Here is a 56,575-nt window from a genome sequence, read left to right on the forward strand (position 1 = left end):
CGTTATTCAAATCAAACCGGTTGACGGCATTGGCCGGCATCCCGTTCCCCTCCCATCTCTCCGACGTTTCGGCGTGCGGAGCCAACGTCGTGCCTAAAAGGGGACAGGTACAATTAACGCATGCCGTTAATTGTACCTGTCCCCGATCTGCCAAAGCGGTGGGTTACGCGCCCTTCGGCGCCGGGGTCTTGTCCTTGAACTGGCAGATATCCTCGACCGGGCAGCGCCAGCATTCCGGCTTGCGGGCCTTGCACAGATAGCGGCCATGCAGGATCAGCCAGTGATGCGCGCCCTGGCGGAACTCGTCCGGCATGATCTTCTCCAGCCGCAGCTCGACCGCCAGCGGGTCCTTGCCCGGCGCCAGTTTCGTGCGATTGGAGACGCGGAAGATATGGGTGTCCACAGCGATGGTCGGCACGCCAAAGGCCTCGTTCATGACCACATTGGCGGTCTTGCGACCGACGCCCGGCAGGGCTTCCAGAGCCGCCTGGTCAGCAGGCACTTCGCCGCCATGTTTCTCGATCAGCTGGTGTGACAGGGCGATGACATTCCGGGCCTTGTTGCGAAACAGGCCGATCGTCTTGATCCGGTCGCGCACATGATCCTCGCCCAGCGCGACCATCCCTTCCGGCGTATCGGCCTCCTGGAACAACAGCTTCGTCGCCTTGTTGACGCCGACATCGGTGGCCTGGGCCGACAGGGCAACGGCGACCAGAAGCGTGTAGGCATTGGTGTAGTCGAGCTCGGTTTTCGGATCGGGCCGATCCTGGGCCAGCCGCGCCATCAGGTCGTGGGCCTGTTCGCGAGTGAGTCCGCGCGGGCCGCGTTTGGCGGGCTTCTTCGGCTTGGCAGGGCCGGCTGGCATGGGTGTTCTCCCGTCGTATCAGGCTGGGGCGCTGTCAAGGAACAGCCAAATCGCGATCATCGCCAGCATGACCGCCAGCGCGCGGCGAAACCAGAGGGTTCGGGCCGGGTCCTGCAGCCAGCTTGCTGCCCGGGCGGCCAGCAGGACGATGCCGACATGGATCGTGGTGGCAACGGCTACGGAGACGGCCGTCAGTCCGACCGCTTGCGGCAGGGCCGGCAGACCGGCCCGGATATAATCGGGCAGGACGACGAGATAGAACAGGCCGGCCTTGGGATTGAGCAGGTTGATTACCAGCCCGTCGCGGAAATGGCGGCGCAAACTGCCATCGAGCCGGGCCGGCGAGTTTTCGCCGGCACCGCGCCAACCCTGGAAGGCCAGCCAGAGCAGGTAGAGTGAGCCGCCATAGCGCATGATCTCGAACATCCAGGGTGTACGGGCGATCATCGCCGACAAGCCCAAGGCAGCCAGAAGGCCGATGATGGCGAGGCCGCTTGCCACGCCGAGCACGGCGGCAAAGCCGGCCCGCCGACCGCGATCGGCACTCAACACCGCCAGCCAGGCCATATTGGGGCCGGGCGTCAGCTCGATCACCAGAACGGTCAGGGCAAATGCCAGAAAGGGGGTCAGGGCGGCGCTCATCCGTTCGGCTTAGGCAGAAATCCCGCCGACGTCACCAGACAAACAGCATCCGGCAAATCGTCACGTGGCAATCGCCGGAGGCTGTCCTATCTTGTCGGTCATGAAGACGATCCTTGAAACTTGGCCAGCCGAGGCTTCTGCGCCCGAACGTCATGACGGGCCGGTCTTCATGCAGGCCGAGCTGGCGCCCAACCGTTCGCTGGCCAATCCGGCCTTTATCGCGCTGATGATCGCGATCGGCACGATCTCCTTCACGGCTGGCATTTTCTATCTGGCCATCGGGGCCTGGCCGGTCCTGCCCTTTTTCGGGCTCGACGTGTTCCTGGTCTGGCTGGCTTTCAGGATTTCCTATCGCGACGGTCGGGCCCGGGAATTCGTCCGGGTCGATGGCCGCGATATCGAAGTGGTGCGTCAGCATCCGACCGGGCATCGCCGCCGTTATCGCCTGCCCACCGCCTGGGTGAGGCTCCGCCTGGTCGATCCCCAGGCGCATCATGCGCAGGTCGCGCTGGTGGCGCACGGCAAGGCGCTGGTGCTCGGCCAGTTCCTCAGCCCGCCGGAACGCGGGGAATTCGCGACGGCGCTGGGGGCGGCGATTGAGCGTGCCCGACAATCCTGGAGCGGGCCGCAAGAACCGGGTGGAGCCGATCCGGCGAGCGCGTAAACTCAGTCTCATGACAGCCGATCTCTACACCCTCGACGCGTCGTCACGCGATTATGACCGGATCGCCGGGGCGCTTGCCTTTCTCGGCGACAATTGGCGCGACCACCCGGATCTCGACCGTGCTGCCCGGGCGGCCGGTCTTTCCCCGCACCATTTCCAGCGTGTCTTCACGCGCTGGGTGGGTGTCTCACCGAAGAAATTCGTCGGAGCGCTTGCCCATGATGCTGCTCGCGAAGCGCTGGAGGGCGGGGCCTGCGTGCTCGACGCCGCCTTTGAGGCCGGGCTGTCCGGACCCGGACGCCTGCACGACCTCTTCATCGCCCACGAGGCGGTGACCCCCGGCGATGCCCGCCGACGCGGGGCGGGGCTGGCGTTTCAATGGGGCGTGGCGCCCTCGCCCTTCGGGGACGCCGTGCTCCTGATTGCACCGCGCGGGCTATCGGCGATGGCCTTTGCCGACCCTGATGTCGAAAGCGGGTTTGCCGATCTCGAGGCGCGCTATCCGGCTGCGAGCTACCAGCGCGACGACACGCTGGCGCGCCGCTGGGCGGAGCGGATCTTCACGCCGACCGGGCCGGAAAAACTGCCGCTCGCGCTTTATGGCACGCCCTGGCAGCGCCAGGTCTGGCGCGCCCTTCTGACGATCCCGCCCGGCGCGGTGACGAGTTACAAGTCGATCGCCGAGCAGGTCGGCACGCCGAAGGCCTCACGGGCTGTCGGCGCCGCTGTGGGGGCCAATCCGGTCTCCTGGCTTATTCCTTGCCACCGTGTGCTCGCTGCCAATGGCAAACTCACGGGATATCACTGGGGTGTGGAACGCAAGCGCGCCATGCTCGCCTATGAGGCCGCAAGGGGGTAAATTGACGGGATGAGCAATCCCTTTGTCTATGCGGCTGCGGCCGCGCTTCTTGCTGCCGCTGCGTTTTTTCTGAGCTGGCTCGCCGCCCGGCGATCGCTGATGGACGATGCCCGCCTTGAATACGCCGAGCGCCGGCAAACCAAGGCCGGGACCATCAAGGGCGTCGATGCGGAAACCTTTGAGCGCATCTATGTCTCCTCGCACGAGCCGCGCGGCGCGCTTTACATCGCAGCCGCCCTGCTGCTCGCAATCGCCGTAACCCCGCCCGCCGCGATCGGGCTGATCGCGCTGTGGCCCTATATCGTCATGACGCTGGATGGCGGGCCCTGGTATGATATCGGTTATTATCCCTGGATGTTCTACATGTTCTTCGGACTGTGCGGCTGCTGGGCCCTGGCTGGCGCTGTCGTCGCCCGAATCCACCACGCCCGCACACCGGAAAACTTCTATCCGGCGCTGGCCCGAGCCCGCGGCGAACCGCTCGATGACATTGTCATTCCGCGCAAACGCCCCAAATGGGCGGTGAAGGCCCTGTCTGGTGGCAATGCCGATACGGCCGGTTCGACGGACAACTGAAATTCAGGGGATTTTCATGCGCTATCTTCACACCATGGTCCGGGTCACGGATCTCGATGCCAGCCTCCGCTTTTATTGCGAAGGTCTCGGCCTGATCGAGATCAGCCGCTATGACAGTGAAAAGGGCCGTTTCACCCTGGTTTTCCTGGCCACGCCGGAAGATGTCGCAGCGGCCGGCTATACCGGCGGCAAGATCCCCGAGGGCCTGCCCTGCGTCGAGCTGACCCATAACTGGGATCCGGAAGACTATCAGGGCGGCCGCAATTTCGGCCATCTCGCCTATCGCATGGACAATGTCTATGACACCTGCCAGCGCCTGATGGACATGGGCGTCACGATCAACCGCCCGCCGCGCGACGGCCACATGGCCTTTGTGCGCTCACCAGACGGTATCTCCATCGAACTCCTCCAGCGCGGCGACAACCTGCCGCCGCAAGAGCCGTGGGCCTCGATGGAGAATAGCGGGAGCTGGTAGGGCAGGTTCGGTCTGGCTCAAGCCGCCCGCCGCATGTCCTCATAGCGTTTGCCGGGCTCGTCCTCGAAACTCTCTGCCAGCACGGTCAGGCGTTCGACGCGGTCGGTGCGGAAATGGCGGAAATCATTGCGTAGCTCGCACCAGGCCGAGAGCAACCAGACGCGGCCGAAACAGGTCAGGGCCAGCGGCCGGATGACGCGTTCGGTCGTGTCGTCGGCGAGCGACTGGTAGCGCACCCGCAGCTTGCGCTTGTTGGCAATGGCATTGCGGACCGGGCCGAAGGCTTCCGGGCGTACGGTCTCGTCCAGGAAGGCGGCGAACAGTGGCACATTGCGCAGGCGCTGGCGATGCGTGTCCGGCAGGGCATGTTCGATCTTGGCCAAGGCCTCATTGGCGGCCGAGGCCAGGTCCTTGTCGCCGGTTGCCTTCACGAGGCGGGCGCCCAGGGCCAGTGCGTCGAGTTGTTCGAAAGAGAAGGTCAGCGGCGGAAGGTCGAAACCGGGCCGCAGGACATAACCGACACCGGCCTCGCCATCGATCGGCGCGCCCGATCCGATCAGATGCGCGATGTCGCGATAGATGGTGCGTTCTGAGACTTCAAAACGCGAGCCCATCTCATGGGCGGTGACGGCACCCGGCGCGGCTTCGCGCAGGGCCTGGACAATGCGGATAAGACGCTCGGCGCGGCGCACTGACACCTCCTGCAATTTTATGCTGGCGGGATGATGTCAGGATTTGCCTATTGCGGCAATACAGCCTGTTTCACGTGCAACATGCGGGAGATGTCAGGGGTTTGGCGAGAGGAACGGGACCGGAAAAGGGCCGGGATCAGCCGGCAATGACATCCTGCATGGTGTATCGGCCGGCGGGTCGATCCTTGCCACCATTGGTCATCCAGCGCACGGCCTCCAGTGCGCCGCGGGCGAAAATGGAGCGGTCGAGGGCGCGATGGGAGATCGTGATCTCCTCCAGGTCCGCGAGAAAGCGAACCGAATGCTCACCCACCACCGATCCGCCGCGCGACACCGCAAAGCCGATCGTGCCCGGTCTGCGCGGTCCGGTCGTGCCTTCGCGGCTCCAGGTGGCGATGTCTTCGAGTGTTTCGCCGCGTGCCTCGGCCGCGGTGCGCGCCAGCATGAGCGCCGTGCCGGATGGCGCGTCGGCCTTGCGCTTGTGGTGCGTCTCATGGACCTCGATGTCCCAGGTCTCGGCCGGCAATCGCGCCGCTTCGCGCACCAGCGCCTCGGTCACGGCAACGCCCAGCGAGAAATTGCCGGCCATCAGGATGGCGAGCCGGTCGGTGCATGTCTCGAGGCGCTTCATCTGGCCCGCGTTGAAACCGGTGACGCCGGTGATCAGGGCCGGACCTCCGAGGCCGGCCAGGCGTTCCGCGGCCGCGACGGTCATGCCCGGCAGACTGGCATCGATGACGATATCGGCATCGTGGACAGCGTGTTCGAGCGCCGTCTCCGCGCGGCAGCCGACGGCCTCGCCGCCCAGCCAGGCGCCAATGTCTTCGCCCGCAGCCGAGGATTCGGCGCGCACGACCGCGCCGGCGAGCGCAAAGTCGGGATTGTCCAGCAAGGCGCGGCAAATGGCGCTGCCCAGGCGCCCTGTCGGGCCCAGCACAGCTACACGAATGGGTGAGGTCAAACCACGCCTCCAGTCACGAATTGGTCTGCCAGCTTCTCGAACAGGTAAGAGCCGACAATCGGCAGGATGGGTAAAAGGATATAGAGCGAGAAGCGTGTCGTCACGCCACCCGATACAGGCCATTCCGGGCGGGCGTCGACCCAGACCTCATAGTCGGTCAAACCGGCCAGGGCGGATGCGGCCTCGGCATCGCCGGCCAGCGCGGCGACCCGCTGGCGCGCCATCTCGGTATGGATGCGATTGAGCTCGGCCGCCTTGGCGGCACAGATCTTCTTGTGCACCGGATGGATGGAGCTGGTCAGCAGGAAGAGGCCACCCAGAACCGAGATCGATACGATCGGAACGGTTACCCAGAGCTGGCGAGCATCGACAATCTGTTCCGGATTGTTCGGATTGACGAGGAAGAGCAGCAGGATGGCCGCCATGATCATCCACGACCGCGCGGCGCGAAGCCCGATCCGCCCGAAGACGGCCAGGCGGTCGAGATGGAAGAGGTCGATCTCGATATGGTCTCGGATCAATTGTTTGATGGCGCCGCTTTCCCGCGCCACGTCGACACACGCGCGAAACCCGATCCCGTAGAGCAGGGGCGAGGTGACCAGAAACCAGAAACCGACGGAGTTGATATAGGCCCAGACGCCGAAACCGCCTGAAAACATCATGAAGACATTGAAGCCGAGACCGCCGAGCGCGCCCATGATGAACATGCTGAGATAACGCGGTCGCCAGCTGTGCTGAATGCCGGAGTCCAGCCCGTGCACCGAGGCCTCACCATCTGCATGGACGGCAGCGAGCAGGGCATCCCGTTCGCGAGCCCACATCTGGCGACCGGACTCGGTGAAGGCGACGCCGGCGGTGAAAATCAGCGACAGCACAAAACCGATCCAGGCGACCTGCGTCAGGACAAGCTGGCCCTGGTCATCGGTCTCAAACACGGGTGGGCGCTGGGTGAAGGTGGCAACGAGCAGGTAGAAGCCGTACACGAGGGCGAAAATCAGCGCGGTGGTGGCTGCAAAGCCCATCGGCGAGGCCGCATAGAGTCGGACTTCGGCCGGCTGGAAATAGGCCGGTTGCTCAGGCTTGCCTGCGGATGCGTCGGTCGGAGAGTTGTTTCGTGGCGCCATGCCCCGATTGGTAAGCTGTTCCGGTCGCGATTGTCATCCTGTCAGGCAAAAATCAGGATGAGTCCGACCGCTTTCAGCCGGCATTTGGCCGGCCGTCATCGGTGGTGACGTCGTCCCAGAACTGTCTGACCTTGTTGAAGAAGCCGGCGCTGTCTGGATTGCAGCCCTCGCCGGACAGGTCGCAGAACTCCTTGAGGAGCTCCTTCTGGCGGTCAGACAGATTGCGCGGGGTCTCGACGAAGAGCTCGACAATCATGTCACCGCGCGGCCCGCCACGCAGGCGTGGCATGCCCTTGCCGCGCATGCGCATGCGCTTGCCGGTCTGAGCGCCTTCAGCAATTTTCATCTCTGCCTTGCCGCCCTCGATGGTCGGCACCTGGATGGAGCAGCCGAGCGCCGCCTGAACCATCGAAGCGGGTGTCCGGCAATAGAGATTGGGCCCGTCCCGCTCGAACAGATCGTGGGCGCGCACCGAGATGAATATGTAGAGATCGCCGCGCGGCCCGCCACGGGCCCCGGCTTCGCCCTCGCCAGCGAGGCGAATGCGCGTGCCATCCTCGACGCCTGCGGGCACGGTGACATTGAGCGTGCGGGTCTTGCGGACCCGGCCAACGCCATCACAGTCCTGGCAGGGTGTTTTCACATACTGCCCACGACCGCCGCATTGCGGGCAGGTCTGTTCCATTGTGAAGAAACCCTGCGAGCGACGGATACGTCCGGCACCCTGACAGGTGCCACAACTTTCCAGCTCCGTGCCGGGTTCATTGCCCTGGCCATCGCAACGCTCACAATGCATGGCGGTGGGGACCTTGATGGTCTCGTCCTTGCCGTGGAATGCGTCTTCCAGGCTGATTTCCAGGTCGAAGCGAAGATCGGCGCCGCGCGCCGGGCCGGAATGACCGCGTCCGCCACGCCGGCCACCCATGCCGCCGCCCATATTGAAGGCATCGCCGAAGACCTGTTCGAAAATATCCGCGAAATCGGCCGCTCCGCCACCGCCGCCGAACGGACCCTGACCATTGCCCATGCCACCCTGCTCGAAGGCGGCATGCCCCATGCGGTCATAAGCGGCACGCTTGTCAGGATCGGAAAGGACGGAATAAGCCTCGCCGACTTCCTTGAACTGGGCCTCGGCGGCCGCGTCGCCGGGATTGCGATCCGGGTGGAATTTCATCGCCTGTTTGCGATAGGCGCTCTTCAGCGTCTTTTCGTCGGCGGTCTTCTCGACACCCAGGATTTCGTAGAAATCACGCTTGCTCATGACAGGTCACCTGTAGGCAGAACCAGTACTGCGTTCTGCCGCATTTGCTGGGCTACCGTGTAGCCGTGTTCAAGACAGAGACCGGCGGCGCCATCGGTAATGGCAGCCTCATGCCGGGTCTCCAGAAGGATCATGGTCGGCCAGAGACTGCGCGGTGATTCCGCGAAGAAGCCGTTAAGGACAGGCTCCTCGAAGCCCTCGATATCCATTTTCATCACGTCAACGCGGTCAGTGCCGGCTTCGGTCAGGGCCGCGCCCAGCGGGCGCAGGCGGATCGCGTCGCCGGTCTCGCCGCCACTGGCCACATGGACCTCGCCGCGATTGGTGGCCGACTGGACCATCGCGCCCTCGCCCTCTTCAGCGCCGAGCGCGTAGGGCAGAACGGTCACAGCTGACGCCTTGGACACAGCCAGATTGAACTCCAGCCGACGCCGGTTCTCGATGTCCGGCTCGATCGCGATTGCTCGGACGGGACGCGACTGGACAGCCGCATCGGCCAGAACGGACAGCGTGTAGAGACCGGCATTGGCGCCGGCATCGACGAAGACGAAGGTTTCACCGGCCGGTTTGGCGACCATCGCCTCGCGAATGGCGCGACGCTCGGCGCTGTCCCAGCTTTTCGAGCCGGCAAAGACGCGTTTCTCGCACCGATTATCGCGAAGGTGGACGCGAGCAAACTGGCCGGGGAAGACCTCGATATCCGCAATGTCACGGCCGCCTGACATCAGCGCCCGTCGCACGACGGATTCGGCGCTGCGCCGCAGCGCATCACTCGGCATCGCCATAGGCAGACGTCGGAACCGCTCGGCCAGGGGCGAGAGGGCGAAGGCTCCGAACGGAGCAGTCAGGGGATCGGGACGGGTCATGGCCGGGCCTTGCAGGGCTTGGACCGGGAGGGGACGGAACCCTCCCGGTCAAAACCGGACCTTACGCGTCTTTCTTCTTGTCGTCGTCGACTTCGGAGAACTCCGCATCGACGACGTCATCATCGCCTTCGGCGTCAGACTTGGCATCGGATTCAGCCGCTTCGGTCTGCTGGGCCGCATACATGGCCTCGCCGAGCTTCATGGCTGCCTGGACCAGGGCCTGGGTCTTCTGCTGGATGGCTTCAAGATCTTCGCCATCCTTGACTTCTTTCAGCTCGTTCAAAGCCGCCTCGATGGCGCCCTTGTCTTCACCGGGCACCTTGTCGCCGAACTCCTCGAGCTGTTTTTCGGTCTGATGGACCATCGCCTCGGCACCATTGCGGGCCTCGACGAGTTCCTTCTTCTTCTTGTCCGCCTCGGCATTGGCCTCGGCATCCTTGACCATCTGCTCGATATCATCGTCCGACAGGCCGCCGGAAGCCTGGATCCGGATGACCTGCTCCTTGCCGGTCGCCTTGTCCTTGGCAGACACGTTGACAATGCCGTTGGCGTCGATGTCGAAAGTGACCTCGATCTGGGGCAGGCCGCGCGGTGCCGGCGGGATGCCAACCAGGTCGAACTGACCCAGGAGCTTGTTGTCGGCCGCCATTTCGCGCTCGCCCTGCGACACGCGGATGGTCACCGCAGTCTGGTTGTCATCGGCGGTCGAGAAGGTCTGCGACTTCTTGGTCGGGATCGTTGTATTGCGCTCGATCAGGCGGGTGAAGACACCACCCAGCGTTTCGATACCCAGCGACAGCGGGGTCACGTCGAGCAGGAGTACGTCTTTCACATCGCCCTGGAGGACGCCGGCCTGGATGGCGGCACCCATGGCAACGACTTCATCCGGGTTCACACCCTTGTGCGGGTCCTTGCCGAAGAAGCCCTTCACGGCCTCCTGCACCTTGGGCATGCGGGTCATGCCGCCGACCAGAACGATGTCGTCAATGTCGGACGGGCTCAGGCCGGCATCCTTGAGCGCCTTCTTGCAGGGCTCCAGCGTGCGCTTGACCAGATCCTCGACCAGGGCTTCCAGCTTGGCGCGGGAGAGCTTGATATTGAGGTGTTTCGGCCCCGAGGCATCGGCCGTGATGAAGGGCAGGTTCACTTCATACGAGGTGGCCGAAGAGAGTTCCTTCTTGGCCTTCTCGGCTTCTTCCTTCAGGCGCTGGAGAGCCAGCTTGTCGGCCTTCAGGTCGATGCCGCTTTCCTTTTTGAACTCGTCCGCGAGGTACTGGACGATGCGCATGTCGAAGTCTTCACCGCCCAGGAAGGTGTCACCATTGGTGGCCTTCACTTCGAACACGCCGTCACCGATCTCCAGGACCGAGACGTCAAATGTGCCGCCGCCGAGATCGAAGACGGCAATCGTCTTGTTCTCGCCCTTGTCGAGGCCATAGGCCAGGGCCGCCGCGGTCGGCTCATTGATGATGCGCAGGACTTCAAGGCCGGCAATCTTGCCCGCGTCCTTGGTGGCCTGGCGTTGGGCATCGTCGAAATAGGCCGGAACCGTGATCACGGCCTTCTCGACCTTTTCGCCGAGATAGCTTTCCGCGGTCTCCTTCATCTTCTGCAGAGTGAAGGCAGAGATTTCCGACGGGGAATATTTCTTGTCGCGACCCTGGACCCAGGCATCATTGCTGTCCGACGGGACAATCTTGTAGGGCACCATGTCGATGTCCTTTTTGACCGTCGGGTCGTCCATCATGCGGCCGATCAGGCGCTTGATGGCAAAGAAGGTGTAGTCGGGATTGGTGACGGCCTGGCGTTTCGCCGGCTGGCCGATAAGGCGCTGGCCATCCTCCGTGAAGGCCACGACGGACGGGGTGGTCCGGACGCCTTCTGAATTCTCGATGACCTTCGCCTGGCCGCTTTCCATAACAGCCACACAGGAATTGGTCGTACCCAGGTCGATGCCGATAACCTTGCTCATTGATCGCTTCTCCGTTTTTTCCAAGCGGGACCCGTCCGGCGAATGCGCGGCCTTCAAATGAAGCACCCCACATCCCGCTGACTGTCCCCTTCGGGATCGTCATTGATGATACCGGTGTGCCGACACCGGTCTGGTTCAAATGTTCGCGGGAATAACCCCGCGCTCAGTGGGCGATTTAGGGAGGCGGGAGATACAGTGCAAGGGCTGCGTCAGCTGCATCGCATATGAGCCATACGCATTTGATATGACTCAAGGACCGTCCTGCAGGTTCGCGGCGCTTGCGGGTTCCGGCTGAGTTGCCTCAGGGAGCGGGTGGTCAGAGGCCCTGATGCACCCCATCTTGGGTGGATGAGCGCAGCATTTTCCATGCCATCCGGCTTTCGCCTTCTGCCTGGCCGACTGTCCCGACAGCAACAGGCGGTACTGATCGACGCAGTCATCGCTGCGCAAGACACGGCGCCTTTCTGGCGGCCGTCCATGCCGAGAACCGGGCAGCCGCTGTCCGTCACGATGACGAATTTCGGCTCGTTGGGCTGGGTGACCGACAAGCGGGATGGTTACCGCTATGAGCCCACCCATCCTGAAACGGGATCGCCCTGGCCGGAAATGCCCGCCCTGCTGACCGAACTCTGGCAGGAAGTGGCGGATTATCCCGCCCTGCCTGAAGCCTGTCTGGTCAACTGGTACGCGCCGGACAGTCGTATGGGGATGCATGTCGACTGGGACGAGGAAGCGACAGACGCTGCCGTTGTCTCCATTTCGCTCGGCGACAAGGCGCGCTTCCGGCTCGGTGGCCAAAGGCGCGGGGGCAAGACAGGCTCCATGGTCCTGTCATCGGGCGATGTCGTGGTTCTCGGCGACGAAGCACGGTCTTGCTATCACGGCGTTGACCGGATTTATCCGGGCACGTCGACCTTGCTGCCTCCAGAGGCCTTCCCTGGTGGCGGCCGCATCAATCTGACAATGCGACGGGTGAAACGGGCATAGGTCGCAAATGTCAGGCCTGGCCCGGCACCTCCCGGTTCGGCGCCTCGTCATCGGGCAGATAGCTCAGCGCGGTCATCGGCAGGGAGCGGCCATTGGCCTGCACGATCCGGACATGTTTGCGACCGAGCCGGCGGGGCTCTGGCACGCCGCAGGAATGGGCGATGATCTCGACATGTTTGCGCACCGTGTTGGCGTATTCAGCGACCCGCTCCGCCTTGTCCTTGACGACCAGACCGCGTTGCAGGCGCTTGTCGTGGGTCGTCACGCCCGTCGGGCAGGTATTCTTGTGACATTTCAGCGCCTGGATGCAGCCGAGCGAGAACATGAAGCCGCGGCCGCACTGGATGAAATCGGCTCCAGCCGCGAGGGCCCAGGCAACAGATCCCGGCGTCAACAGCTTGCCGGATGCGATCACGCGGATGCGCTCCTTCAGGCCGTAGCGCTCGAGCAGGGAAACGGCGATCGGCAGGCTCTCGCGAATGGTCAGGCCGACATTGTCCATCAGCGCCATCGGGGCCGCGCCGGTACCGCCATCACCGCTGTCGATGGTGAAGAAATCCGGGGCGCTGTCAGGTCCACGCTTGGTGATCTCGACACACATCTCCTCGATCCAGCCATAGGCGCCGATCACCGCCTTGAATCCGACGGGCTTGCCGGTCACCTCACGGATATGACCGATCATGTCGAGCAAGCCGCCGATATCGTCGAACTCGGGATGCCGGTTGGGTGAGATCGAGGCCTGTCCGACAGGGATGCCGCGAATCCTGGCAATGTCGCGGGTCACCTTTTCTGCCGGCAGGATGCCACCCTTGCCCGGCTTGGCGCCCTGCGACAGCTTGAGCTCGAACATCCGGACCTGTTCGTGACCGGCAACCCGGCGCAGGTTCTCGTCTGAGAGGCCGCCCTGATCATCACGCACGCCGTATTTCGCCGTGCCGATCTGGAAGACGATGTCGCAGCCACCCTCCAGATGCATCGGCGACAGCCCTCCCTCGCCGGTATTCATCCAGATCCCGGCCTTCGCCGCCCCGCGTGACAGCGCCCGCACGGCCGGTTTCGACAGAGCGCCATAACTCATCCCGGAGATGTTGAAGAAGGAGGGGGCGTCATAGGGCGTGCGGGCCTGGGGTCCGACGCGCAGTGGCTGGGCTTCTGCGGCATGGTCGTCGAGCAGGGGAAAGGGGCAATTGACGAAAATCGCCGTGCCCGGCTTGTCCATTGGCTTGGTCGATCCGAAAGGGATGGTGCCGCCCTTGCCTTGCGATGACCGGTAGACCCAATCACGCTCGGCCCGGTTGAAGGGCAGTTCCTCGCGGTCCATCGCGAAGAAATATTGCCGGAAGAACTCGCCCAGGGTTGTAAAAAGCGACCGGAAACGTCCGACGACCGGGTAGTTGCGCCGGATCGCATCGCGCGTTTGCAGACGGTCGACGACATACATGCCGAATGCCACGAGCACGGCCAGGCCTATGGCCAGAATGAAAACCTGGGTCAGGATGTTCATCGCATCCATTGCCCAGCCAGGCAGCATCGTCATGGAACTCTCCCGCTTGTGCGCAACGCATCATGACCCGACATCGATCGTGATGCGAGAGGTAGCGGCGCGCATGACGCGGGTGTGATGCCTCGTGTGCGCTCAGGCCTTCATGTCGACATTGCCGCCTGAACCACCCGACGCGTCACCATTGCCGGCCGCCGGGCCGGAGGAGACGGCGACCATGGCGGCGCGCAAGGTGCGGTCCGCAATCACAAAACCGGTCTGCATGACGGCGGCGATCGTGCCTGCCCCGTGGTCGGACGGGATCTGGGCAACGGCTTGGTGTTTGTGTGGATCGAAAGCGTCACCGGGTTGCGGATCGACCTTCTTGACGCCGTGGCGCTCCAGCTTGGTCGCCATGGCCTTCTCGGTCATCGCGACGCCCTCGACCAGGTTCTTCACGGCGTCCGGCGCATCGGCAAGGGCGGCCTCATCGACGGCGCTCACGGCGCGGGTCAGATTGTCGGAAATGTCGAGCATGTCCTTGGCAAAGCTGGAGACAGCATAGCTGCGCGCGTCGGCGACATCGCGATCCGCCCGCTTGCGGGCATTCTCGGCCTCGGCCAGGGCGCGCAGCAGCTTGTCGCGCATGGAATCGAGCTCGGCGGTCAGCTTGGGGATTGGATCATCCGCGACCGGCGCGTCTGCTTGAGCCGAATTGGCATTGGCCGCGGCCTCCGCTTTTGCGGTGTCGTCCTGAGGGGTTTCGGTGTCGTTTTGCGGCTTGTTCTCTGTGTCGCTCATCTTGTCTTCACTCTCGCGATCGCGCGCCATCCAGTATCTGTCCGACCACACGGGCGGTGTAGTCGACGAGGGGGATAACACGGGCATAGTTCAAACGTGTGGGGCCAATTACACCCAGCGCCCCGATGATTTCCTGTTCGGCATTCATATAGGGAGCCACGATCACACTGGAACCCGACAGACTGAAAAGCGGGTTTTCGGCGCCGATGAAGAGGCGCACACCCTGGGCGTCCCGCGCCTTGTCCAGCAGGGTGATCAGCTCTTCCTTGCGCTCGATGTCCTCGAACAGCAGGCGGATGCGCTCGAGGTCGCCGGCGGCATCAAGGCTTTCCAGCAGGCGGGCCTGGCCCCGCACGATCAGCGAGCGCTCCCGGCTCTGGCCGCCGCTCCAGTCGGCCAGACCCCGTTTGACCAGGCTTTCAGCCGCCCCGTCCAGTGCTGAGCGCCGCTCGGCGATCTCCAGCTCGATGACCTTGCGGGCATCGCTGAGGGTTCGGCCTTTCAGGCGCGTCGAAAGATAGTTTCCGGCCTCGATCAGCGCCGCTGGCGGAATCCCGTCGGGCGAGCGCATGAGCCGGTTTTCGACACTGCCGTCCTCGAACACCAGGACGGCCAGCATCTCGACCGAGGAGAGCGGCACGAATTCAACATGGCGCAGCGGCGCTTCGCGTTTGGAGGTGATGACCAGACCGGCACCGCCCGCCAGGCCGCCGAGCAGCGAAGTCGCCTCGCCCAGCAGGTCCTGGGTCGAGCGGCCGGACACCGAGACGCGGCCCTCGATCGCCTGGCGCTCGTCGGCTGACAGCTCGCCGATCTGCAACAGCCCGTCGACGAAGAGCCGGAGCCCGGCATGGGTCGGCATGCGGCCGGCGCTGGAGTGCGGCGCACTCAGAAGGCCGAGATCGGCCAGGTCCGCCATGGTGTTGCGGATCGAGGCCGGGGACAGGGATAAATTGCCGCTTTGCGACAGGGTGCGGGAGCCGACCGGGTCGCCGGAGCGCAGATAGGCCTCGACGATCTCGCGAAAGATCGTGCGCATGCGATCATCCAGCGCGGCCAGGGCCGATTGCGGAACAGTCTGGGACATCCCTTCTCAATTAGTCGTGCCCGCGCCCGGGTTCAATCCGCTTTGCGCGCGCTTGCCGCTTGAAGCCCGTCGCCATCGCCGCTAGGAGCGGGGCCAGGACAGCACCGACACCGGAGACGAGCATGAGACCCAATGGACGCGCCCGCGACGCCATGCGTGACATCAGCCTGGAGGCTGGCGCCTCGCTTTACGCCGAAGGGTCCTGTCTCGCCCGTTTCGGCGGCACGCATGTCTTGTGCACGGCCTCGGTGGAAGACAATATCCCGCCGTGGCTGCGAGGTGGCGGCAAGGGCTGGGTAACAGCGGAATACGGCATGTTGCCGCGCGCCACGCATTCGCGCTCGCGCCGCGAGGCGAGCGCCGGCAAGCAATCCGGCCGGACCCAGGAAATCCAGCGCCTGATCGGCCGCTCGCTGCGGGCGGTTGTTGATCTGAAGGCGCTCGGTGAACGCCAGATCACGATCGATTGCGACGTCCTGCAAGCCGATGGCGGCACACGCACGGCGGCCATCACCGGCGCCTGGGTCGCGCTCAAGCAGGCGACCGCCTATCTGATCGAGGAAGGTGTGCTGGCCGAGGACCCTGTGCACGGCCAGCTCGCCGCCATCTCCTGCGGTGTCATCGACGGTGAAGCCCGGCTCGACCTTGAATATGAGGAAGATCGCCGCGCCGAGGCTGATGCCAATTTCGTGCTGACTGACCGGGGCGGGATTGTCGAGATCCAGGCCACGGCGGAAGACAGGCCGATCCCGGAATCCGATTTCGACCTCCTCTTCGCCCTCGCCAAGGCCGGCGTGACCGATCTGTGCGCGGCGCAACTGGCGGCACTGAAGGGATAGTGCTTGCACTGGTGGCGGAAGCCGGGTGAATTAAAGAACAGACGGCGGGGGCGCGCTGGGGGGCTGGAAACGGCCCGCACGGCCTCTTTGGGAAGGGGCTACCGTGCAGGCCCACCCCCGCCGTCTGTCCCGTCGACCCGAGGGCCGGCGGTTCGTGAGTGACGCGCGCGCCTATTCGGCCGCGTCGGCGTCATCATCCTCATCATCGAAGCTCAACAGGTCGCCGGGCTGGCAACCCAGTTCGCGGCAAAGCGCTTCCAGGGTCGAGAAGCGGACAGCCTTGGCCTTGCCTGTCTTGAGGATCGACAGGTTGGCCATGGTGATACCGACACGGTCGCAGAGTTCGGTCAGCGACATGCGGCGCTCGAGGAGCATGCGATCAAGAGTGACGCGAATGGGCATGGTGTGCGTCTCCCTAAATCGTCAGTTTTTGTTCTTGGCGCATCCGCGCGCCTTCGCGGAAAACTTCCGCCAGGACCAGCAGTGCCACTACGGCAAACCAGGCCCCGAGATCGATTCCGCCGACACCGGCCAGCTCGAGCCCGCCAACCACCGGATTGTCCATATCCAGCAGTGTCAGGATCATGGCGACAGCGCCCTGGGTGACATGGCGCAGAATCTGGTAGGCGGCGATGGCAATCGCGATGACGCGCAAATGCCCGGCATTCTCCGGCACGAAGGGATCGCCGGCGATCAGGGTCGAGAAAATGCGGCGCAGCCGGTCGATCACGACCAGAAAAGCGACGATCTCGGCGACGAAGATCGGGTAGACCCATCCATGATTCCGGACGGCATCGAAAAACTGGGTGACGAAGCTGGGCGAATAGCCGAGCCAGTCCATCAGCAGGGTAGCCGCTGTCGCGACCAGGACGAGGGCTGAAAAACCCAGAAGGCCCCAGGCCAGATACCAGACAACGTCCAGTACTACCTTCAAAACGGATGCCAGTGATCCGCTTCCCAGTGCCTTCATAGCCGCCCCTTCCCTTTTAGGCGTCGCACGTGAGGTCCGTTGACCCTATTCCGGGACCCCGGACCTCACGCGACTTTTTTCATCATGCCGCGACCGGGGCAATGGCGTAGAACGCGCCGGCGCCGACTGCGACGAGAAGCATCAGATTGATCGCGATAGAGCCGATCATGTGAATGCCTGAATTGTTGGACCTGACCATTTCACTGTTTCCTTTGTCTTGTATCTGACCAATTACCGTTGTCATTCATGTTGTTCGGACGACGTCTCCCGCCCTTGTTGTTTATCGATAAACAGAAAGTTTGCGGGGCGCAAGCGAAAAATATCGTTTTTCGATATGAATTTTTCGAAAGGCGATAAATTGGATCGATCTGGAGGGCAGAAATGGGCCAGGAAACCTGGGTATTGGCGAGCCATAATGCCGGTAAAATCAAGGAGATGGAGCGTATCCTCGCGCCGTTCGGCGTAACCCTGAAGAGCGCCCATGACCTTGCGCTTCCCGAACCGGAAGAAACCGAGACGACATTTCGCGGCAACGCGGCGCTGAAGGCCCGCGCCGCCTGCGAGGCAACAGGGCTGCCCTGCCTGGCTGACGATTCCGGTCTGGCGGTTGATGCACTGGGGGGTGATCCGGGCATCCATTCCGCCCGCTGGGCGGGTGAGCCGCGGGACTTCATGCGTGCCATGCAGCGGGTCGAAGATGCGCTTGCCGCGTCGGGCAGTGGTAACCGGACTGCCCGGTTTGTCTGTACGATAGCGCTCGCGAGGCCCGGCGAGGACATCGTCTTTTTCGAAGGCGAAGTTGAAGGCGAGATCGTCTGGCCGCCTCGCGGGCCGGATGGGTTTGGTTATGACCCGGTCTTCCAGCCGGTTGGCCATAACCGCACCTTTGGTGAAATGAGCGCCGACGAGAAACGCCAGCTCAGCCATCGCGCCCGCGCACTCGATGCGATGATCGCAGCGGGTGTCCAGCGATGACCAATCCCGCGCCGACCGATCTTGGCCGGGCACTGGGCCTTTACCTGCACTGGCCCTTTTGTGCGCGAATTTGCCCCTATTGCGATTTCAACGTCTATCGCCCCAAGGGGGATGATGAGGCGTTGCTCGCCGCGATACTGGCGGACATGGCGAGCTGGCGGGACCACAGCGGACCGAGATCGCTCGCAAGCCTGCATTTCGGCGGCGGTACACCTTCGCTCATGAAACCCGCCTGGATCGCCGCGGTGATCGAGACGGCGGACCGGCTCTGGGGATTGGAGGCGGGCGCCGAAATTGGCCTTGAGGCCAATCCGAACGATCAGGCTCGCTTTGACGGCATTGCCGCGGCCGGCGTCCGGCGCTTGTCGCTGGGGGTTCAGAGTTTCGACGATCCGGTCCTTGCAGCCCTCGGTCGTGACCATGATGGCGCCGGGGCACGTCAGGCGATCAACCGGGCCCTGGCAGCGTTCGACCGGGTCTCGGTCGACATGATCTATGCCCACGCAGGGCAGACCCTGCCCGAATGGCGTGCCGAGCTGGGCGAGGCGCTGGCCAGCGGTGCAGGTCATGTCTCGGCCTATCAGCTGACCATCGAGCCGGGCACGGCCTTCGGCAAGCGAACCGAGCGGGGCGAGACCCTCGCCGTGGACGGAGACGGCGCTGCCGATCTCTACGAGCTGACGGGCGAGATGTGTGAAGCCGCCGGCTTTCCTGCCTACGAAGTCTCCAATCATGCCCGCAGCGCTGCCGACCGCTCGATCCACAACCGGATCTACTGGGAAGGCGGTGAGTGGATCGGTGTCGGACCCGGCGCGCACGGCCGGCTCGGGCGCAGCACGCAGGATGGGCGGATCGCGACCACAGCCAGCCGAAGGCCCGCCGACTATATCAATCGTGTGGCGCGTACCGGGTCGGGCCTGGCAGCGGACGGGCGCGAAATGCTCGCGCCGCTGGACGACATGATCGAGCGGGCCTTTCTCGGGCTTCGTGTCACCGAAGGCCTGGATCTCGATCATCTTGCCGTGACCACAGGATGCCAGCCGGACGCGGCGGGAATCGACCGGATGGTCGAAGGCGGCTTTCTGGTCCGGGACGGGACGCGCATCCGCCTTACGACTGCTGGCCGACTTCTGGCGGACCGGGTTACGCGTGAGATATTGCCGTGAGCAGCTAGAAAGCCTCGACGGGTTCGAAGGTCAGCGGTGCCGGTTCGATCTCGCGCAGGCCGCGCGACCGGACTTCATAGATCGCCAGACCCCGCTCGATCAGACCGGTTCCCACGAAGCGGAACAGGCCGTCGGCGCCAAGAAAGCCCTGCTCTTCCTCGATCGCGGCACGGCTGAAGCCAAGTTCGCCACCATCGAGATGCGCCGCCAGGCTCATCGCGTCATAGGCCAGGCTGGCAATGCGCGACGGTTCGTTGCCGAAGGCGGCTTCATAGGCGGTTTCAAACGAGGTGCGGGCATCCAGGTCCGGGCCGGCAAACCAGCCACCATGCAAGGCCGGCTCGCGCAGCAGGTCCGGATCATTCCACAGGCCGGTGCCGAGGAAGCGGACGACCAGCGGATCGACAGCCTGAGAGATAAGAAGCGGCCCCAGCGCGCGTAGCCGTGTACCGCCTTCGGGAAGGATCACGGCCTGGAAGGGCGCCTCCGGGTCCGGGACCCAGGCCTCGCCCCGCAATTCATCGGCTTCTTCCGGTGTCAGCGGTTCGAACACGCCTTGTGCCAGTCGCGCCGAGGCTCGTGACATGGCCTCGACATCGCCGGTGTAAAAGCTTTCCGCCGCAATATGGCCGCCGGTCAGGGCGGCATTTTCCTGCAGGGACGCGTAAACGGCCATGCCATAGCGGCTCTGTGGGCCAAGATAGGCGAAGCGTTCAACGCCTTGACGGGTGGCGTATTCCACAATGCGGGCCACTTCGATCTCGGGCGGGAAACTCATCAGGTAGACGCCATCGCCGGCCACGGTCGTGTCGGTGGTGAAGGCGATAACCGGGATGTCGGCCTGCCGCGCCACCAGTGCGGCGGAAGCCACAGCGGGGCCGAACAGCGGTCCGATGATGATGTCAGCCCCGTCCTCAACGGCCGCCAGCGCAGCCGATCGCGCGCCCTGCGGTGTGCCCTGCGTGTCCTTGGGGATCAGCAAGAGATTGCCGCTGCCGCGTTCGAACAGGGCCAGCTCGGCCGCATTGAGCAGGCGAAGCGCTTCCGATCGTGCCCCGGAATTGTCGGCCGAAAAGGGCAGGAGGAGGGCGACGCGGGCGATGTCCCGCTCCGCCATGTGCGGCGGGATGAGGCCTGTGGCGACCGGTTCATCGACCGGTTCGGGCTCAATATCGACAGGCTCGTCTATCACCGGCTCCGGCGGAATATAGACTGGCGGTGGCGGAGTGGTCTGGGTCGTCCCGCAGGCGGCGAGCGCTCCAAGCATGGCAATGACAGCGAGGCAGCGCAGGCCCCGGCTTTGTGCCAATGTGTCCATCGACAGGGCGATACGCGAATTGAAGACTGAAAGCATGACCGAAACATCCCGGGAAATTCTTGGCGAAGCTATCCGCCGCAGCGGCAAGGGGCAAGCGCTCGGGCCGGGGCTCTACCTCGTTTCAACGCCGATCGGCAATCTGCGCGACATCACGCTTCGCGCGCTTGATGTCCTTGGACAGGCAGATCGCGTGCTCGCCGAGGACACCCGCGTGACCAGGCGATTGCTCGACGCTTATGGCCTGCGCGTCGAACTCACGGCCTATCACGATCATAATGGCGAGCGGGTCCGGCCCAGAATTCTTGCTGATCTGGCGGCCGGCAAGCGGGTTGCCCTTGTGTCGGATGCTGGCACGCCGCTCGTTTCCGACCCCGGCTACAAGCTGGCCCGGGATGCCATCGCCGCAGATATTCCGGTGATCGCCATTCCCGGCGCCTCCGCCGTCCTCGCGGCGCTCGCGATTGCCGGCCTGCCGACAGACTGCTTCACCTTCGCGGGCTTCCCGCCGCAAAGGACCGGTCCGCGCGAGGCCTGGCTGGATGCTTTCCGTCATGTGCCCGGAAGCCTGGTCTTCTACGAAGGCGTGTCGCGCCTGCCTGCGATGGTAGCCAGCCTGGCCAAGGTGCTGGGTGACCGGCCGGCGGCGGTCTGTCGCGAGCTGACGAAACTGCATGAGGAAGCGCGACGTGGTTCCCTGACCGAGCTCGCGGCGCATTATGCCGAGGCGGGCCCGCCGCGCGGCGAAGTGGTCATTGTCGTCGGACCGCCCGCCGCCGATGACTGGGATGCCGGCCGGATTGATGTCGCGCTGCGCGCGGCCCTGGAGGACATGCGGGTGAAGGAAGCGGCCAGTCATGTCGCCGAAGCGTCCGGCTGGCCCCGCCGCGATGTCTATGCCCGGGCGCTCGCGCTCAAGGACCGGGATCAGGAGCGGTGAGCCGGGCGCGGCGGCAGGCGGAAGCCCGCGGCCGCTGGGCGGAGCGGCTGGCCATGGCCTGGCTGGTCGCCAAGGGTTATCGCCTGCTTGATCACCGTGCCCGCACTGCGGCGGGCGAGATCGACCTGGTAGCTCGACACGGCGACTACCTCGTTTTTGTCGAGGTCAAGGCTCGACCGAGCATCGAACAGGCACTCGACTCTGTCGGGCCGCGCCAGCGCGCTCGCATCACCCGGGCGGCGTCAATCTGGCGCGCCTCGCGGCCCGCCCTGAAAGCGCTTCATTTGCGCTATGACCTTTTCCTCGTTGCGCCCGGGCGCTGGCCACAACACCGGCGCGCAGCCTGGATACCCGGAGATGGAGCGCGTGATCTGCTGTGAGTACCGCTTGCGCGATGGCGCTTGGCCTGCGCGCCGCGACTTGTCATGGTAGCGCGTCTGCAAATGACTAAGCTGGGGCGCGGGCGATTCGACAGGAGTTTCGTGCATGGCCGACCGTCTTTCTTTGATCACCACCCTCTGTCTCGCCGGTCTTGTCGGGCTGGCCCCCGCGGCTTGCAGTTCTGTGGGGTCTGTTGGCCAGGAGCGGTCGATCGGGCGCCAGCTGGACGACACCAATGCCTCAGTCTCGATCAAGTCCGCCATGCTGCGATCTGAAGGCTTTGCGCTGGACGGGGTGGATGTGGAGGTGACCGAAGGAATAGCGCTTCTGACCGGGCGTGTGCCGCGCGAGGATGATCGCTTGATGGCCGAATGCCTCGCCTGGACCTCGGTGGCCGTGCGCAATGTCGCCAATGAGATCGAAATCGGCAGCGGTCAGGGTTTTCGCGACCGGACCCGTGATGCGGAGATCACGGCACGGGTGAACGGGCGGCTGATTTCCGACCGTGCCGTGCGTTCCATCAATTTCAATGTCGAGACCCGGGCCGGTCGCGTCTATCTGCTCGGTGTTGCGCGCAATCGCGGTGAACTCGAGCGCGCCAGTGCTCATGCCTCGCTGGTGGAAGGCGTTCAGGAAGTGGTGTCCTACGTCCGGATTGCCGGTGTGCCGACCAATCTGCCTGCCCGCGGCGAGCGGCGCGCCGAAGCGTGTGCCGGTGAAGCCAATCCCGGGGTTGAATCCGGCGGCAGCCCCCCTAACTCCGGACCACAATTGCTGGGTGGACCGGAGACGAGATGATGGCATGGCGTGTTGCGGTCCAGATGGACCCGATCGAGACGGTCAATGTGGACGCCGACACCACGTTCGCCCTGATGGAAGAGGCCCAGGCCCGGGGCGCTGAACTCTACGTCTATCATCCCGACCAGCTCGCCTGGCGGGAAGGCCGGATCCTGGCGCGGGCGCGACCGGTTCGCGTGAAACATGTCCAGGGCGACCATGCCGAACTCGGCGAACCGTGCGTACTGGACCTGGCAAGCGATGTTGATGTGGTCCTCATGCGCCAGGATCCGCCCTTTGACATGGCCTATCAGACGGCGGCCCATCTCCTGGAAATGCTCAAGGGTGAAACCCTGGTGCTCAATGATCCGTTCTGGGTCCGGTCGAGCCCGGAAAAGATCCTGCCGCTACTCTTTCCCGACATCATTCCGCCGACCCTGATCACCCGCGACCTCACTGCCCTCGCCGGCTTTCGGGACCAACATCAGGACATCATCATCAAGCCGCTTTACGGCAATGGCGGCGCAGGGGTCTTTCGCCTCAAGCCGGGTGACGGCAATTTTTCCGCCCTGCTCGAGACCTTCTTCGCCATGTCGCGCGAACCCGTGATCGCCCAGGCTTTCCTGCCGGCGGTCTCGGCTGGTGACAAGCGCATCCTGATCATCGACGGAGAGCCTGTCGGTGCCATCAACCGGGTACCGCAAACCGGTGAAACACGATCGAACATGCATGTCGGCGGGGTCGCCGAGGCGTCCGGGCTGACCGCCAGCGACATGCGGATCTGCGAGGCAATCGGGCCGACTCTCAAGCAGCGTGACCTCGTGCTGGTCGGGATCGATGTCATTGGTGACCGCCTGACCGAAATCAACGTCACCTCGCCGACGGGCGTCCAGGAGCTTCGCCGCTTCTCGGGGGTCAATGCCTGTGCGGCCTTCTGGGATGCGGTCGACCGACGTATCGGCTAGATCAAGCTGCACGCTTGACGTGTGCATCTTCATCGTACATGATTTGTTCCTGTTTTGATCCAGTTGCGCGCGAGCCTGTGGAAAACCCAATGATGCCGGATGCTTACTGGCGCGGGTTGTCTCCGGCAATCGTTGTGCCGCATCTGGTGGCGGGGCGCGACACAGGCCGCTGTCTGTGATTCAAATCCCCGGTATGCCGGGAGATTCGACATGGCGGCTCGCACAGCATCTGTGGCCTTTCACGGCGCCGAGGCCCGACTTGTGGATGTGCAGGTTCAGGTTGCAGGCGGGTCTCAGCCGATTTTTTCCATTGTCGGCCTCGCCGACAAGGCGGTGGCGGAGAGCCGGGAACGGGTTCGGGCCGCCTTTTCCGCCCTCGGCCTGTCGCTGCCGTCCAAACGGTTGATCGTCAATCTCGCGCCGGCGGACCAGCCCAAGGAGGGTGCACATTTCGATCTGCCCATTGCAATTGGTGTACTGGCGGAACTGGATGTTCTGCCCAAGGATGTCGCTGAGGACTATCTGGCATTCGGCGAGCTTGGCGCTGACGCGCGCATCCGGCCTGCACCCGGAGCCCTGCCTGCGGCAGTCGCCGCCCACGCCTCTGGGCGTTCGCTGATCTGTCCGGAGGCTTGCGGTCCGGAAGCGGCCTGGGCTGGCGGAGACCTGGCCATTCTCGCGCCGACGACGCTGATCCAGCTGATCAACCACTTCAAGGGAAGCCAGGTGATCGATCGCCCGGCTCCGGGCGAGTTGATCGAGGCCGGCCCCGATGTCGACCTCCGGCAGGTCAAGGGCCAGGAAGGCGCCAAGCGCGCTCTCGAGATCGCTGCTGCCGGCAATCACAATCTTCTGATGGTCGGCCCGCCAGGTTCCGGAAAATCCATGTTGGCAGAGCGTCTGCCCGGTCTTCTGCCACCGCTCACCGCGCCGGAACTGCTGGACGTGTCGATGATCCATTCGGTCGCCGGCCTGCTGGAACGCGGCCGGCTGACCCGGATGCGCCCCTTTCGCGCGCCGCATCATTCCGCCTCGATGGCGGCAATGGTGGGGGGCGGCAGCCGGGCGCGGCCCGGTGAAGCCTCGCTGGCCCATCGAGGCGTTCTTTTTCTCGACGAGCTCCCTGAATTCCACCCGCAAGTGCTCGACAGCCTGCGCCAGCCGCTGGAAACCGGCTCGATCACCGTGGCCCGAGCCAATGCGCATATTGCCTATCCTGCCCGCTTCCAGCTGGTCGCGGCGATGAATCCCTGTCGCTGCGGTGGAGGCGGCGTGGATGGCGCCAGCTGTCGCCGCGGGGCTCGCTGCGCGATTGATTATCAGGCCCGCATTTCCGGTCCGATGATTGACCGTATTGACCTGCAAATACAGGTTCCGCCGGTTACGCCGGCCGATCTCGCCCTGCCGCCACCGGCCGAGGGTACGGCCGAGGCTGCGGCGCGGGTTTCTGCAGCCCGGGAGGCGCAGTCAGCGCGCGGGCATCTCAACGCCCAATTGCCGACGGACTTGCTCGATCATGCCGCCGCACCGGACCGGGCGGGTGAGGCCCTGATCAACGAGGCGGCGATCCAGCACGCCCTGACCGCGCGCTCCTATCATCGCGTTCTGCGGGTTGCCCGGACCATCGCCGATCTCGACGGGCAGGAAGCCGTCCGGCGTATCCATATCGCTGAAGCCCTGTCCTGCCGCCGCGGCCTTCAACGCTCGGGCCCGGTGCCGGGCAGCCCGGCCCGGGCCTGAAGGCGGCCGGTTCTGCAGCCAGACACCGCCAGCGCTGCTCCCCCCCTGCGCGGCTGCGATAAACCTGCGGACAGGTCACGCACACCGCTGCTTGGTCAGCCACGCTTCAACGAGGCTTCAACGACGCTTCATTAACCCAAATCGACTATCCATCAGGCGGATCGATCCGAGGACAGCCGAATGACCGACAAGCCGGGAGATCGCCGGACAGCCGGTTCATCGCCGTCAGACGCGGCGGGGAATGACAGGGACGTGCCCGGTACGGACCGGTCAGACCTGTCGTCTGCTGCCGAACCGGCGAATCCTTTCGCGTCAATATCCGAACCTGTCGACAGCCTGCTTCTGTCGGCGCTTGACGTTGCTGGCGAGCTCATCCTCGTACGCGGCTATTCCGGTCGGGTCATGTATGTGAACGCCGCCTTCCTGACCGCCTTTGGCGGTGAACGGCAAGATTGGGTCGGGCGCTGGTTCTCGGTGGCACCGCCGGTTTCGGCCCGGGACTCGCGGCGCTATGAAATGCTGATGCGGACCCGCAAGGGCGCCATCTGGATCGAATGGGATGAACGCCTCCTGCCCGACGGTGCGGGCGTGATTTCGGTCGGCCGGGATGTCACCAGCCGTCGCGCGGCGCACGAGGATCTGGAAGCTTCGCAACGGGCCAAATCACTTTTCTTCGCAGCGGTCACGCACGAGTTGCGCACGCCGCTGGCCGGCGCGCTCGGCGTGTCACGCCTGCTCGAAGCGACCGCGCTCAAGCCTGACCAGGCGGACTATGTTCGCTCGATCGCGGCCTCGGCCGATCACGCCCTTTCAATGGTCGATGATATTCTCGACCTGTCCCGACTCGAGGCAGGTCGGCTGGAATTGCGGCCCGAAACCATTGATGTTGCGGAGTTGGTGCGCGAAACTGTCGAGCTCGCCGCGCCCCGGGCACAGGAAAAAGGGCTCGAGATCGGCGTCGTTCATGCCGCCGATGCGCCGACCCTCATTACCGGCGATGCGGCCCGGCTCAAGCAGATCCTCTACAATCTTCTCGGCAATGCGGTGAAGTTCACGCGCTCAGGCGGTGTCCGACTGGATGTCGCCAATGCGCCTGACAGCGAAGGCCGTGACCGGCTCGCCCTGTCGGTCAGCGATACCGGACCGGGCATCTCCGAGGCTGACCAGGAAACCCTGTTCGAGCATTTCGAGCGCGGCGCCGCCGAACGCGATGGCGCCGAAAGCGGGGCTGGGCTGGGCCTCGCAATGGTGCGTCGCCTCGCCGATGCAATGAACAGCGCCATGGGTGTTGAGAGCCGTCTTGGCGAGGGTGCCAAATTCTGGCTCATATTTGATCTGCCCGTGCTGGCAAAACGCGTTGATACACCTCTCGCCGGCCGCTCCATACGGGTTGCCTGTGCCAATGAAACCCTGCGCGACAGCTTGTGCGACCAGCTGGTCGCGCTCGGCGCCGACGTGCAAACGATTCAATCGCGGGAAGCCTTGTCGGACGTGATCGACGGTCCGGATGCGGTCGAAATCCTTTGCGACGCGGCATGGGCCGGATCCTCCCCTCCGGGACGGGTCTGGCAATTGGTGACACCGGCGGAAAAGGCGCAACGCTGCGACCTGGTCGCCGATGGGAGCGTCAACTGGTTCGTCAAACCGGTCCGGGCTTCGACCCTGGTGGCGCAGCTGTCCGGGAACCCCGGCGCCGAAGGCACCGCCGGACTGCGCTTGGCTGAACGGTCCGCTTCGACATGTTTCCAACCCGATTTGTCCGGCCTCCATTTGCTCGTGGCTGAAGATGACCCGGTCAACGCCCTGATCGCCCGCAAATGCCTTGAAGGGCTTGGCGTACGCGTCACGCCGGTCGCACACGGTGATGCCGCGCTGGAAAGCCTGACCTCACAGTCATTTGATGCCGCGCTGCTCGATCAGCGCATGCCGGGCATGGATGGGCCGGATGTCGCCCGTGCTGCGCGCGCCGCCGGCTGCTGCCTGCCCCTGATCGCATTGACCGCCAATGACAGCGAGGCCGACCGCAAGCTCTGCCTCGGCGCCGGCATGGACGAATTCCTGACCAAGCCGCTGGACGCCGACCAGCTCGCCGACATCCTCACTCGCTTGTGCCGCCCCGGAAACCGCGCCAGCATGGGGTGACCGACTTTCAGCCGGAATATCAGGCACAAACGGGGACATGAGATCATGGCGGAATTGATGGCTCCGGCCCGCAAGACCTGGGGCCAAACGCTCGCTGCCTATGGGCGCCCCATCATGATTGCGATGCTGATCCTCGGCTTCGCCTCCGGCCTGCCGCTGATGATGGTTTTCTCCAAGCTCAGCTTCTGGCTGCGTGACGCCGGGATCGAGCGCTCCACCATCGGGTTTTTCTACTGGGTGACGATTTCCTACACGCTGAAACCGCTGTGGGCGCCCGTTGTTGATCGCATGCCCATCCCCTTTCTGACATCGGCGCTCGGGAAACGCCGGTCCTGGATGATTGTCGCCATACTTGGCACGATGGTCGGCTTGGCAATGATTGCATTCACAGACCCGGCCAACGGGCTTGTGGTGACCGCGCTCGGCGCTTTTATCCTGTCCTACTCGGGCGCTACCCTCGACATTTCCATCGATGCTTGGCGGATCGAATCTGGGCCACGTGACGATCAGGCGAACATGGCCGCCGCCTACGTGTTGGGCTATCGCGGCGCAATCATGTTTTCGGGCTTCGGACTGGCCATTTCAGAATGGACCAACTGGACGGTGTCATTCCTCGTCATGGCCGCAACCATGGGCGCGTGCGCGATCCTCGTGCTGTTCATGAAGGAACCCTACCACGCGTATCGGGAGCCGGATGGCAAGAGTTTTGGCCGCCGGGTTGCGGATTCCGTGATTGAGCCGTTCAAGCAGTTCTGGGATCGCCTGGGCAACTGGATTGTGCCGGTCTTCCTGCTGGTGGCCTTCTATCGACTTTCCGATTTTACTATGGGCGTTATGGCCAGCCCGCTCTATTCCGACATGGGCTTTGACCGAGCCATCGTCGGCGGTATCCAGAGCGGACCCGGAATCATCGCCACGATCTCGGGCGGGTTCCTGGGAGGTTTGATCGCCTACCGCTTTGGCGTCCTGCGCACGATGGTAGTTGGCGCGGTGATTACCTTCGCCACGAATGCCGCCTTCGCCTACCTCGCTGCCACGGGCGATTCCGACAGTGTTGGCCTGCTGGCGGCGGTCATCAGTGCCGATAATATCGCCGCGGGTTTTGTCGGGACGGCCTTTATTGCTTACCTGTCGTCATTGACCGATCCGCTCAACGCCGCGACCCAATACGCGCTTCTGTCGTCGCTCTACGCCCTCATCTGCAAATTCATCGCCGGCTTCTCTGGCGTTATGGCGGAAACGATGGGGTATGTTGGCTTCTTCGTCGTCACCGCCAGCTATGCGCTGCCGATGGCTGCATTGATCATCTTCATCATGTTGCGTGGCACGGATGCGGCCCGTGGTGTCCGTGACCTGGAAAAAACGGCCGACGCCGCTCCCTGACCCCTACTCCGCCAGCCCGCTGTCGACGTCGTGCTTGTCCGGGTCGTAGGCGGCCAGGGCCGCCAGTGTGGTGATTTCCGAGACCGAGGCACCCAGGCGGGCGATCTGGACGGGTTTTTCGACCCCGACCAGCATGGGCCCGATCACGGTCGCTCCGCCGGCCATGCGCAACAGCTTGGTCGCGATCGAGGCGGAATGGATGGCCGGCATGACCAGCACATTGGCCGGACCCTTCAGGCGCGAGAACGGGTAGAGGAAGCGGTGTGACGGGTCGAGCGCGACATCGACATTCATCTCGCCCTCGTATTCGAAATCCACACCGCGCTCGTCGAGGATCTGCACCGCCCGGCGCAGCTTGTCCGAGCGGTCGCCGGACGGATTGCCGAAGGTGGAATAGGACAGGAAGGCGACTCGTGGCGTGAAGCCGAAACCCTTGGCCGCTGCCGCCGTTTCCGTGGCGATATCGGCCAGGGCCTCCTCGTCGGGGAATTCTGCGATATTGGTGTCGGCGATGAAGAGGGTCCGGTTCTTCGCCAGGGCGATCGACATGCCCATGACACGCTGGCCCTCGGCGGGGTCAAGGACCTGGGAGATGTCGGCCAGGGCCGCGCCGTAGGAGCGTGTCGTGCCGGTGACCATGCCGTCGGCATCGCCCAGCTTGACCATGCAGGCGGAAAAGACGTTGCGGTCATTATTGACCAGGCGCTGCACGTCGCGCTTGAGATAGCCCTTGCGCTGCAGGCGGCTGTACAGGAAGTCGGAATAATCCGCATTGCGGTCCGACAGGCGCGCATTGACGATCTGGATCGAGTCTTCCGGCACCCCGACCAGGCGCATATTGGCGCGGGTGATTTCCTCGCGACCGACCAGGATGGCCTTGCCCAGTTCCTGATTCTGGAAGGCAAAGGCGGCGCGGATAACCGAGGGCTCCTCGCCCTCGGCGAAGACGATGCGGCGGCCATGCCCCATCACCGCGCCCTGGATGCGTTGCAAGAGGGCGGCGGTCGGGTCGAGGCGGCGCGCCAGGGAGGCACGGTAGGCCGCCATGTCCGGGATGGGTTTGCGGGCCACGCCGGTGTCCATCGCGGCCTGGGCCACATAGGGCGGCACATAGGAGATCAGGCGCGGATCAAAGGGCGAAGGGATGATGTAATTGCGGCCGAAGGTCGGGCGCGCACCGTGATAGGCGGCCGCGACCTCGTCCGGCACGTCTTCCTTGGCCAGGGCGGCGAGGGCCTGGGCGGCGGCGATCTTCATCTCTTCATTGATGGTTCGGGCACGCACATCAAGGGCGCCGCGGAAAATGTAGGGGAAACCCAGGACATTGTTGACCTGATTGGGATAATCCGACCGCCCGGTGGCCACGATCGCGTCCTCGCGGACGGCGCGGGCATCTTCCGGGGAGATCTCCGGGTCCGGATTGGCCATGGCGAAAATGATCGGGTCCTTGGCCATCGACCTGACCATGTCCTGGGTGAGTGCGCCGGCGACAGACAGGCCGAGAAAACAATCCGCGCCGTCGACTGCTTCGGCGAGCGAGCGCTTGTCGGTCTGGATCGCGTGGGCAGCCTTCCACTGGTTGAGATTGTCGCGTTCGGTGTGGATGATGCCCTTGCTGTCGCACAGGATGGCGTTGTCGGGGTGCACGCCCATCGCCTTGAGCAATTCGAGCACCGCAATACCAGCGGCGCCGGCACCGTTGACGACAACGGTGAGGTCCTCGATGCGGCGATTGGTGAGTTCGCAGGCATTGATGATACCGGCGGCGGAAATGATGGCGGTGCCGTGCTGGTCGTCATGGAAGACCGGCACATCGAGCAGTTCGCGCAGGCGCTGTTCGACGATGAAGCTTTCCGGCGCCTTGATGTCTTCGAGGTTGATGCCGCCGAATGTATTGCCGATCCGCTTGACGCACTCGATGAATTGTTCGGCGTCCTCTTCCTCGACCTCAATATCGATCGCATCGATATCGGCGAAGCGCTTGAACAGGACCGCCTTGCCTTCCATCACCGGCTTGGACGCCATGGCGCCAAGATTGCCGAGGCCTAGAATGGCGGTGCCATTGGAGATCACGGCGACCATGTTGCCCTTGGAGGTATAGTCGTAGACCTTGTCCGGATCGGCTGCGATAGCCTTGACCGGCACGGCGACGCCGGGGCTGTAGGCGAGCGACAGGTCGCGCTGGGTCGCCATCGGTTTGGTCGGGGACATGGCCAGCTTGCCGGGAACGGGATCCTTGTGGAAGGCGAGGGCTTCCTCGTCCTCGACGTGACTGGTTCTGTCGTTCATCACCGATGTCCCTGTATCTTCCAAAAGTCCGGGCGGATTATGAAGTCCCGGACCTTACAGCGCTCTAGCCGCTTCACACCCTTGCACGCAAGGCGAAACCTCGCCACCGTCTGTGCCGATGAATGCCCTGTCGACCCTCCCCGTGCCGCGCGATCGCACCTTTCCTTCCGCCGAGGGTGCGACCCCGATGATGCAGCAATTCCTGGCCCTGCGGGCGCAGGCGCCGGCCGATTCCTTGCTGTTCTACAGGATGGGCGACTTCTACGAACTCTTCTTCGACGACGCTGTACGGGCTTCTGCGGCGCTCGATATTGCCCTGACAAAACGCGGCGAACACCAGGGCGAGCCGATCGCCATGTGCGGTGTTCCGGCGGCGACGTTCGAGGCCTATCTGGCCCGCCTGATCAAGGCCGGCTTCAAGGTCGCTGTCGGCGAGCAGATGGAAGACCCCAAGGCGGCCAAGGCGCGCGGCGGGTCGAAGGCGGTCGTCGAACGCGCGATCACGCGGGTCGTGACGCCGGGCACGCTGACCGAGGACAGCCTGCTCGATCCGCGGGTCTCGAACCGGATCGCCGCTCTGGCGCAGCTGGCAACCGGCGAGGCCGCACTCGCCTGGGCCGATGTGTCGACCGGAGACTTCCGGGTTTCGCCCGTCCAGCCAGATCATCTGGCCGCCGAGATTGCCGCCATGAGCCCGGCCGAGCTGCTGGTCGAGGAGCGCGGCTTCGCCGAGGCGGCCCTGCTGGCACCGCGCGCGACGCTGACGCCGCTGCCGCGGGCCAAGTTCGACCCGGCTTCGGCCGAACGCCAGCTCAAGGAGCAATTCCGCGTCCGGGAGCTGACCGCCTTCGGCGACTTCTCGAAGGCCGAATGTGCGGCGCTGGGCGCGCTGCTGGATTATCTCGCCCTGTCGCAGGCCGGCGCGCCCGCCAAGCTCGCTCCGCCGCGCCAGATCCGGGCCGGGGCGAGCTTGGCCGTAGACCCGGCGACCCGCGCCAGCCTTGAGATCGAGCGCACCCTGTCAGGATCGCGTCAGGGGTCCTTGCTGGACGCGATAGACCGGACGGTGACCGCGCCGGGCGCGCGCCGCCTCGCGGAACGTCTGGCCCGGCCGCTGACGGATGTCGCGATGATCGAAGCGCGGCTTGACGCAATTTCCTGGTTCGAGCGGGCCCGGGCCGAGCGCCGCGATCTGCGCGACCGTCTGCGCCAGGCCGGTGATGCCGAGCGTGCGCTATCGCGTCTTCTGCTGGGCCGTGGTGGTCCACGCGATCTCAAATCCCTTGCGGCAGCGCTGCAGGAAGGCGAGATCATTGCCTCGCGCCTGCTTGGCAACCGGCTGGATACACCGCCAGCCCTCATCGCCGACGGGCTGACGGCGCTTGTCATGGCGGACAAGCCGGACCTGTCGGCGCTGATCGCCGATCTCGAGCGCGCCATTGTCGATGAACCGCCGCTTCTTGCCCGCGATGGCGGCTTCATCGCGGAGGGTTGGCAGGCCGATCTCGACGAGCTGCGCCAGCTGCGCGATGCCTCGCGCCGCGTCGTCGCCGGACTGCAGCAGAGCTATGCCGAGGCGGTCGGGGTCAGCGGTCTCAAGGTCAAGCACAACAATGTTCTGGGCTATTTCGTCGAAGTGACCGCCAAGCATGGTGACGCCCTGATGGGCGATGCGCGTTTCATCCATCGCCAGACCATGGCCAATGCGGTGCGTTTCTCGACGACCGAACTTGCCGAGCTCGAGGCCAAGATCGCCTCAGCGGGTGACCGCGCCCTGGCGATGGAGATCGATACTTTCGCCGCACTGCGCGACCGGGTCGAGGCGCAAGCGGAACTGATTCGTGCCGCCGCCCGGGCCCTTGCCGAGTTCGATGTCTCGGCGGGCCTGGCCGAATGGGCCGAGGACAGCGAGGCCAGTCGTCCGCTCGTGTCCGACGACAGCGTGTTTCACATCGAGGGTGGTCGCCACCCCGTCGTCGAGCGGGCACTGGCGAAAGCGGGCGATGGTCGCTTCACGCCGAATGACTGCCATCTTGACGGTGCAGGCGGCGAGGCGGCGCGGCTGACCTTCGTGACCGGTCCCAACATGGCGGGTAAATCAACCTTCCTGCGCCAGAATGCGCTTATCCTGATGCTCGCGCAGGCCGGGTGCTATGTGCCGGCCCGCTCAGCCCGCATCGGTATTGCCGACCGGCTTTATTCGCGGGTCGGGGCCGCCGACGACCTGGCGCGCGGCCGTTCGACCTTCATGGCGGAAATGATCGAGACAGCCGCCATCCTCAACCAGGCGACGCCGCGAAGCTTTGTCATCCTTGACGAGATCGGCCGCGGCACCGCCACCTTTGACGGGCTCTCGATTGCGTGGGCTGCAGCCGAGCATCTGCATGCCGTCAATGGCTGCCGGGCCCTGTTCGCTACCCATTATCACGAGCTGACCCGCCTGGCGGATGATCTCGATGCGGCCGGCAATGTGTCGCTGAAAGCGCGAGAATGGAAAGGTGAGCTGGTCTTCCTGCACGAGGTGGGAAGCGGCGCTGCCGATCGCTCCTACGGCATCGAGGTCGCCCGCCGCGCCGGCCTTCCGCGCATGGCAGTGAAACGTGCCCAGGCCATTCTGGCCCGGCTCGAGGCAGACGGAACCCCGGCGGCGGCCCTGACCGACCTGCCGCTGTTCGCGGTTGCGGAACCGGAACCGGAGACTTTCGTCTCGGAGGTCGAAACCCGCCTGGCCCAGCTTGATCCGGACGCGCTCAGCCCGCGCGAAGCGCTCGATGTGCTGTACGCGCTCAAGGCCCTGACAAAGAAATCGTGACGAAGAAGACGTGACGCCGCGCCATGCGGTGAACTAGATTGGCCCCGCTATGAAGATGCCCGTTTTGCCCGCTTCGCTGGATGGTCTGCAATTGCGGGCACAATTGGCGGCTGCCCTGGCCCAGCAAGGCTGGGATTCGCCGGCTGCGAGGGCGACGGCCTTGAGTCATGTCCGCGCCTCGATTGACCGGTTCCGCGGACAGGCCTTCGCCAGCCTGTCCGGTGCTGGTGGTGGTGCCGTGGCGGCGCATCTCCTGTGCGATGGCATGAGCGCCTGCCTGCATGCCCTGTTCGACTCCATGTCGGCAGCTGATGCCGAGGGATCAGCCGGGGTCGCCTTGTGCGCCCAGGGCGGATTCGGTGCCGGTGAACTGGCGCCATCGTCGGACATTGACCTGATGCTGATCAAGCCGGACGAGGCGAGCGAACGGACGGATGCCTTCCTGCAGCAATTCCTCTACGCCCTGTGGGATCTCAAGATCGATGTCGGCGGCGGTGCCTGCCGCACCATGGACGAGACGCTCGCCCTGACAAGCGAAGACGCGTCGGAACGTACGGCCCTGTTGTCCCTGCGCCATCTCGCCGGGGATGAGGCGGTGACCACACGATTGGCCCAGCGTTTCCGGGACGAGGTCGTGGCCGGCGATCTGCCGGCCTTTGTCGAGGCCAAGTTGCGCGAGCGTGATGCCCGGATCGAGAAAGCCGGTCGCTCGCGCTACACGGTTGAACCCAATCTCAAATCCGGCAAGGGCGGGCTGCGTGACCTGCAGCTGATGCGCTGGCTGGCGCAATTCCTCTATGGTGCCGACGCGTTCGAGCGCTGGGTCGGGAGCCGCCTGCTCTCGGTCGAGGACGTGTCGAAATACATTCTTGCCGACGACTTCCTGTGGACCGTCCGCTTTCATCTGCACGAGCTGGCTGGCGGCAAGGATGAGCGTCTCACATTCGACGTCCAGCCCGAGATCGCTGCCCGCATGGGCTTTGAGGATGGCGAGACCGAGAGCGGTGTGGAACGATTCATGCGACGCTATTTCCGCACGGCGATGGATGTTGGCGCCCTGACCCGTCTGGTCTGTGCCAAGCTGGAAGCCGATGCCTGGAAATCCAAGCCCAAGGGGCTCGCGCGCTTCCTGCCGCCGGGCATGGACGCTGCCGAGGATGCCGATGTTGGCGAGTTCATCGTGCGTGATGGCCGTCTCGACTTTGCCCATGCCACCCAGATCCGCGAAGATCCGATCCGCCTGATGCGCTTCTTCCATGTTGCCGCTTCGCGCCGCCTCGACCTGCATCCGGAGGCGGTGGCGCGAATTGGTCGGACGCTGCACCTGATTGACGATGAGTTCCGCCGTGCGCCGCGTGCCGCGCGTGCCTTCTTTGCCGTCCTGCTCGACAGCGCCGCGCCGATGGCGGTGTTGCGCATGATGACCGAGGCCGGTGTTCTGGGGCGCTATATCCCCGAATTCGGGGATATCGTCGCGCGGACCCAGTTCAACATGTATCACCGTTACACGGTGGATGAGCACACGCTGCAGGCCTTGGGCCTGTTGCGCGAGATCGAGGACGGGCTGCACCCGCTTGATCACCCGCTGGTCACCAGGCTCGCTCCCAAGATCCAGAACCGGCGCGCCCTGCACCTCGCTGTCCTGCTGCATGATACCGGCAAGGGAGCCGGCGACCAGTGTATCGAGGGCGCGGCACGGGCGATCACCGCCTGCGAGCGTATGGGGCTCGGCGAAGGCGAGACAGAGCTGGTATCGTGGCTGATCGCTTCCCACCTGCTGATGAGCGATACCGCGCAGCGCCGTGACCTTTCCGACCCGCGCACCGTGGCAGATTTCGCGGCAGCGGTCGGAACCGTCGAGCGATTGCGTCTTCTGACCATCCTGACAGTTGTTGACATTCGATCGGTTGGACCCGGTGTATGGAATGGCTGGAAGGGACAATTGATCCGCGAGCTCTACACCGCCACCGAACAGGTTCTTTCCAGCGAGGGCGATAATCTGCAGCTGGCGCGCGAGACACTTGCCGACAAGGCCGAGCTGGCCCGCAACCGGATCCGGCCCCGTCTCGAACGGGTCAATCCGGAGTTTGCGGCCTGGTGGACCGCCGAACTGAATGACGCTTACTGGACGGCCTTTTCCGAGGAGGACCGCTTTCGCCATGCGGCCTTCGTGCGCCATGCGCGCACCGGTGCGCTGCAGACCTCGGCGGCCGCGCGCGTGGACCGCCGCCGCGCCGCCACGGAGGTGATGATCTGGTCACCGGATCGCGAACGCGTTTTTGCCGATCTCGTCGCGGCGTTCGCCGAAGTGGGGGCCGATGTGGTCGGCGCGACGATCAACACGACCGTCTCGCACCAGGTTTTTGATATTTTCTATATCCAGGACGCTGCCGGTCAGCCCTATGGCCATCATGACCCGCTTCAGCGCCAGGCGCTGGTCGGGTATCTGCGTGAAGTGGCGACCGGTGAAATCACGGTCCGCCGCCGTCCCGCTGCTCCGCTCAAGCGCCGCGACGCGGCGTTCCGGGTCACGCCAAGTGTGACGATCTCCAACGAGATTGCCGAACAGGCGACCGTGATCGAGGCCTCCGGGCGTGACCGGCCCGGCCTGCTGGCCGATCTCGCCGATATTCTGGCCGATGAGCACCTCGCTCTCACTTCGGCCCAGATTGATGGCTATGGCGAGCGCGCAACCGACGTGTTCTATGTGACGCATTGCGGCCAAAAGCTGGACGACGCGGCCATGGTCGAGCGTGTGCAAAGCGGCTTGCTGGCGGTGTTCTCCGAAAGCGAATCCGCCTTCGACAAGAAAGCCGCGCAACGCGGAATTGCCCGCGCCCGGGCCAGTGTATTGAGGTAATCATGCGCCTGCTCCGATCCACGGCCGTTGTCGGCGTGCTGACCATGGCAAGTCGGGTCCTCGGCCTGGTGAGAGAAATGCTGCTCGCTGCGGCTCTGGGCGCAGGCGCGGTTACTGACATTTTCCTGACAGCATTTCAGTTCCCGAACCTTTTCAGGCGCATATTTGCTGAGGGCGCGTTCAATTCCGCCTTCATACCCTTGTATGCCGGGAAGCTGGAATCCGGCGAGGCAGGCGAAGCGATCCGGTTTGCGCGGCAGGTCATGTCGGTCCTGCTGACCGCGATGCTTGTTCTCGTGGTCGCAGCGCAATTGCTGATGCCGTGGCTGATGTATGCCCTGGGGCCGGGATTTGTCGGTGAGCCTGACCAGCTCCAGCTGGCGGTGCTTCTGACCCAGATCACGATGCCCTACCTGCTCATGATGTCCTTGAGCGCCATGCTCAGCGGGGTGCTCAACTCGCATGGTCGCTTCGCGGTCGCGGCGGCGGCGCCGGTGCTGTTGAACCTGACGCTGATCGGCATTCTCTATTTTTCCCCGGCCGAAGGTGAAGACCTGGCCCTGCACCTGTCGGTCGGCATCAGCCTGTCCGGCATTGCCCAGCTGGTCTGGTTGTTCGCGGCCTGCCGCGCGACCGGTCTTCGCCTCTCCTTGACCGTGCCCCGCATTTCCCCGGGCGTGCGACGCCTGGTCATCCTGGGCGTGCCTGGCGCAATTGCTGCCGGCGTCACGCAGATCAATATCCTCGTGACATCCTCCATTGCGACCATTGATGAGGGCGCCCGCTCCTGGCTGTATTATGCGGACCGGCTCTACCAGTTGCCGTTGGGCGTGGTGGGTATCGCCATGGGTGTCGTCCTTTTGCCGACGCTCAGTGGCCGTGTCCGTGCCGGGGCCGTCGAGGCCGCCTCGAACGCGATGAACCGGGCGCTCGAGATATCCATGGCGCTGACGCTGCCTGCGGCAACGGCATTGGCTGTTATCCCGGTTTTTATCGCGACCGGCATTTATCAGCGCAATGAGTTCACGCCGAATGATGCGGTCATGGTGAGTCAGGCCCTGGTGCCCTTCGCTATGGGGTTGCCGGCCTTCGTCTTGATCAAGGTCCTGTCACCCGGCTTTTTTGCCCGCGAGGACACGCTGACCCCGATGAAATTCGCCACCGTCGGCGTGGTCGTGAACCTGGCGGTCGGTCTCGCCCTTTTCTTTGGCCCACTTGGCTTTGCCGGACTGGCTATCGCCACGGCGCTGGCGGGCTGGATCAACGCCATACTGCTCGCCGTGACGCTCAGGCGCCGGGGTCTTCTGGAGCCGGATGCGCGCTTGCTGGGCAAGCTGCCGCGCATTCTCGCAGCCTGTGCCATCATGGCGGTCTTCCTGCTCGTCGCCGAGCAGTATGCCGACCAGATCCGTGCCGTCCTGTTCAATTCCACGCTGGTGACCCTGCTCGTTGTCTGTGTCGCCGGTCTCGGGATCTATGGCGTCGCGGCGCTGGCGACGGGTGCCCTGCGTCCGTCAGAGGTGCGCGGCGCGCTCAAGCGCTCTTGAGGCATTTGCCTGCGCTCGCTAAGACGCATGTCCCTGTTCGTCTTACCCGCAAGGCCCTCCCATGAGTGAAACGCCCACCGACTACAAAGGTCCGCACCGCGTCCTGTCCGGCATGCAGCCGACCGGTCGTCTGCATCTTGGCAATTATCTCGGAGCGTTGAAGAACTGGGTGGCGCTGCAGGAAGACCCCACGCGGGAGTGCTTTTACTGCGTGGTCGACATGCACGCGATCACCATGCCGCATGATCCGGCAACCCTTCCGGATTCGGTGCGTTCGGCCGCTGCCGCCTATATTGCGGCGGGTGTTGATCCGGAGAAAAGCACGATCTTTGCCCAGTCGGCCGTGCCGGCGCATGCCGAACTGGCCTGGATCCTCAATTGCGTGGCTCGCCTCGGCTGGCTTGAGCGGATGACCCAGTTCAAGGACAAGGCCGGCAAGGACAAGGAACGCGCCTCCGTTGGCTTGTTCACCTATCCCGTGCTGCAGGCGGCCGATATCCTCGTCTACAAGGCGACCGAAGTGCCGGTCGGTGAGGACCAGAAGCAGCATCTCGAGCTCTGCCGGGACATCGCGGCGCGCTTCAACCGTGACTATGGCAAGGGCGAAGCCTTCTTTCCGATCACCGAACCGGTCATCCAGGGACCGGGCGCGCGCATCATGAGCCTGCGCGACGGGGCGTCAAAAATGTCGAAATCAGACGTGTCGGACAATTCCCGCATCAATCTGGAAGATGATGCCGACATGATTGCCCGCAAGATCAAGAAGGCCAAGACCGACCCGGAACCGCTTCCGGCGACGGTGGAGGAGCTCGAAGGCCGGGCCGAAGCGTCCAATCTGGTTGGCATCTACGCGGCGTTGACCGGCAAGACCAAGCTCGATGTGCTCGGCGAGTTCGGGGGTCAGGGATTTGGCGCGTTCAAGCCGGCTCTCGCCGATGTCGCGGTCGAATATCTCGCCCCGATTTCCGACGAATACCGCCGCCTGATCTCCGACAAGGCCGAGATCGACCGCATCCTCACAAACGGGGCCGAGCGGGCACGCGCCGTTGCCCAGCCGGTCATCGACGAGACCAAGAAGGTCATCGGGTTTTGGGGGTAGGCCTTATGCCGCACTCCCCAAATCGGGGCGCATCGGCTAGAGCCACATCATGAACTGGAATCGCCTCCGAACCGGCCTCTTGTGCCTGGCGCTCGTCTGGAGCGCCGTCTTCCCCTTTGCGGCGGACGCTTTGGCACGTGTCAGCGGCGATGAAAGCTGGTTGCTCTGCGCGCCTCGGGCACGCGCCGAGCTGGGCGCCGAAGATACCGCGAATCTTGCCATCCTGGCCGAACTCGCTGGTCAATCTGCGGCTGGTGATGCCGGCTTACCAGTCCCGGTTTGCGATGATTGCCTGGCCTGTCCGGTTATCGCTTTGCCGGTTGCAGCGCTCTCTGAGCTGGCTCCGCCTGATGCGCATGCCCTCCTGCAGCATCGCCGCACAGGCCTGCTCGCCGCCCTGCAGCGCCCGCGTCTGCGCCCGGACGCGCGTGGGCCACCTCGCTCGGATCACACGCCTGTCTGATTGTGATCCCGGCCGGCGCTCGAAGCGCGGCCAAAACAGCGAGAAACTCTATGAAAAACCTGATGATGTCGGGCGCTATGGCGCTCGTTGCGAGCGCGCCTGCCTGGGCGCATGAACCGGATGCTGTGCGCGCGGATGCCCATGCGCCGATTGGCGTGATGGGTGATCATACCCATGAAGCCGGCGAGTGGATGCTGTCCTATCGCTTCATGCGCATGGAGATGGACGGCAACAGGATCGGTCGGACCGCTGTTTCGCCGCAGGATATTGTGACCACCATCCCCAATGTGCACGGCATGCCGCCCATGCTGCGTGTCGTGCCAGACCATATGACCATGGACATGCACATGTTCGGCGCGATGTATGCGCCCAGTGACCGGATTACCGTGATGGCTATGGTCAATTATCTCGAGAACGAGATGGACCACATCACCTTCGCCGGGATGATGGGTGATACCGAGCTGGGGCGTTTCACGACGCGCAGCACCGGGTTTGGCGATGTGAAGCTCTCGGCCTTGATCGACATGCTCGACAACGGGGCGACCCGGCTCAATATTCGGGTCGGCCTGTCGCTTCCCACCGGATCGATTGATGAGACGGCCCGGGTCTTTACGCCCATGGGCACGACCCCGGTCATGACCATGCCCTATGCCATGCAGCTCGGCTCGGGCACGCTCGACCCGATACTCGGTGCGACCGTCACCCACAACGCCGGGCACTGGAGCTGGGGCGGTCAGGCTGTCGCGACCTTGCGGATCGAGGACAATGATGCGGACTACCGGCTTGGCGACGAAGTCTCGGCGACCGGCTGGCTGGGTTGGTCACCGCGTCCGGAATGGGCGTTCTTCGGGCGCGTGGAGGGGTCTTCGACGGGCCGGATCGAAGGTGCTGACAGCCGTATCGCTCCGCCCATCCAGACCGGGAATCCGGCGTTCTACGGTGGCGAAACCCTGACCGCTTCGCTGGGCGTGAACTGGGTCGGGCAGGCCGGCAGCCTGCGGGGTCAGCGTCTGGCAGCCGAATTGGGTCGTCCACTGTATCAGGACCTGAACGGGCCGCAGATGGAGACCGACTGGACGCTCACGCTGGGATGGCAATACGCTTGGGGCGGCGCGCAATAGCGCGCCCCCTCCTTCACGAGGATGAGATCATGAAAATGCACTTTCTATTACCCGCCATCGGGCTTGCCGTGACCGCCTGCGGCGGTGGGTCCGATCCGGTTGAACCGGAAGCGGCTCACCAGGCTGACGGAGCCATGCACGCCATGGACGGCGCCCAGCCTGGCGCGCTGCCCGATGATGGGGTGATGCCGGTTGTGGATATCGGTCTGGCCTGGATGCGCCCGCATCCGCAGGGGCGCGACGTCACGGCGGCCTATTTTTCCGCCAGCCTGTCGCAGGGGCATGCGGACCGCCTCCTGTCCGCCCGCATCGATGGCGCCACGCGTGTCGAGATGCATGGTCACATCATGGATGACCAAGGGATGATGCGGATGCGCCCCGTACCTCCGCAGGACCTCAACGATACCGGCGCGCTGATCTTCAGGCCGGCCGGTCTCCACCTGATGGTGCATGGGCTGGCTGCGGTCGCTGAAGGCGACCGGGTTGGCGGCGTTCTGGTTTTCGAGCGTTCGGGCGAGGTTCCGGTCGTTTTCCAGGTGCGCAATACGCCGCCGGACGCCCCGGCCGACGAGTGATCCTCGTTCCGGACGGGTTTGGCTGACGGTCTGACGCGGGACGGGTATGGTTAACGAGGCGTTACCGAACCCTCGTTTCCTGCCAGTTCCGCGTCGGAACCGGCTTCGTGACAGGTCATTTCGCCGCTGATGGGTGCGGTGTACGTCGCCGGATCATAGCGCTTGGCAGCGCGCGGCCAGAACAGGCGCATCAGCCAGACGCCCAGCGCGATGGCGGGAATCAGTACCAGCCCGATCGCGTTTTCGTCGATCAGGAAGAGCTTGGCGAAGAAACCGGCACCGATCAGCGCCAAGACAGCGCCGAGCGAGGTCATGATGATCAGGAAGGCCATGGACGAGCCTTCGACATAGCGTATCGGCCCGGGCTGGCGGGCCAGGCCGACATGCAGCGCGTGCAGGAAGGCCCGGAAATCACGGGCATTGGCTTCCCACTGGCCGATACCGGCCCAGCGCATCGATCCGAAGGCAATCTCACGTCCCTGCGCATCCGTTAAACGGCACACGACCTGACTGTCCTGGCCGGCCATTTCGACGGCCAGACGGACCTGTCGGACCTGGTCCAGCGGCAGGCTGTCATCCGTGTCCGCGTCACCGCCGCGCCAGTGGATGGCGTGCGAATCCAGCGTGAAGCGGCGCAGGGGTGTGCCGGCATTGCGGCGATCGGCGAATGTCTTCGAGTCCATGATATTCCCTTCTGGAGAAGGCGTTAGCATGAATTGCTGGACGTGTCGTGCGGCAGGCGGCAAACTCCGATCATGCCGGACAGCACGCGCAAGTTTCTCGTCGTCGCAGATGACAGCACAGAGTGCCGGACAGCGCTCTACTTCGCCGCCCGGCGGGCCCAGGCGACGGGCGCCCATATTACCATTCTCGCTACGCATGAGCCCGGCGATTTCAGCCATTGGATCGGTGTTGCAGAAACGGCCAAGCGCGAAGCCGAATCGGCAGCCGAAGCGCTGCTGGAATCCATGGCAGAAGATGCCGAGGCCGTGACCGGGGAGCGACCCGAGCTCCTGCTGCGCGAAGGGGACCGTCGCCAGGTCCTGTCCGAATTGCTTGAGGAAGACCCGTTGATCTCCCTGCTCGTGCTGGCGGCCTCGGCCAATGGCGAAGGTCCGGGCCCGCTGGTGACGGCGCTGGCGCGTGGCAAGGGCCTGTTTTCCGGCCGCGCGGTCCCGGTCACGGTGGTGCCAGGCGACATGCAAGAGGCCGAGATCGACGCCCTGGTCTGAAAACCACAACGGGAGTGTGGTTGAAAGGCGGCCGAAAGAGCGCCAAGTGGTTTCCAGGAGGCCCTGCCATGTTCATCCAGACCGAAGCCACACCGAATCCGCATACGCTGAAATTCCTGCCTGGCCGCGAAATCGCGCCGGACGGACCTCGCGAGTTTGAAAGCGAGGAGGATGCTGCCACCGCGCCGCTCGCCGCTGACCTCTTCCTGATCGATGGCGTGTCGGGTGTGTTCTTCGGCGAGGATTTCATCGCCGTCACCAAGACTGACGCCTATGAGTGGGACCACATCAAGCCCTTCCTGCTCGGCGCGATCATGGACGGGCTGCAGTCAGGGCGGCCGCTTCTCGGTGATGCCGTGACTGAGAGCGGTCATGCGGCCTATGCCGGCGCGGACGAAAGCCTGGTGAAGGAAATCATCGAACTGATCGACACGCGTGTCAGGCCGGCAGTCGCCCAGGACGGCGGCGATATCCTGTTTCATTCCTACATTTCCGATGGCGGCATCGTGCGCCTGAAAATGCGCGGCGCCTGCTCGGGCTGCCCGTCCTCGACGATGACGCTGAAGTCGGGCATCGAGAATTTGCTCAAGCACTACATTCCGGAAATCCAGTCTGTCGAGGCGGTGGAATAGCCTTGCCGGGTGGCTGGCCGCGCCGGGGCTTCGACCTTGCCGCAAATATCCTCTAAATGGCTGGCATGATCTGGCTGGCAATCGATACGACGGGCGCAAACTGCACGGTGGCCCTGCGCCTGGATGGCGGAGCGACCCGCGTTGCCAGTGAGGCGATCGGGCGTGGCCATGCTGAACGGCTCGCGCCGATGGTCAAGCAGCTGCTGGCGGACGCCATGGTCGAAACGCGCGATATCGCCCGGATCGGGGTCACAATCGGACCGGGCAGCTTCGCCGGAACCCGGGTCGGTGTCGCCTTTGCCCGCGGTCTTGCGCTGGCTTGCGGCGCCAGCTGCGTCGGCCTGTCCAACCTCGCGGTTCTGGCCCGCCAGGCCGACAAGCGGACACCTCTTGCCGTCCTGCATGATGCCAAGCGCGGCGAGGTGATCTTTCAGGTCTGGAGTGATGCTGGCGTGAGCGCACCGGAGCGCCGCAATGTGGCCGATCTGCCAGAGCGGCTCGAACAACTGGCCGGGGCCGGCATTGCGGTCACAGGAAGCGGTGCTGCCTGTCTGCCGGACCGGTTTCCGAACCTTGGCATGGTCGAGCTCGATCCTGCGGTCATGCTCGCAATGACCGGTGAGCTGGATCCGGCCAATCACCCGCCCTCACCTTTCTATGCAAGGCCGCCCGACGCCAAATTGCCAGGCGGTGTGGAGCCGGCATGAGCCAGGCTGTGGAGGCCGTTTCGGCATCATGCGCCGGCTATCTCGCGGACCTGCACGCGCGCTGTTTCGCCACGCCCTGGTCGGCGGCGGACATCGCCTCTCTCCTCAACCTGCCGGGATGTCTGGCCTTGGCCTGCCGCGAGGGCCGCGACTACCAGGCGATGGCCATGTTCCGCAGCGCTGCCGATGAAGCCGAATTGCTGACCCTCGCAACGGATCCGGCCTGCCGTCGCCAGGGCCTGGCCGAGAAAGTCCTGGCCTTTGGCGAGGCGCGGCTTTTGAACCAGGGCGTTGTGCGGGTTTTTCTGGAGGTGTCGGAACACAATCCGGGTGCCCGAGTTCTCTACCAGCGGGCGGGATATGACGAAATCGCCCGCCGCCGTGCCTATTATCGTGACGGAGCCGATGCGCTCGTGCTTGAAAAATGGCTGCAGAAAGATGGACAGACCGCCCCGTGAGCGCCTATTTCTCCACGGGACTGATAGGGGGATGATCATGCCGGACCGGATCGAGAAGCTTTGCATCGCCAAGGGCCTGCGAATGACGGACCAGCGCCGCGTCATCGCCCGCGTCCTGTCGCAGTCCGACGATCACCCGGACGCCGAGGAATTGCACCGTCGCGCCTCCGAGGAGGATCCCCGCATTTCGCTGGCTACCGTCTACCGGACGGTTCGTCTCTTTGAGGAAGCCGGCATCATCGAGCGCCATGATTTCCGCGACGGAAGGTCGCGCTATGAGGAAGTCGGGGACGAGCATCATGACCATCTCATCGACCTGAAGTCCGGTGAGGTCATTGAATTCGTCAATGAAGAAATCGAGCGTCTGCAGGAGGCGATCGCGCGCAAGCTGGGCTACAAGCTTGTCGATCACCGGCTCGAACTTTACGGCGTACCGCTGAAGAGCGCCGAGGACTAGGCGCCAGGTCCGGCCTTGCCGGTCCGGAACCAAGGGAACGCCATGTCCGTCCGTCCGACCGGTCAACACGCGGTCATCTTCATCTTCATCACGGTCCTGATCGACATGATCGGCTTTGGCCTGATCATTCCCGTCATGCCGGAATTGATCGAAGAGCTGACCGGATTGCAGGCGGATGATGCGGCCATTCTGGGCGCCTGGCTGATGGTCTCCTATGCGGCCATGCAATTCGTGTTCGCGCCGATTGTCGGCGGTTTGTCGGACCGGTTTGGCCGCAAGCCTGTCCTGCTCGCAGCGCTCGCCGGTTTCACCATCGACTATCTGGTCATGGGGTTCGCCCCGGTTTTCTGGCTGCTACTGGTCGGGCGGATTCTGGCCGGCATCTTCGGTGCCAGCTACTCGACGGCCAATGCCTTCATTGCCGATATCACACCGCCCGAGCAGCGCGCGGCCCGTTTCGGCCTGATCGGTGCCGCCTTCGGTGTCGGCTTTACGCTGGGGCCGGCCATCGGTGGCTTCCTGGGTGACAATTTCGGTCCGCGGGCACCCTTCTTCGCTGCCGCCATCCTTGCCGGTGCGAATTTTGTCTACGGCCTGATTGTCCTGCCGGAAACGCTTAAGCCGGAAAATCGCCGAAAATTCGATATCCGACGGGCCAATCCGCTCGGCTCCCTGCTTCAGATGCGAAAATACCCGGCTGTGCTGGTGTTGATGCTCGCCATCTTCCTCATGCTGCTGGGGCATTCGGTCTATCCGGCGATCTGGTCCTACTACACCGACTTCAAATTCGGCTGGGGGCCGCGCGAGATTGGCCTTTCGCTGATGGCGGTCGGGCTGTCATCCGCGATCGTCCAGGGCGGGCTGACCCGAGTTCTGGTGCCCAAATTGGGCGAATGGCGCGCGATCACGATCTCGCTGACCCTCGCTGTCATCGCCTACGCACTCTACGGCCTCGCAAGCACGGGCTGGATGGTCTACGCGATTATCCTGTTTGCCGCTCTGGGCGGGATCGGTCAGCCGGCGCTGCAGGGGGTGATGTCACGCCTCGTTCCCTCGAACGCCCAGGGTGAGTTGCAGGGCGCGATGACCTCGCTGCAGAGCCTGTCGATGATCATTGGCCCGCTTGTGATGTCGCGCCTTTTCTCCCACTTCTCCGAAGACGAGGCTGCGGTGACCTTTCCGGGCGCGCCCTTCCTGCTTGCGTCAGCGCTGACCCTCATCGCCTTGATGATCGGCCTGTCCGCCCGGCGCCATGATCCTGGCCCGGCCGTGAAACCGGTGCTGCCGTCAGCCTCGGTGTCCGACCCGGCAGAATAGTCACGTCCGGACCGGATCGACTGGCAGGCCTTGCGTTCAGCCCCCATATCCATCATAACCCGCGCCTCCCCGGACCTGCCGGCGAAAGCGGGTTCGACAGCAATGAGGTAGCGATCTGCCGGGCAGGTCGAAGGATTTCATGAGCAAGACGCGCAAACGCCTCTTCATAAAGACCTATGGCTGTCAGATGAATGTCTATGATTCCGAACGGATGAAGGACGTTCTGACGCCGCTTGGCTATGAGTCGGCGGACACGCCGGAAGGCGCGGACCTCGTCATCCTCAATACTTGCCACATTCGCGAGAAGGCTGCCGAGAAAGTCTATTCCGAGCTTGGACGCCTGCGCCCGCTCAAGGACGAGAAGGCTTCGGCTGGCGGCATGACGATTGCGGTGGCCGGCTGCGTTGCCCAGGCCGAGGGCGCCGAAATCATGCGCCGCGCGCCGGTCGTCGATCTCGTTGTCGGGCCCCAGACCTACCACAAGCTGCCCGAGCTGATCGCCCAGGCCCATCGCGCCAAAGGTGAGACGCTCGATACCGAGTTCGAGGTGGAGGACAAGTTCGACAGGTTGGGCAGTGACCGCCAGGTCGAGGGTTATTCGGCCTTCGTGACCGTGCAGGAAGGTTGCGACAAGTTCTGCACCTTCTGCGTCGTGCCCTATACGCGTGGTGCCGAATGGTCGCGCCCGGTTGACCAGATTATTGCCGAAATCCGCGCCCTGGCGGCCAAGGGTATCCGGGAAGTCACCCTGCTCGGCCAGAACGTCAATGCTTTCCACGGCGCGCCGCCGAGTGGCCGCGAGGCCGATGGCGCCTGGGGCCTGGGGCAGCTGGTGCGTCATATCGCGCTGATTGGCGGGATCGAGCGCATCCGCTTCACCACCTCGCATCCGCGTGATATGGATGAAGACCTGATCCAGGCCTTTGCCGACACGCCCAAGCTGATGCCCTATTTTCACCTGCCGGTGCAGTCGGGCTCGGACAAGATCCTCAAGTCAATGAACCGCCAGCACGTCGCCGCCGACTATCTCGCCACCATTGCCCGCCTGCGCGAAGTCCGCCCGGACATCGCCATTTCCGGCGACATGATTGTCGGTTTCCCCGGCGAGACCGATGCTGATTTCGAGGCGACGATGGAGCTGGTGCGGCAGGTCAATTACGCGTCCTGTTTCTCGTTCAAGTATTCCAAGCGTCCCGGGACGCCCGGAGCAGCGATGTTCAACCAGATCGATGAGGGCGTGAAGTCCGAACGTCTGGCCGCGCTCCAGGCCCTGCTCGACGGCCAGCAGGTCGCCTTCAATGAAAGCATGATCGGCCGGACGCTTCCGGTCCTGTTTGAAAAGCCCGGCCGGCTCGACGGACAGCTGCACGGCCGCAGCCCCTATCTGCAATCGGTCCATGTCGACGGTCCCGCCGAGCTGATTGGCCAGATCGCCGGGGTCGAGATTGAAACCGCCTCCCGCAACGCCTTGTCCGGGCGTCTGGTCGGGACGAAACGGAGTGCCGCGTGACTGCATCGCGTCCCCCGGCTCGCAAGCGAGCCGCCAAACCCCGCAAGGCTGCCTCTGAGAGCCTGTATTTCGAGGATGTCGAACGCCTGCGCGGCATGGCCGGTGCCGGTGATCGCTTCCTCATGCTGATCGAAGAGGATCTGGGTGTCTCGATCAGCGCGCCCGGTCGTGGCCAGGTCGTGATCACGGCCGAGGACAGCAGCGCGCGCGACGAGGCCAAGCGCGTGCTCAAGCGCCTTTATGGCAGCCTCGAGCACGGGCTGACCTGCGACGAGGCGGCGGTGCGTGCCGCCCTGAGGCTGCAGGATGACGAGGAGACGCCGGGCCTGGTCGATGATGGTGTAATCCGGGTGCCGCGTGGCTCCAGCCTGATCGCTCGCACCGAGGGCCAGCGTGCCTATGTCCGCTCACTGAAAAACGAAAAGGCCTATGACCTGATATTCGGCGTCGGCCCGGCCGGTACCGGCAAGACCCTGCTCGCCGTGGCCTATGGCGCCTCGATGCTGATCCAGCGCAAGGTTGAGAAGCTCATCATAACCCGGCCTGCCGTCGAGGCCGGCGAGAAGCTCGGCTTCCTGCCGGGCGACCTCAACGAGAAGGTCGACCCCTATCTTCTGCCGGTCTGGGATGCGCTCGCTGATACGCTGGGGCGCAGCCAGCTGGAGAAGATGCGTGAAGATGGCAGGATCGAGGTCGCGCCGATCGCCTTCATGCGCGGCCGTACGCTCAACCGGGCCTTTGTCATCGTCGACGAGGCGCAGAACACGTCGCGCGCCCAGATGCAGATGGTGCTGACGCGGCTGGGAGAAGGCTCGCGCATGGCGGTGACCGGTGACCCGAGCCAGTGTGACCTTGGACCGCGGGACCCGTCAGGCCTGCCGCACGCGCTGGATATCCTTTCCAACACCAAAGGTGTTGCCATCACGCGCTTTTCGCGCGTTGATGTGGTTCGCCACGATCTTGTGGCCCGTATTGTTGAAGCCTATGAGGATGATGCGCGCAGCCGAACCGGCTCCGTGCAACCACGATGAACGCCGTTGATCTGATTGTCGAGGATGACGCCTGGTCATCGCTGGAAGGCAAGACGCGCCTCGCCGAGGAGGCGATCCGCGCAGCCTGTGACGAGCTGCCCGATCGCGCGCCGGGCGTGGTTGCTGTGCTGCTGGGCAGTGACGAAGCCGTTGCCGCGATGAACCGGAAGTTTCGCGGCAAGGATGGTCCGACCAATGTCCTTTCTTTCCCGTCCGGCGAGCATGTCGACAATCATCTCGGTGATATTGCAGTCGCATTTGGTGTCGTGTTGCGGGAAGCCGAAGGTCGTTCCATCGATCCGGCGGATCATCTGCGGCATTTGATCATCCATGGATTCTTGCACCTGCAGGGCTATGATCACCAGCATGATGACGAGGCAGAGGTCATGGAGATGATCGAACGCCGCGCACTCGCCCGTCTCGGCGTTGCCGACCCCTATGCCAACGAGGATGCGGGCCCGGACCCGCAAGCTGAATGACCGATACATCCGCCCCTGCCGAAGCTGACAGTCGACCCTGGTTTGCCCGCCTGTTCGGGTCCGCGACGCGTGCGTCAAAGGGCAATGGTGCCACGCCGCTAGCGCCCGTCCACAATTCCATTGAGGCAGATGCACTCGACAAGCTGCGCGTGGCCGATGTGATGGTGCCGCGTGCGGACATCATTGGGGTCGACATAACAACCCCGCTCGGCCAATTGGCAAAGATCTTTGCGGAAGCAGCGCACTCCCGCCTGCCGATCTATCGCGATACGCTGGATGACCCGGTCGGGGTGGTTCACATCAAGGACGTGGTCAGTCATCTGGCGCCCGGCTCGTCCGGCAAGCGTCCGGCCGGCTGGGCCCAGAAACAGGTACTGCCTTCGATCGGCCGTCCCCTGCTGTTCGCCCCGCCCTCGATGAAGGCGCTCGACCTGCTGCGCCGCATGCAGGGCCGGCGCATGCATCTGGCCCTGGTTGTTGATGAATATGGCGGTACTGATGGGCTGGTGACGCTGGAAGATCTCATCGAGCCGATCGTCGGCGACATTGAAGACGAGCACGATGACGAGGAGACACCGGCAATTCGCGCACGCGGTCCCGGAGTCTGGGATGTTGATGCGCGGGCCGAGATCGACGCTTTCGAGGCCGTGGTCGGTGAGGAGATTGCGGCGGAAGACGAGGACGAGGATGTCGACAGCCTTGGCGGGCTGGTTTTCACCCTGATCGGCCGTGTCCCCGAGCGCGGCGAAGTGATCCGTCACCCGACCGGCTATGAGTTCGAGGTCATCGAGGCCGATACGCGCCGCATCAAGCGCATGCGGGTCCGGGCGCCCAACAAGCGGCCCAAGTCGGCTGGCGTCGATGCTGCGGACGTTGCGGACGTTGCGGACGCAGGCTGATGCGCCGTCTCCACCTCCTGGTCTGGTGGCCGCGAACCTGGCTGGCTACACGCGTCGGCTGGCGGCCGCGCATCGCGATTCTGGTGGCGGGCCTGTTCAGCGCCCTCGCGGTGGCACCGCTCCACATCGTTCCGGCCCTGATGATCGGTTTGTGGATTCTGTTCGCGGCGCTCGACGGGTCACGCCGACTCGAGCGGCCCCTGCGCAGCGCCTTCCTTCGCGGCTTCCTGTTCGGTTTTGGCTATTTCATCGCCGGCATGGCGTGGGTGGTCTATGCCTTCCTGACCCGCGGCAATGGTGTCGAGTTTCTCGCGCCGATCGCGCTGCCCGGGCTGGCGGCCCTGATGGCGGCCTTCACGGGGCTGGGTGCAGTGATTTACTGTGCGCTGGCACCGCGTTCGGTCTGGCGGGTCCTGGTCTTTGCCGCCGCGCTGGCGTTCGCGGAATGGATTAGAGGCCATCTGCTCGGCGGGCTGCCCTGGAATTTGCCGGCCTATGTCTGGCCAGCCGGAGGATTGGTCAGCCAGACGGCGTCCTGGTTCGGCGTTTACGGGCTGAGCCTGCTGACCATCTTTGTCCTTACGGCGCCCCTGCTGGCAATCGCACCTCGGCTCGAGCTGGCGCGCAGCCTGCCCGCCTTCGCCGCTCTCGGCATTTCCATGATTGTCCTGGCGACCGGCGCGATACGGCTCGCCGCGACAGCGCCCGAAAATGTCCCTGGCGTGACAATCCGGCTGGTACAGGCCGGTATTCCGCAAGCCCAGAAATGGGCGGAGGGCGGTGCGGAGCTGACCCGCGACCGATATCTCGCCCTGACGGCGCGGCCCGGCATCGACGAGGTCACACATGTCGTCTGGCCGGAGGGCGCCCTGCCGACCTTCATGCTCGAGGACGGGGCCACGCTGGCCCGGATAGGCGATGTGCTCAATGGTGGCCAGATCCTGCTGTCCGGCGTCAACCGGCGTGCGCCCCATGGCGAAGAGCTGAGATATTTCAACACGCTGGCGGCTTTGCGCTACCAGTCGGGAACGCCGCGTATCGCCGCGCTTTACGACAAGGTTCGCCTGACCCCGTTTGGAGAATTCACCCCGCTCGCCAGCGTCATGGCGCTGACCGGGATACCGGCGCTGCAGGACCTGGCCCGGTATCAGTTCAGCCCGGGCCCCGGAGCCAATGTCCTGGAAATACCCGGCGCGCCCGACATGCTGCCCCTGATTTGCTATGAGTCGATCTTTCCGGACTTTGTCCGTTCGGCGGAACGGCGGGCCGGTTGGCTCTACAATCTGTCGAATGACGCCTGGTTCGGGCCGACTTCGGGACCTCGTCAGCATTTCAACCAGGCCAGTTATCGCAGTATCGAGAGCGGCCTGCCGATGGTTCGGTCGGCCGCGCTCGGCGTGTCCGGCGTGGTCGATGCGCTCGGGCGCCCGCGGGTAGCGCTGGAGCCGAGTGGCGAGGGCGTGCGCGATGTCGCCCTGCCCGGAAGGCTGGAGCGGACGCCTTATTCCTTCTGGGGCGACACGCCCTTTCTGGCTTTCTGCGTGCTGGTGCTGTTGGGCATGGCGTGGCAGCGCTTGCGACTGGCCCGGGCTGCGCGTCAGGCGCAGCCGTGAGATGAGTTGATTGGCGCGCATCACTTTGGTTGTGCTAAATTACCGTTTCGCTTTTCACCTTGGCTCGATCCCAGTGAGGTTTTTAAATGCCGAAGGTTAATCCTCGCGGCCCGAATCCGATCGACATCCATGTTGGCTCCCGGATCCGGTTGCGCAGGCAATTGCTCAAGATGAGCCAGGAAAAACTGGGTGACGAACTCGGCGTGACATTCCAGCAGGTCCAGAAGTATGAGCGCGGCGCCAACCGGGTCGGCGCCAGTCGGCTCTACCGGCTTTCGCGAGTGCTGGAGGTGCCGGTCCAGTTCTTCTTTGAAGGCCTGGCGGAGCCTGCGGATGCAACCGGCATGGCCGAAGGCGACCAGACGCCCATCGTCTATGACTTCATCCAGAGCTCCGACGGGGTCTCGCTGGCGGAGTCCTTTTCCCGAATCAAGGACAGCAAGGTCCGCCGGCGCGTGCTCCAGCTGGTTCGCACGCTGGCGACGGAAGATCTCGCCGGCGCGTCCTGATCTGCTGACTTTCCCGGTGCAAGCCTCGCCGGAAACGGTTAAACCGGCGCCCCATGGAAACCGAGACGCCTGAAACGCCTGCCTTCCGCCTGTTCGGGCGTGCCCAAGGGAAACCCTTGTCCGCCCGCCAGCAAGGCTTGGTTGATAAGCTTCTGCCACGCATCGGCCTGCCCGATGAGGGTCTGATCGATCCCGCCGTCCTGATGCCGGCGTGCCGGAACCAGGCACTTGAGATCGGCTTTGGCGGGGGTGAGCATCTGGCAGCCCAGGCGGCGGCCCATCCCGAAACCGGTTTCACCGGTATCGAGCCCTTCCTCAATGGTGTCGCCAAGGCGCTGACGGCGATTGAAGCCGGTGGTCTGGACAATGTCCGGATGGCGCGGGCCGATGCCCGCGAAATCCTGCCACGCTTCCAGACCGGCTGTCTGGAACGGATCTACCTGTTGTTTCCGGACCCTTGGCACAAGAAACGCCATGCCAAGCGCCGTTTCGTCCAGCCGGATACCCGTGACCAGTTCGCCCGCCTGCTCAAGCCGGGTGGTCGCCTGCGCATTGCCACCGATGTGAAGTCCTATGCGGATCACTGCATGGTCGAGCTCACCGGCGATACCCGCTTCCGCTGGCTGGCGGAAACATCAGCGGACTGGACCCAGCCGCCGGCCGATCACATCACCACTCGCTACGAGACCAAAAATCTCGGCGATTGCGCCCCGGTCTTCATGGATTTCCTTCGCGTCTGACAGACTCACCCGTCTTGCAATCGCGCGACACAGGGCGTATAAGGCGGCTATTACAAGTTCGATTGCATCGGATGATGCTATCGAGCGGTCGCTTTCGGCGGCCGCTCTTTTTGTTTCTGCAGACCGGGGCCCGCGCCTTGAAGACAAAATCGCCTCAGGATGACCGCATCCTCGCCCTCGCCGAGCCGGTGGCTTCCGAGCTCGCGCTTGAGATCGTGCGCGTGCGGATCATGTCGGGCAAGCGCCCGCGACTTCAGATCATGGCTGACCGAACCGATGGCAGCGGTATCGAGGTCGAGGATTGTGCGCGTTTGTCGCGTGGCCTGTCCGAGGTGTTTGAGGTCGAGGATCCTGTCTCCGGCGAATATGACTTGGAAGTATCCTCTCCCGGCATTGATCGCCCGCTGACCACGCTCGCGCATTTTGAGCGCTGGGAAGGCAATGAAGCGAAGATCGAGCTGGATCGCCTGGCGGAAGGGCGCAAGCGTTTTCGCGGCATCCTGGCCGGCGTCGAGGATGGCCATGTCGGGCTCGACATGGACGGCGAGGAGGACACCACGATGATCCCGTTTGACTGGATCATCGAGGCCAAACTGGTTTTGACAGACGCCTTGATTGAGGCGGATTTGAAAGCGCGGGGCCGCGGCGCCGCGACGACTGAAGGAGACGAATGATGTCGCTTTTCAACGCAACGGGGATCACCCGATGAGCATTGGTGTCAGTGCCAACCGGCTGGAACTGCTGCAGATCGCCCGTGCGGTCGCGGCGGAGAAGTCCATCGATGAATCGATCGTGATCGAGGCCATCGAGGAAGCAATCCAGAAGGCCGCGCGCTCCCGTTACGGGGCCGAGAATGACATTCGAGCCAAGATCGATCCGAAAACGGGCGAGCTGTCGCTGACCCGCAACATGACGGTTGTGGAAGAGGTCGAGAATGACAGCCAGGAGCTGACGCTCGCCGATGCGAAGAAGATCGACAAGACCGCCGAGATCGGCACCGTCTTCTCCGACGAGCTGCCGCCGATCGAATTTGGCCGCGTCGCCTCGCAGACCGCCAAGCAGGTCATCACGCAGAAGGTCCGTGAAGCCGAGCGCCAGCGCCAGTTCGAGGAATACAAGGATCGTGTCGGCGAGATCATCTCCGGCATCGTCAAGCGAGTCGAGTACGGCAATGTGATCATCGATCTCGGCCGCGCCGAGGCGATCATCCGCCGCGCCGACGGCATTCCGCGCGAGAACCTGCAGAACAATGAGCGCGTGCGCGCCTATATCTACGATGTACGCGAAGAGGTTCGCGGTCCGCAGATTTTCCTGTCGCGCGCCCATCCGGACTTCATGGCTGCCCTGTTCGCGCAGGAAGTGCCGGAAGTCTATGAAGGCATCATCGAAATTCCGTCGGTTGCCCGCGACCCGGGTTCGCGCGCCAAGATCGCCGTCATCTCCAATGACAGCTCGATCGATCCGGTTGGTGCCTGTGTCGGTATGCGCGGTTCGCGCGTCCAGGCCGTAGTTTCCGAGCTGGCTGGCGAGAAAATCGACATCATCCCGTGGTCGGATGATCCGGCGACCTTCATCGTCAATGCCCTGCAGCCGGCCGAAGTCGCCAAGGTCGTGCTCGACGAGGAAGACCAGCGGATCGAAGTCGTGGTGCCGGACGAGCAGCTCTCGCTCGCCATCGGCCGTCGCGGCCAGAATGTCCGTCTTGCCTCCCAGCTGACCGGCTGGTCGATCGACATCCTGACCGAGGAAGAAGAGTCCGAGCGCCGGCAGAAGGAATTCGCCGAGCGGACCCAGCTCTTCATCGCAGCCCTTGATGTTGACGAAGTGATTGCCCAACTTCTGGCAACGGAAGGCTTCACCGATGTCGAGGATCTGGCCTATGTCGATCTCGGCGAAATCGCTGCGATCGAAGGCTTCGACGAAGATACGGCCGAAGAAATCCAGGCGCGCGCCCGTGATTATCTCGACCGCCTCGCTGCCGAGCAGGACGCCAAGCGCCAGGAACTCGGTGTCGAGGATGCCGTTCTGGAAGTGCCGGGCGTCGAGCTCGCCATGGCCGTCAAGCTGGGTGAGAACGACGTCAAGACCGTTGACGACCTCGCTGGCCTGGTTACCGACGACCTGCGTGGCTGGTTCGAGACCAAGAATGGCGAGCGGGTTCGCGAGCCGGGCATACTGGAAGAGTTCAATCTCTCCTCCGAGGACGCCGAGATGATGATCATGCGGGCGCGTGTTGCGGCCGGCTGGATCTCGGAAGAGGACCTGCCGCAGCCGGAAGTCGTCGAAGAAGAAGTCGACGAAGCGGCCGGAGCGTTTGACGTGGCAAGCATGGATCTGGCAGCGCTTGAAGCGGAAGCCGAGGCCCTTGGCCTCGACCTCGACGCCGAGATGCCGGAAGACGACGGGGAGGTGAAGGCTGACTAGCCCCCGGGCCAGCCAGTCGAGGGAACGGCGCTGCGTTGCCACTGGAGAGGTCCGTGAAGAGGCGGACCTCATCCGGATGGCCCTCGGGCCGGGTGACCAGCTGGTTCCTGATCTCGCTGCCAAACTGCCCGGCCGTGGTGCCTGGGTGAGTGCGGAGCGAGCCCTTATCGAGAAGGCGGTAAAGAAATCCGCCTTCAACCGGGCCTTCGGGTGTCCGGTGAAAATGCCGGAAGACCTGCCGGGCCTCATCGAGGGCCAGCTGGTCGAGCGCGCACTGAGCCTTCTGGGCCTGGCGCGGCGCTCCGGTGATCTGGCGGTCGGCTATGACGCGGTGCGTCTGGCCCTCAAGGCCGCCAAGCCCGCCTGGCGCATCGAAGCGTCGGACGGGGCCGAGGATGGCCGGTCCAAGCTGGACCGGCTGGCCTTCGCGGCCTGGGGCGATGTCCCGGTCGCAGGATGTTTTACGGCGGAAGCCATCGGTGATGCGACAGGTCGCGGTCCGGTGGTCCATGCCAGCATGTCGGGAGGCTCGCAGGCGCGCGCCTTTTCGACCGTGATGGGGAAGCTTTCGGGCTTCCGGCCGCTCGTCCCGCAAGGCTGACGTGCGGATATTGCCGCGACAGCGGTTGATATCGGCCTTGAGCTGGCTAGTTTAGCGAGCCTTCAGGCCGGGCAGTGGTTTGAACAGTGCGGATTTCCGGCATTCGGCTACCGGAAGGCCCCGCGGAACGAAAGCCGATTTGGAAGGCTCGTATGAGCGACGCAGACGACAACAACTCCTCCGGCCGCCGGCCGCTCTCTCTGAAACGCTCCGGCGGTGGCACCGTGCAGCAAAGCTTTGCGCGCGGCCGCTCCAAGGCGGTCGTTGTGGAGAAGAAGCGCAAGCGTGTGGCGAC

55 protein-coding genes (1 of these 55 only partly in view) are annotated in these 56,575 nt (G+C 64.2%); 39 read left to right on the forward strand and 16 right to left on the reverse strand.

The window, feature by feature from the left end; translation table 11 throughout:
• Window positions 1–163: 163 nt before the first annotated feature.
• Window positions 164–865 (reverse strand): endonuclease III, encoded by a 702-nt coding sequence (nth, locus tag QZZ02_RS08910; RefSeq protein WP_291843767.1) that lies wholly within the window; start codon window positions 863–865, stop codon window positions 164–166.
• Between the two features lie 18 nt (window positions 866–883).
• Window positions 884–1,507 (reverse strand): LysE family translocator, encoded by a 624-nt coding sequence (locus QZZ02_RS08915; RefSeq protein ID WP_291843768.1) that lies wholly within the window; start codon window positions 1,505–1,507, stop codon window positions 884–886.
• A gap of 100 nt (window positions 1,508–1,607) precedes the next feature.
• Here QZZ02_RS08915 and QZZ02_RS08920 point away from each other — a divergent pair, with 100 nt between their 5' ends.
• Genes QZZ02_RS08920 through QZZ02_RS08935 form a run of 4 tightly spaced genes read left to right on the forward strand, consistent with a single transcriptional unit; the run spans window position 1,608 to window position 4,081 of the window.
• Entirely contained in the window at window positions 1,608–2,171 is a 564-nt protein-coding gene (locus tag QZZ02_RS08920) for a DUF2244 domain-containing protein (protein WP_291843769.1), read from the forward strand.
• A gap of 10 nt (window positions 2,172–2,181) precedes the next feature.
• The gene (locus tag QZZ02_RS08925) at window positions 2,182–3,030 is read left to right on the forward strand and encodes a methylated-DNA--[protein]-cysteine S-methyltransferase (RefSeq protein WP_291843770.1); all 849 of its coding nucleotides are present in this window, start codon (window positions 2,182–2,184) and stop codon (window positions 3,028–3,030) included.
• A 9-nt stretch (window positions 3,031–3,039) separates the two neighbouring features.
• Window positions 3,040–3,606, forward strand: coding sequence for a hypothetical protein (locus tag QZZ02_RS08930; protein ID WP_291843771.1), 567 nt, complete (start codon window positions 3,040–3,042; stop codon window positions 3,604–3,606).
• Between the two features lie 16 nt (window positions 3,607–3,622).
• The gene (locus QZZ02_RS08935) at window positions 3,623–4,081 is read left to right on the forward strand and encodes a VOC family protein (protein ID WP_291843772.1); all 459 of its coding nucleotides are present in this window, start codon (window positions 3,623–3,625) and stop codon (window positions 4,079–4,081) included.
• Between the two features lie 17 nt (window positions 4,082–4,098).
• Here the strand turns inward: QZZ02_RS08935 and QZZ02_RS08940 are convergent, their stop codons facing one another.
• The 6 genes from QZZ02_RS08940 to dnaK form a co-directional block, all read right to left on the reverse strand.
• Complete coding sequence (locus QZZ02_RS08940; protein WP_291843773.1) at window positions 4,099–4,773, reverse strand: YafY family protein; 675 nt, start codon at window positions 4,771–4,773, stop codon at window positions 4,099–4,101.
• 136 nt (window positions 4,774–4,909) lie between these two features.
• On the reverse strand, window positions 4,910–5,734 hold the full coding sequence (dapB, locus tag QZZ02_RS08945) for a 4-hydroxy-tetrahydrodipicolinate reductase (RefSeq protein ID WP_291843775.1): 825 nt from the start codon (window positions 5,732–5,734) through the stop codon (window positions 4,910–4,912).
• Window positions 5,731–6,858, reverse strand: coding sequence for a hypothetical protein (locus QZZ02_RS08950; RefSeq protein WP_291843776.1), 1,128 nt, complete (start codon window positions 6,856–6,858; stop codon window positions 5,731–5,733). The genes dapB and QZZ02_RS08950 overlap by 4 nt, the downstream gene beginning before the upstream one ends.
• Window positions 6,859–6,931: 73 nt before the next feature.
• Window positions 6,932–8,119, reverse strand: a complete 1,188-nt coding sequence (gene dnaJ, locus QZZ02_RS08955) for a molecular chaperone DnaJ (RefSeq protein WP_291843777.1) — start codon at window positions 8,117–8,119, stop codon at window positions 6,932–6,934.
• Window positions 8,116–8,985, reverse strand: a complete 870-nt coding sequence (locus tag QZZ02_RS08960) for an FkbM family methyltransferase (RefSeq protein ID WP_291843778.1) — start codon at window positions 8,983–8,985, stop codon at window positions 8,116–8,118. Before QZZ02_RS08960 ends, dnaJ begins: the two co-directional genes overlap by 4 nt.
• 61 nt (window positions 8,986–9,046) lie before the next feature.
• A complete protein-coding gene (gene dnaK / locus QZZ02_RS08965) occupies window positions 9,047–10,957 on the reverse strand; it encodes a molecular chaperone DnaK (protein WP_291843779.1) in 1,911 nt (636 codons plus the stop codon).
• Between the two features lie 366 nt (window positions 10,958–11,323).
• Between dnaK and QZZ02_RS08970 the strand changes: the two genes are divergently transcribed.
• Window positions 11,324–11,944 carry an alpha-ketoglutarate-dependent dioxygenase AlkB gene (locus tag QZZ02_RS08970; RefSeq protein WP_291843780.1) on the forward strand — a complete coding sequence of 207 codons (621 nt, stop codon included), beginning with the start codon at window positions 11,324–11,326 and terminating at the stop codon, window positions 11,942–11,944.
• 10 nt (window positions 11,945–11,954) lie between these two features.
• Here the strand turns inward: QZZ02_RS08970 and QZZ02_RS08975 are convergent, their stop codons facing one another.
• The 3 genes from QZZ02_RS08975 to hrcA all read right to left on the reverse strand — a co-directional run bounded on the left by QZZ02_RS08975 (window position 11,955) and on the right by hrcA (window position 15,312).
• Complete coding sequence (locus QZZ02_RS08975) at window positions 11,955–13,475, reverse strand: FMN-binding glutamate synthase family protein (RefSeq protein WP_366511523.1); 1,521 nt, start codon at window positions 13,473–13,475, stop codon at window positions 11,955–11,957.
• 105 nt (window positions 13,476–13,580) lie between these two features.
• Window positions 13,581–14,225 (reverse strand): nucleotide exchange factor GrpE, encoded by a 645-nt coding sequence (gene grpE / locus QZZ02_RS08980; RefSeq protein ID WP_291843783.1) that lies wholly within the window; start codon window positions 14,223–14,225, stop codon window positions 13,581–13,583.
• Between the two features lie 7 nt (window positions 14,226–14,232).
• On the reverse strand, window positions 14,233–15,312 hold the full coding sequence (gene hrcA / locus QZZ02_RS08985) for a heat-inducible transcriptional repressor HrcA (protein ID WP_291843785.1): 1,080 nt from the start codon (window positions 15,310–15,312) through the stop codon (window positions 14,233–14,235).
• A 122-nt stretch (window positions 15,313–15,434) separates the two neighbouring features.
• Between hrcA and rph the strand changes: the two genes are divergently transcribed.
• Window positions 15,435–16,151 (forward strand): ribonuclease PH, encoded by a 717-nt coding sequence (rph, locus tag QZZ02_RS08990; protein WP_291843787.1) that lies wholly within the window; start codon window positions 15,435–15,437, stop codon window positions 16,149–16,151.
• A 171-nt stretch (window positions 16,152–16,322) separates the two neighbouring features.
• Here rph and QZZ02_RS08995 read toward each other — a convergent pair whose 3' ends face one another.
• Entirely contained in the window at window positions 16,323–16,553 is a 231-nt protein-coding gene (locus QZZ02_RS08995; RefSeq protein ID WP_075190226.1) for a helix-turn-helix transcriptional regulator, read from the reverse strand.
• Window positions 16,554–16,566: 13 nt separating this feature from the next.
• Complete coding sequence (locus QZZ02_RS09000; RefSeq protein WP_291843789.1) at window positions 16,567–17,121, reverse strand: DUF2975 domain-containing protein; 555 nt, start codon at window positions 17,119–17,121, stop codon at window positions 16,567–16,569.
• Between the two features lie 381 nt (window positions 17,122–17,502).
• On the opposite strand from QZZ02_RS09000, the gene rdgB reads away from it, so the two are divergent.
• On the forward strand, window positions 17,503–18,096 hold the full coding sequence (rdgB, locus tag QZZ02_RS09005) for an RdgB/HAM1 family non-canonical purine NTP pyrophosphatase (RefSeq protein WP_291843791.1): 594 nt from the start codon (window positions 17,503–17,505) through the stop codon (window positions 18,094–18,096).
• Window positions 18,093–19,262, forward strand: a complete 1,170-nt coding sequence (hemW, locus tag QZZ02_RS09010) for a radical SAM family heme chaperone HemW (RefSeq protein ID WP_291843793.1) — start codon at window positions 18,093–18,095, stop codon at window positions 19,260–19,262. The genes rdgB and hemW overlap by 4 nt, the downstream gene beginning before the upstream one ends.
• A 4-nt stretch (window positions 19,263–19,266) precedes the next feature.
• Here the strand turns inward: hemW and QZZ02_RS09015 are convergent, their stop codons facing one another.
• Complete coding sequence (locus QZZ02_RS09015) at window positions 19,267–20,616, reverse strand: penicillin-binding protein activator (protein WP_291843796.1); 1,350 nt, start codon at window positions 20,614–20,616, stop codon at window positions 19,267–19,269.
• On the opposite strand from QZZ02_RS09015, the gene rsmI reads away from it, so the two are divergent.
• From rsmI to QZZ02_RS09050, 7 genes are all read left to right on the forward strand, one after another.
• Entirely contained in the window at window positions 20,615–21,517 is a 903-nt protein-coding gene (gene rsmI / locus QZZ02_RS09020; RefSeq protein ID WP_291843798.1) for a 16S rRNA (cytidine(1402)-2'-O)-methyltransferase, read from the forward strand. The genes QZZ02_RS09015 and rsmI overlap by 2 nt on opposite strands.
• A complete protein-coding gene (locus QZZ02_RS09025; protein ID WP_291843801.1) occupies window positions 21,514–21,897 on the forward strand; it encodes a YraN family protein in 384 nt (127 codons plus the stop codon). Before rsmI ends, QZZ02_RS09025 begins: the two co-directional genes overlap by 4 nt.
• Before the next feature lie 106 nt (window positions 21,898–22,003).
• Window positions 22,004–22,696 (forward strand): BON domain-containing protein, encoded by a 693-nt coding sequence (locus tag QZZ02_RS09030; RefSeq protein ID WP_291843804.1) that lies wholly within the window; start codon window positions 22,004–22,006, stop codon window positions 22,694–22,696.
• A complete protein-coding gene (gshB, locus tag QZZ02_RS09035) occupies window positions 22,696–23,640 on the forward strand; it encodes a glutathione synthase (protein WP_291843805.1) in 945 nt (314 codons plus the stop codon). Before QZZ02_RS09030 ends, gshB begins: the two co-directional genes overlap by 1 nt.
• A gap of 210 nt (window positions 23,641–23,850) precedes the next feature.
• Window positions 23,851–25,380 (forward strand): YifB family Mg chelatase-like AAA ATPase, encoded by a 1,530-nt coding sequence (locus tag QZZ02_RS09040; protein WP_291843807.1) that lies wholly within the window; start codon window positions 23,851–23,853, stop codon window positions 25,378–25,380.
• A gap of 180 nt (window positions 25,381–25,560) precedes the next feature.
• Window positions 25,561–27,522, forward strand: coding sequence for an ATP-binding protein (locus QZZ02_RS09045; RefSeq protein WP_291843809.1), 1,962 nt, complete (start codon window positions 25,561–25,563; stop codon window positions 27,520–27,522).
• Between the two features lie 45 nt (window positions 27,523–27,567).
• Window positions 27,568–28,905: an MFS transporter gene (locus QZZ02_RS09050; protein WP_291843811.1), complete on the forward strand. Its 1,338-nt coding sequence runs from the start codon at window positions 27,568–27,570 to the stop codon at window positions 28,903–28,905.
• A 3-nt stretch (window positions 28,906–28,908) separates the two neighbouring features.
• Here QZZ02_RS09050 and QZZ02_RS09055 read toward each other — a convergent pair whose 3' ends face one another.
• Entirely contained in the window at window positions 28,909–31,194 is a 2,286-nt protein-coding gene (locus QZZ02_RS09055; protein ID WP_291843813.1) for an NADP-dependent malic enzyme, read from the reverse strand.
• A gap of 118 nt (window positions 31,195–31,312) precedes the next feature.
• Here QZZ02_RS09055 and mutS point away from each other — a divergent pair, with 118 nt between their 5' ends.
• The 7 genes from mutS (at window position 31,313) to QZZ02_RS09090 (ending at window position 41,671) form a co-directional block, all read left to right on the forward strand.
• Window positions 31,313–34,006: a DNA mismatch repair protein MutS gene (mutS, locus tag QZZ02_RS09060; RefSeq protein ID WP_366511520.1), complete on the forward strand. Its 2,694-nt coding sequence runs from the start codon at window positions 31,313–31,315 to the stop codon at window positions 34,004–34,006.
• Between the two features lie 49 nt (window positions 34,007–34,055).
• Complete coding sequence (gene glnD, locus QZZ02_RS09065; RefSeq protein ID WP_291843815.1) at window positions 34,056–36,866, forward strand: [protein-PII] uridylyltransferase; 2,811 nt, start codon at window positions 34,056–34,058, stop codon at window positions 36,864–36,866.
• Between the two features lie 2 nt (window positions 36,867–36,868).
• Window positions 36,869–38,413, forward strand: coding sequence for a murein biosynthesis integral membrane protein MurJ (murJ, locus tag QZZ02_RS09070; RefSeq protein WP_291843817.1), 1,545 nt, complete (start codon window positions 36,869–36,871; stop codon window positions 38,411–38,413).
• A 61-nt stretch (window positions 38,414–38,474) separates the two neighbouring features.
• Window positions 38,475–39,512: a tryptophan--tRNA ligase gene (gene trpS / locus QZZ02_RS09075; protein ID WP_291843818.1), complete on the forward strand. Its 1,038-nt coding sequence runs from the start codon at window positions 38,475–38,477 to the stop codon at window positions 39,510–39,512.
• A gap of 49 nt (window positions 39,513–39,561) precedes the next feature.
• Window positions 39,562–39,975, forward strand: a complete 414-nt coding sequence (locus tag QZZ02_RS09080) for a hypothetical protein (protein ID WP_291843819.1) — start codon at window positions 39,562–39,564, stop codon at window positions 39,973–39,975.
• A 50-nt stretch (window positions 39,976–40,025) separates the two neighbouring features.
• Window positions 40,026–41,096, forward strand: a complete 1,071-nt coding sequence (locus QZZ02_RS09085; RefSeq protein WP_291843821.1) for a transporter — start codon at window positions 40,026–40,028, stop codon at window positions 41,094–41,096.
• Between the two features lie 29 nt (window positions 41,097–41,125).
• A complete protein-coding gene (locus QZZ02_RS09090; protein WP_291843822.1) occupies window positions 41,126–41,671 on the forward strand; it encodes a copper chaperone PCu(A)C in 546 nt (181 codons plus the stop codon).
• 50 nt (window positions 41,672–41,721) lie between these two features.
• Here the strand turns inward: QZZ02_RS09090 and QZZ02_RS09095 are convergent, their stop codons facing one another.
• Window positions 41,722–42,354 (reverse strand): hypothetical protein, encoded by a 633-nt coding sequence (locus QZZ02_RS09095; RefSeq protein ID WP_291843825.1) that lies wholly within the window; start codon window positions 42,352–42,354, stop codon window positions 41,722–41,724.
• A gap of 72 nt (window positions 42,355–42,426) precedes the next feature.
• On the opposite strand from QZZ02_RS09095, the gene QZZ02_RS09100 reads away from it, so the two are divergent.
• From QZZ02_RS09100 to infB, 17 genes are all read left to right on the forward strand, one after another.
• A complete protein-coding gene (locus QZZ02_RS09100) occupies window positions 42,427–42,903 on the forward strand; it encodes a universal stress protein (RefSeq protein WP_291843827.1) in 477 nt (158 codons plus the stop codon).
• Between the two features lie 68 nt (window positions 42,904–42,971).
• Entirely contained in the window at window positions 42,972–43,535 is a 564-nt protein-coding gene (locus QZZ02_RS09105) for a NifU family protein (protein WP_291843829.1), read from the forward strand.
• Window positions 43,536–43,591: 56 nt separating this feature from the next.
• Window positions 43,592–44,242: a tRNA (adenosine(37)-N6)-threonylcarbamoyltransferase complex dimerization subunit type 1 TsaB gene (gene tsaB / locus QZZ02_RS09110; RefSeq protein ID WP_291843831.1), complete on the forward strand. Its 651-nt coding sequence runs from the start codon at window positions 43,592–43,594 to the stop codon at window positions 44,240–44,242.
• Window positions 44,239–44,700 carry a GNAT family N-acetyltransferase gene (locus tag QZZ02_RS09115; protein WP_291843833.1) on the forward strand — a complete coding sequence of 154 codons (462 nt, stop codon included), beginning with the start codon at window positions 44,239–44,241 and terminating at the stop codon, window positions 44,698–44,700. Before tsaB ends, QZZ02_RS09115 begins: the two co-directional genes overlap by 4 nt.
• Before the next feature lie 37 nt (window positions 44,701–44,737).
• Window positions 44,738–45,157, forward strand: coding sequence for a Fur family transcriptional regulator (locus QZZ02_RS09120; RefSeq protein ID WP_291843834.1), 420 nt, complete (start codon window positions 44,738–44,740; stop codon window positions 45,155–45,157).
• A gap of 42 nt (window positions 45,158–45,199) precedes the next feature.
• Window positions 45,200–46,474, forward strand: coding sequence for a TCR/Tet family MFS transporter (locus QZZ02_RS09125; RefSeq protein ID WP_291843836.1), 1,275 nt, complete (start codon window positions 45,200–45,202; stop codon window positions 46,472–46,474).
• A gap of 139 nt (window positions 46,475–46,613) precedes the next feature.
• Window positions 46,614–47,984 carry a tRNA (N6-isopentenyl adenosine(37)-C2)-methylthiotransferase MiaB gene (miaB, locus tag QZZ02_RS09130; RefSeq protein ID WP_291843838.1) on the forward strand — a complete coding sequence of 457 codons (1,371 nt, stop codon included), beginning with the start codon at window positions 46,614–46,616 and terminating at the stop codon, window positions 47,982–47,984.
• Window positions 47,981–49,015: a PhoH family protein gene (locus QZZ02_RS09135; protein ID WP_291843840.1), complete on the forward strand. Its 1,035-nt coding sequence runs from the start codon at window positions 47,981–47,983 to the stop codon at window positions 49,013–49,015. Before miaB ends, QZZ02_RS09135 begins: the two co-directional genes overlap by 4 nt.
• On the forward strand, window positions 49,012–49,494 hold the full coding sequence (gene ybeY / locus QZZ02_RS09140) for an rRNA maturation RNase YbeY (RefSeq protein ID WP_291843842.1): 483 nt from the start codon (window positions 49,012–49,014) through the stop codon (window positions 49,492–49,494). Before QZZ02_RS09135 ends, ybeY begins: the two co-directional genes overlap by 4 nt.
• Complete coding sequence (locus tag QZZ02_RS09145; protein WP_291843844.1) at window positions 49,491–50,393, forward strand: hemolysin family protein; 903 nt, start codon at window positions 49,491–49,493, stop codon at window positions 50,391–50,393. The genes ybeY and QZZ02_RS09145 overlap by 4 nt, the downstream gene beginning before the upstream one ends.
• Window positions 50,393–52,006: an apolipoprotein N-acyltransferase gene (lnt, locus tag QZZ02_RS09150; protein WP_291843846.1), complete on the forward strand. Its 1,614-nt coding sequence runs from the start codon at window positions 50,393–50,395 to the stop codon at window positions 52,004–52,006. The genes QZZ02_RS09145 and lnt overlap by 1 nt, the downstream gene beginning before the upstream one ends.
• A gap of 86 nt (window positions 52,007–52,092) precedes the next feature.
• The gene (locus tag QZZ02_RS09155; protein ID WP_291843848.1) at window positions 52,093–52,515 is read left to right on the forward strand and encodes a helix-turn-helix transcriptional regulator; all 423 of its coding nucleotides are present in this window, start codon (window positions 52,093–52,095) and stop codon (window positions 52,513–52,515) included.
• A gap of 137 nt (window positions 52,516–52,652) precedes the next feature.
• Entirely contained in the window at window positions 52,653–53,255 is a 603-nt protein-coding gene (gene trmB, locus QZZ02_RS09160; protein WP_291843850.1) for a tRNA (guanosine(46)-N7)-methyltransferase TrmB, read from the forward strand.
• A 137-nt stretch (window positions 53,256–53,392) separates the two neighbouring features.
• Complete coding sequence (gene rimP, locus QZZ02_RS09165) at window positions 53,393–53,929, forward strand: ribosome maturation factor RimP (RefSeq protein WP_291843852.1); 537 nt, start codon at window positions 53,393–53,395, stop codon at window positions 53,927–53,929.
• A gap of 31 nt (window positions 53,930–53,960) precedes the next feature.
• Window positions 53,961–55,679 carry a transcription termination factor NusA gene (nusA, locus tag QZZ02_RS09170; protein WP_291843854.1) on the forward strand — a complete coding sequence of 573 codons (1,719 nt, stop codon included), beginning with the start codon at window positions 53,961–53,963 and terminating at the stop codon, window positions 55,677–55,679.
• Window positions 55,672–56,280, forward strand: a complete 609-nt coding sequence (locus QZZ02_RS09175) for an RNA-binding protein (protein WP_291843886.1) — start codon at window positions 55,672–55,674, stop codon at window positions 56,278–56,280. Before nusA ends, QZZ02_RS09175 begins: the two co-directional genes overlap by 8 nt.
• 152 nt (window positions 56,281–56,432) lie before the next feature.
• Window positions 56,433–56,575: the start of a translation initiation factor IF-2 gene (gene infB / locus QZZ02_RS09180; protein ID WP_291843856.1), read on the forward strand. It continues 2,443 nt past the right edge of the window; only the first 143 of its 2,586 coding nucleotides appear in the window; the start codon lies at window positions 56,433–56,435; the stop codon falls past the right edge of the window.

It is taken from the genome of Maricaulis sp. (assembly GCF_015665295.1).
Lineage (GTDB): Bacteria > Pseudomonadota > Alphaproteobacteria > Caulobacterales > Maricaulaceae > Maricaulis.

Coding starts and splice junctions, on each gene's coding strand:
- nth (WP_291843767.1), bottom strand. CDS start 865: ATGCCAGCCGGCCCTGCCAAGCCGAAGAAGCCCGCCAAACGCGGCCCG.
- QZZ02_RS08915 (WP_291843768.1), bottom strand. CDS start 1,507: ATGAGCGCCGCCCTGACCCCCTTTCTGGCATTTGCCCTGACCGTTCTG.
- QZZ02_RS08920 (WP_291843769.1), top strand. CDS start 1,608: ATGAAGACGATCCTTGAAACTTGGCCAGCCGAGGCTTCTGCGCCCGAA.
- QZZ02_RS08925 (WP_291843770.1), top strand. CDS start 2,182: ATGACAGCCGATCTCTACACCCTCGACGCGTCGTCACGCGATTATGAC.
- QZZ02_RS08930 (WP_291843771.1), top strand. CDS start 3,040: ATGAGCAATCCCTTTGTCTATGCGGCTGCGGCCGCGCTTCTTGCTGCC.
- QZZ02_RS08935 (WP_291843772.1), top strand. CDS start 3,623: ATGCGCTATCTTCACACCATGGTCCGGGTCACGGATCTCGATGCCAGC.
- QZZ02_RS08950 (WP_291843776.1), bottom strand. CDS start 6,858: ATGGCGCCACGAAACAACTCTCCGACCGACGCATCCGCAGGCAAGCCT.
- dnaJ (WP_291843777.1), bottom strand. CDS start 8,119: ATGAGCAAGCGTGATTTCTACGAAATCCTGGGTGTCGAGAAGACCGCC.
- QZZ02_RS08960 (WP_291843778.1), bottom strand. CDS start 8,985: ATGACCCGTCCCGATCCCCTGACTGCTCCGTTCGGAGCCTTCGCCCTC.
- dnaK (WP_291843779.1), bottom strand. CDS start 10,957: ATGAGCAAGGTTATCGGCATCGACCTGGGTACGACCAATTCCTGTGTG.
- QZZ02_RS08970 (WP_291843780.1), top strand. CDS start 11,324: ATGCCATCCGGCTTTCGCCTTCTGCCTGGCCGACTGTCCCGACAGCAA.
- QZZ02_RS08975 (WP_366511523.1), bottom strand. CDS start 13,475: ATGCTGCCTGGCTGGGCAATGGATGCGATGAACATCCTGACCCAGGTT.
- grpE (WP_291843783.1), bottom strand. CDS start 14,225: ATGAGCGACACAGAGAACAAGCCGCAAAACGACACCGAAACCCCTCAG.
- hrcA (WP_291843785.1), bottom strand. CDS start 15,312: ATGTCCCAGACTGTTCCGCAATCGGCCCTGGCCGCGCTGGATGATCGC.
- rph (WP_291843787.1), top strand. CDS start 15,435: ATGAGACCCAATGGACGCGCCCGCGACGCCATGCGTGACATCAGCCTG.
- QZZ02_RS08995 (WP_075190226.1), bottom strand. CDS start 16,553: ATGCCCATTCGCGTCACTCTTGATCGCATGCTCCTCGAGCGCCGCATG.
- QZZ02_RS09000 (WP_291843789.1), bottom strand. CDS start 17,121: ATGAAGGCACTGGGAAGCGGATCACTGGCATCCGTTTTGAAGGTAGTA.
- rdgB (WP_291843791.1), top strand. CDS start 17,503: ATGGGCCAGGAAACCTGGGTATTGGCGAGCCATAATGCCGGTAAAATC.
- hemW (WP_291843793.1), top strand. CDS start 18,093: ATGACCAATCCCGCGCCGACCGATCTTGGCCGGGCACTGGGCCTTTAC.
- rsmI (WP_291843798.1), top strand. CDS start 20,615: ATGACCGAAACATCCCGGGAAATTCTTGGCGAAGCTATCCGCCGCAGC.
- QZZ02_RS09015 (WP_291843796.1), bottom strand. CDS start 20,616: ATGCTTTCAGTCTTCAATTCGCGTATCGCCCTGTCGATGGACACATTG.
- QZZ02_RS09030 (WP_291843804.1), top strand. CDS start 22,004: ATGGCCGACCGTCTTTCTTTGATCACCACCCTCTGTCTCGCCGGTCTT.
- gshB (WP_291843805.1), top strand. CDS start 22,696: ATGGCATGGCGTGTTGCGGTCCAGATGGACCCGATCGAGACGGTCAAT.
- QZZ02_RS09040 (WP_291843807.1), top strand. CDS start 23,851: ATGGCGGCTCGCACAGCATCTGTGGCCTTTCACGGCGCCGAGGCCCGA.
- QZZ02_RS09045 (WP_291843809.1), top strand. CDS start 25,561: ATGACCGACAAGCCGGGAGATCGCCGGACAGCCGGTTCATCGCCGTCA.
- QZZ02_RS09050 (WP_291843811.1), top strand. CDS start 27,568: ATGGCGGAATTGATGGCTCCGGCCCGCAAGACCTGGGGCCAAACGCTC.
- QZZ02_RS09055 (WP_291843813.1), bottom strand. CDS start 31,194: ATGAACGACAGAACCAGTCACGTCGAGGACGAGGAAGCCCTCGCCTTC.
- mutS (WP_366511520.1), top strand. CDS start 31,313: ATGAATGCCCTGTCGACCCTCCCCGTGCCGCGCGATCGCACCTTTCCT.
- glnD (WP_291843815.1), top strand. CDS start 34,056: ATGAAGATGCCCGTTTTGCCCGCTTCGCTGGATGGTCTGCAATTGCGG.
- murJ (WP_291843817.1), top strand. CDS start 36,869: ATGCGCCTGCTCCGATCCACGGCCGTTGTCGGCGTGCTGACCATGGCA.
- trpS (WP_291843818.1), top strand. CDS start 38,475: ATGAGTGAAACGCCCACCGACTACAAAGGTCCGCACCGCGTCCTGTCC.
- QZZ02_RS09080 (WP_291843819.1), top strand. CDS start 39,562: ATGAACTGGAATCGCCTCCGAACCGGCCTCTTGTGCCTGGCGCTCGTC.
- QZZ02_RS09085 (WP_291843821.1), top strand. CDS start 40,026: ATGAAAAACCTGATGATGTCGGGCGCTATGGCGCTCGTTGCGAGCGCG.
- QZZ02_RS09090 (WP_291843822.1), top strand. CDS start 41,126: ATGAAAATGCACTTTCTATTACCCGCCATCGGGCTTGCCGTGACCGCC.
- QZZ02_RS09095 (WP_291843825.1), bottom strand. CDS start 42,354: ATGGACTCGAAGACATTCGCCGATCGCCGCAATGCCGGCACACCCCTG.
- QZZ02_RS09100 (WP_291843827.1), top strand. CDS start 42,427: ATGCCGGACAGCACGCGCAAGTTTCTCGTCGTCGCAGATGACAGCACA.
- QZZ02_RS09105 (WP_291843829.1), top strand. CDS start 42,972: ATGTTCATCCAGACCGAAGCCACACCGAATCCGCATACGCTGAAATTC.
- tsaB (WP_291843831.1), top strand. CDS start 43,592: ATGGCTGGCATGATCTGGCTGGCAATCGATACGACGGGCGCAAACTGC.
- QZZ02_RS09115 (WP_291843833.1), top strand. CDS start 44,239: ATGAGCCAGGCTGTGGAGGCCGTTTCGGCATCATGCGCCGGCTATCTC.
- QZZ02_RS09120 (WP_291843834.1), top strand. CDS start 44,738: ATGCCGGACCGGATCGAGAAGCTTTGCATCGCCAAGGGCCTGCGAATG.
- QZZ02_RS09125 (WP_291843836.1), top strand. CDS start 45,200: ATGTCCGTCCGTCCGACCGGTCAACACGCGGTCATCTTCATCTTCATC.
- miaB (WP_291843838.1), top strand. CDS start 46,614: ATGAGCAAGACGCGCAAACGCCTCTTCATAAAGACCTATGGCTGTCAG.
- ybeY (WP_291843842.1), top strand. CDS start 49,012: ATGAACGCCGTTGATCTGATTGTCGAGGATGACGCCTGGTCATCGCTG.
- QZZ02_RS09145 (WP_291843844.1), top strand. CDS start 49,491: ATGACCGATACATCCGCCCCTGCCGAAGCTGACAGTCGACCCTGGTTT.
- lnt (WP_291843846.1), top strand. CDS start 50,393: ATGCGCCGTCTCCACCTCCTGGTCTGGTGGCCGCGAACCTGGCTGGCT.
- QZZ02_RS09155 (WP_291843848.1), top strand. CDS start 52,093: ATGCCGAAGGTTAATCCTCGCGGCCCGAATCCGATCGACATCCATGTT.
- nusA (WP_291843854.1), top strand. CDS start 53,961: ATGAGCATTGGTGTCAGTGCCAACCGGCTGGAACTGCTGCAGATCGCC.